At 74.9% G+C, this 57332-nt stretch carries 53 protein-coding genes (1 of these 53 running past the window's edge); 8 read left to right on the top strand and 45 right to left on the bottom strand.

The features are described 5' to 3' along the window. Positions 1-1003, bottom strand: partial view of a bifunctional diaminohydroxyphosphoribosylaminopyrimidine deaminase/5-amino-6-(5-phosphoribosylamino)uracil reductase RibD gene (gene ribD, locus E4P43_RS11040; RefSeq protein ID WP_209313833.1) — the 5' portion only. 74 nt of this gene lie to the left of the window's left edge; the window shows 1003 of its 1077 coding nt (coding positions 1-1003); its start codon is at positions 1001-1003; its stop codon lies off the left edge, out of view. After that, positions 1000-1671 (bottom strand): ribulose-phosphate 3-epimerase, encoded by a 672-nt coding sequence (gene rpe / locus E4P43_RS11035; RefSeq protein ID WP_245159079.1) that lies wholly within the window; start codon positions 1669-1671, stop codon positions 1000-1002. Before rpe ends, ribD begins: the two co-directional genes overlap by 4 nt. A 111-nt stretch (positions 1672-1782) precedes the next feature. On the opposite strand from rpe, the gene E4P43_RS11030 reads away from it, so the two are divergent. Next, positions 1783-3255 (top strand): aldehyde dehydrogenase family protein, encoded by a 1473-nt coding sequence (locus E4P43_RS11030; RefSeq protein WP_135145494.1) that lies wholly within the window; start codon positions 1783-1785, stop codon positions 3253-3255. 52 nt (positions 3256-3307) lie between these two features. Here E4P43_RS11030 and E4P43_RS11025 read toward each other — a convergent pair whose 3' ends face one another. The 20 genes from E4P43_RS11025 to pyrR form a co-directional block, all read right to left on the bottom strand. Beyond that, positions 3308-3802, bottom strand: coding sequence for a GNAT family N-acetyltransferase (locus tag E4P43_RS11025; RefSeq protein WP_135145493.1), 495 nt, complete (start codon positions 3800-3802; stop codon positions 3308-3310). 21 nt (positions 3803-3823) lie between these two features. Further along, positions 3824-5146: a transcription antitermination factor NusB gene (locus E4P43_RS11020; protein WP_245159078.1), complete on the bottom strand. Its 1323-nt coding sequence runs from the start codon at positions 5144-5146 to the stop codon at positions 3824-3826. A 53-nt stretch (positions 5147-5199) separates the two neighbouring features. Next, positions 5200-6177 (bottom strand): methionyl-tRNA formyltransferase, encoded by a 978-nt coding sequence (fmt, locus tag E4P43_RS11015; protein WP_245159077.1) that lies wholly within the window; start codon positions 6175-6177, stop codon positions 5200-5202. After that, positions 6126-6659 (bottom strand): peptide deformylase, encoded by a 534-nt coding sequence (def, locus tag E4P43_RS11010; RefSeq protein WP_135145491.1) that lies wholly within the window; start codon positions 6657-6659, stop codon positions 6126-6128. Before def ends, fmt begins: the two co-directional genes overlap by 52 nt. Then, positions 6656-7369 carry an aspartate/glutamate racemase family protein gene (locus E4P43_RS11005; protein ID WP_135145490.1) on the bottom strand — a complete coding sequence of 238 codons (714 nt, stop codon included), beginning with the start codon at positions 7367-7369 and terminating at the stop codon, positions 6656-6658. The genes def and E4P43_RS11005 overlap by 4 nt, the downstream gene beginning before the upstream one ends. An 8-nt stretch (positions 7370-7377) precedes the next feature. Then, complete coding sequence (locus E4P43_RS11000) at positions 7378-9333, bottom strand: primosomal protein N' (RefSeq protein ID WP_135145489.1); 1956 nt, start codon at positions 9331-9333, stop codon at positions 7378-7380. 53 nt (positions 9334-9386) lie between these two features. Further along, complete coding sequence (gene metK, locus E4P43_RS10995; RefSeq protein WP_135145488.1) at positions 9387-10577, bottom strand: methionine adenosyltransferase; 1191 nt, start codon at positions 10575-10577, stop codon at positions 9387-9389. Between the two features lie 117 nt (positions 10578-10694). Continuing rightward, entirely contained in the window at positions 10695-11918 is a 1224-nt protein-coding gene (gene coaBC, locus E4P43_RS10990) for a bifunctional phosphopantothenoylcysteine decarboxylase/phosphopantothenate--cysteine ligase CoaBC (protein ID WP_135145487.1), read from the bottom strand. A gap of 110 nt (positions 11919-12028) precedes the next feature. Then, positions 12029-12292, bottom strand: coding sequence for a DNA-directed RNA polymerase subunit omega (rpoZ, locus tag E4P43_RS10985; protein ID WP_014376157.1), 264 nt, complete (start codon positions 12290-12292; stop codon positions 12029-12031). Between the two features lie 64 nt (positions 12293-12356). Beyond that, positions 12357-12956: a guanylate kinase gene (gmk, locus tag E4P43_RS10980; protein WP_135145486.1), complete on the bottom strand. Its 600-nt coding sequence runs from the start codon at positions 12954-12956 to the stop codon at positions 12357-12359. Between the two features lie 43 nt (positions 12957-12999). Next, on the bottom strand, positions 13000-13326 hold the full coding sequence (gene mihF / locus E4P43_RS10975) for an integration host factor, actinobacterial type (RefSeq protein ID WP_113801253.1): 327 nt from the start codon (positions 13324-13326) through the stop codon (positions 13000-13002). Positions 13327-13643: 317 nt separating this feature from the next. Continuing rightward, positions 13644-15716, bottom strand: coding sequence for a SpoIIE family protein phosphatase (locus E4P43_RS10970; protein WP_135145485.1), 2073 nt, complete (start codon positions 15714-15716; stop codon positions 13644-13646). Continuing rightward, the gene (locus tag E4P43_RS10965; RefSeq protein ID WP_245159075.1) at positions 15713-16876 is read right to left on the bottom strand and encodes an acyl-CoA dehydrogenase family protein; all 1164 of its coding nucleotides are present in this window, start codon (positions 16874-16876) and stop codon (positions 15713-15715) included. Before E4P43_RS10965 ends, E4P43_RS10970 begins: the two co-directional genes overlap by 4 nt. A 38-nt stretch (positions 16877-16914) precedes the next feature. Further along, positions 16915-17787, bottom strand: coding sequence for an orotidine-5'-phosphate decarboxylase (gene pyrF, locus E4P43_RS10960; RefSeq protein ID WP_135145484.1), 873 nt, complete (start codon positions 17785-17787; stop codon positions 16915-16917). After that, positions 17784-19145 carry a dihydroorotate oxidase gene (locus E4P43_RS10955; RefSeq protein WP_245159074.1) on the bottom strand — a complete coding sequence of 454 codons (1362 nt, stop codon included), beginning with the start codon at positions 19143-19145 and terminating at the stop codon, positions 17784-17786. Before E4P43_RS10955 ends, pyrF begins: the two co-directional genes overlap by 4 nt. Further along, positions 19142-22471 carry a carbamoyl-phosphate synthase large subunit gene (gene carB / locus E4P43_RS10950; RefSeq protein ID WP_135145483.1) on the bottom strand — a complete coding sequence of 1110 codons (3330 nt, stop codon included), beginning with the start codon at positions 22469-22471 and terminating at the stop codon, positions 19142-19144. The genes E4P43_RS10955 and carB overlap by 4 nt, the downstream gene beginning before the upstream one ends. Beyond that, the gene (gene carA / locus E4P43_RS10945) at positions 22471-23637 is read right to left on the bottom strand and encodes a glutamine-hydrolyzing carbamoyl-phosphate synthase small subunit (protein WP_135145482.1); all 1167 of its coding nucleotides are present in this window, start codon (positions 23635-23637) and stop codon (positions 22471-22473) included. Before carA ends, carB begins: the two co-directional genes overlap by 1 nt. Beyond that, positions 23634-24923: a dihydroorotase gene (locus E4P43_RS10940; protein ID WP_135145481.1), complete on the bottom strand. Its 1290-nt coding sequence runs from the start codon at positions 24921-24923 to the stop codon at positions 23634-23636. The genes carA and E4P43_RS10940 overlap by 4 nt, the downstream gene beginning before the upstream one ends. Continuing rightward, positions 24920-25837 carry an aspartate carbamoyltransferase catalytic subunit gene (locus tag E4P43_RS10935; RefSeq protein ID WP_135145480.1) on the bottom strand — a complete coding sequence of 306 codons (918 nt, stop codon included), beginning with the start codon at positions 25835-25837 and terminating at the stop codon, positions 24920-24922. Before E4P43_RS10935 ends, E4P43_RS10940 begins: the two co-directional genes overlap by 4 nt. Further along, the gene (gene pyrR, locus E4P43_RS10930; RefSeq protein ID WP_135145479.1) at positions 25834-26436 is read right to left on the bottom strand and encodes a bifunctional pyr operon transcriptional regulator/uracil phosphoribosyltransferase PyrR; all 603 of its coding nucleotides are present in this window, start codon (positions 26434-26436) and stop codon (positions 25834-25836) included. Before pyrR ends, E4P43_RS10935 begins: the two co-directional genes overlap by 4 nt. Positions 26437-26680: 244 nt before the next feature. Here pyrR and E4P43_RS10920 point away from each other — a divergent pair, with 244 nt between their 5' ends. The 3 genes from E4P43_RS10920 to E4P43_RS10910 all read left to right on the top strand — a co-directional run bounded on the left by E4P43_RS10920 (position 26681) and on the right by E4P43_RS10910 (position 29382). Then, positions 26681-27238 (top strand): transcriptional regulator, encoded by a 558-nt coding sequence (locus E4P43_RS10920; protein WP_135145478.1) that lies wholly within the window; start codon positions 26681-26683, stop codon positions 27236-27238. A 213-nt stretch (positions 27239-27451) separates the two neighbouring features. Further along, positions 27452-28375 carry an ABC transporter ATP-binding protein gene (locus tag E4P43_RS10915; protein ID WP_135145477.1) on the top strand — a complete coding sequence of 308 codons (924 nt, stop codon included), beginning with the start codon at positions 27452-27454 and terminating at the stop codon, positions 28373-28375. Then, positions 28372-29382, top strand: a complete 1011-nt coding sequence (locus E4P43_RS10910; protein WP_135145476.1) for a hypothetical protein — start codon at positions 28372-28374, stop codon at positions 29380-29382. Before E4P43_RS10915 ends, E4P43_RS10910 begins: the two co-directional genes overlap by 4 nt. Before the next feature lie 33 nt (positions 29383-29415). Here E4P43_RS10910 and nusB read toward each other — a convergent pair whose 3' ends face one another. The 15 genes from nusB to E4P43_RS10835 all read right to left on the bottom strand — a co-directional run bounded on the left by nusB (position 29416) and on the right by E4P43_RS10835 (position 43604). After that, positions 29416-29823, bottom strand: a complete 408-nt coding sequence (gene nusB / locus E4P43_RS10905; RefSeq protein WP_135145475.1) for a transcription antitermination factor NusB — start codon at positions 29821-29823, stop codon at positions 29416-29418. Between the two features lie 27 nt (positions 29824-29850). Further along, the gene (efp, locus tag E4P43_RS10900) at positions 29851-30411 is read right to left on the bottom strand and encodes an elongation factor P (RefSeq protein ID WP_135145474.1); all 561 of its coding nucleotides are present in this window, start codon (positions 30409-30411) and stop codon (positions 29851-29853) included. Then, positions 30412-31512 carry a Xaa-Pro peptidase family protein gene (locus tag E4P43_RS10895; RefSeq protein ID WP_135145473.1) on the bottom strand — a complete coding sequence of 367 codons (1101 nt, stop codon included), beginning with the start codon at positions 31510-31512 and terminating at the stop codon, positions 30412-30414. After that, positions 31509-31943 carry a type II 3-dehydroquinate dehydratase gene (gene aroQ / locus E4P43_RS10890; RefSeq protein ID WP_135145472.1) on the bottom strand — a complete coding sequence of 145 codons (435 nt, stop codon included), beginning with the start codon at positions 31941-31943 and terminating at the stop codon, positions 31509-31511. The genes E4P43_RS10895 and aroQ overlap by 4 nt, the downstream gene beginning before the upstream one ends. Further along, on the bottom strand, positions 31940-33001 hold the full coding sequence (gene aroB / locus E4P43_RS10885) for a 3-dehydroquinate synthase (protein ID WP_135145471.1): 1062 nt from the start codon (positions 32999-33001) through the stop codon (positions 31940-31942). Before aroB ends, aroQ begins: the two co-directional genes overlap by 4 nt. After that, entirely contained in the window at positions 32998-33531 is a 534-nt protein-coding gene (locus tag E4P43_RS10880) for a shikimate kinase (RefSeq protein WP_135145470.1), read from the bottom strand. Before E4P43_RS10880 ends, aroB begins: the two co-directional genes overlap by 4 nt. Then, positions 33528-34721, bottom strand: a complete 1194-nt coding sequence (aroC, locus tag E4P43_RS10875; RefSeq protein WP_135145469.1) for a chorismate synthase — start codon at positions 34719-34721, stop codon at positions 33528-33530. The genes E4P43_RS10880 and aroC overlap by 4 nt, the downstream gene beginning before the upstream one ends. Before the next feature lie 34 nt (positions 34722-34755). Further along, on the bottom strand, positions 34756-35421 hold the full coding sequence (locus tag E4P43_RS10870; RefSeq protein WP_135145468.1) for a prepilin peptidase: 666 nt from the start codon (positions 35419-35421) through the stop codon (positions 34756-34758). Between the two features lie 7 nt (positions 35422-35428). Continuing rightward, positions 35429-36232 (bottom strand): shikimate dehydrogenase, encoded by an 804-nt coding sequence (locus tag E4P43_RS10865; RefSeq protein WP_135145467.1) that lies wholly within the window; start codon positions 36230-36232, stop codon positions 35429-35431. After that, a complete protein-coding gene (gene mltG, locus E4P43_RS10860; protein WP_245159073.1) occupies positions 36229-37935 on the bottom strand; it encodes an endolytic transglycosylase MltG in 1707 nt (568 codons plus the stop codon). The genes E4P43_RS10865 and mltG overlap by 4 nt, the downstream gene beginning before the upstream one ends. A gap of 65 nt (positions 37936-38000) precedes the next feature. Then, a complete protein-coding gene (gene ruvX, locus E4P43_RS10855; RefSeq protein ID WP_245159072.1) occupies positions 38001-38564 on the bottom strand; it encodes a Holliday junction resolvase RuvX in 564 nt (187 codons plus the stop codon). A 152-nt stretch (positions 38565-38716) separates the two neighbouring features. Then, complete coding sequence (gene alaS, locus E4P43_RS10850; protein ID WP_135145465.1) at positions 38717-41407, bottom strand: alanine--tRNA ligase; 2691 nt, start codon at positions 41405-41407, stop codon at positions 38717-38719. 58 nt (positions 41408-41465) lie between these two features. After that, positions 41466-41747 (bottom strand): hypothetical protein, encoded by a 282-nt coding sequence (locus E4P43_RS10845; protein ID WP_135145464.1) that lies wholly within the window; start codon positions 41745-41747, stop codon positions 41466-41468. Then, entirely contained in the window at positions 41747-42172 is a 426-nt protein-coding gene (locus tag E4P43_RS10840; RefSeq protein WP_135145463.1) for a DUF948 domain-containing protein, read from the bottom strand. Before E4P43_RS10840 ends, E4P43_RS10845 begins: the two co-directional genes overlap by 1 nt. A 97-nt stretch (positions 42173-42269) precedes the next feature. Further along, positions 42270-43604 (bottom strand): replication-associated recombination protein A, encoded by a 1335-nt coding sequence (locus E4P43_RS10835; protein ID WP_135145462.1) that lies wholly within the window; start codon positions 43602-43604, stop codon positions 42270-42272. 35 nt (positions 43605-43639) lie between these two features. On the opposite strand from E4P43_RS10835, the gene E4P43_RS10830 reads away from it, so the two are divergent. Continuing rightward, entirely contained in the window at positions 43640-44494 is an 855-nt protein-coding gene (locus E4P43_RS10830; protein ID WP_135145461.1) for an aldo/keto reductase, read from the top strand. A 149-nt stretch (positions 44495-44643) separates the two neighbouring features. Next, positions 44644-45516 carry a hypothetical protein gene (locus tag E4P43_RS10825; protein WP_245159071.1) on the top strand — a complete coding sequence of 291 codons (873 nt, stop codon included), beginning with the start codon at positions 44644-44646 and terminating at the stop codon, positions 45514-45516. Positions 45517-45600: 84 nt separating this feature from the next. On the opposite strand, the gene E4P43_RS10820 is transcribed toward E4P43_RS10825, so the two are convergent. Genes E4P43_RS10820 through E4P43_RS10795 form a run of 6 tightly spaced genes read right to left on the bottom strand, consistent with a single transcriptional unit; the run spans position 45601 to position 52364 of the window. Next, positions 45601-46509, bottom strand: a complete 909-nt coding sequence (locus tag E4P43_RS10820; RefSeq protein WP_135145460.1) for a hypothetical protein — start codon at positions 46507-46509, stop codon at positions 45601-45603. Positions 46510-46518: 9 nt separating this feature from the next. Beyond that, positions 46519-47607 carry an alanine--glyoxylate aminotransferase family protein gene (locus E4P43_RS10815; RefSeq protein ID WP_135145459.1) on the bottom strand — a complete coding sequence of 363 codons (1089 nt, stop codon included), beginning with the start codon at positions 47605-47607 and terminating at the stop codon, positions 46519-46521. 21 nt (positions 47608-47628) lie between these two features. Continuing rightward, entirely contained in the window at positions 47629-49407 is a 1779-nt protein-coding gene (aspS, locus tag E4P43_RS10810; RefSeq protein ID WP_135145458.1) for an aspartate--tRNA ligase, read from the bottom strand. A 28-nt stretch (positions 49408-49435) separates the two neighbouring features. Then, positions 49436-50425, bottom strand: a complete 990-nt coding sequence (locus tag E4P43_RS10805; RefSeq protein ID WP_245159070.1) for an aldo/keto reductase — start codon at positions 50423-50425, stop codon at positions 49436-49438. Further along, positions 50422-51675, bottom strand: coding sequence for a histidine--tRNA ligase (gene hisS, locus E4P43_RS10800; protein ID WP_135145457.1), 1254 nt, complete (start codon positions 51673-51675; stop codon positions 50422-50424). Before hisS ends, E4P43_RS10805 begins: the two co-directional genes overlap by 4 nt. A gap of 5 nt (positions 51676-51680) precedes the next feature. Continuing rightward, positions 51681-52364: an MBL fold metallo-hydrolase gene (locus tag E4P43_RS10795; RefSeq protein WP_135145456.1), complete on the bottom strand. Its 684-nt coding sequence runs from the start codon at positions 52362-52364 to the stop codon at positions 51681-51683. A gap of 145 nt (positions 52365-52509) precedes the next feature. Between E4P43_RS10795 and E4P43_RS10790 the strand changes: the two genes are divergently transcribed. Next, a complete protein-coding gene (locus E4P43_RS10790; RefSeq protein WP_135145455.1) occupies positions 52510-53346 on the top strand; it encodes a peptidylprolyl isomerase in 837 nt (278 codons plus the stop codon). Positions 53347-53794: 448 nt separating this feature from the next. Beyond that, positions 53795-53998 carry a hypothetical protein gene (locus tag E4P43_RS10785; protein ID WP_135145454.1) on the top strand — a complete coding sequence of 68 codons (204 nt, stop codon included), beginning with the start codon at positions 53795-53797 and terminating at the stop codon, positions 53996-53998. 22 nt (positions 53999-54020) lie between these two features. On the opposite strand, the gene E4P43_RS10780 is transcribed toward E4P43_RS10785, so the two are convergent. Next, positions 54021-56462: a bifunctional (p)ppGpp synthetase/guanosine-3',5'-bis(diphosphate) 3'-pyrophosphohydrolase gene (locus tag E4P43_RS10780; protein WP_135145453.1), complete on the bottom strand. Its 2442-nt coding sequence runs from the start codon at positions 56460-56462 to the stop codon at positions 54021-54023. Between the two features lie 123 nt (positions 56463-56585). Next, positions 56586-57164, bottom strand: coding sequence for an adenine phosphoribosyltransferase (locus E4P43_RS10775; RefSeq protein WP_135145452.1), 579 nt, complete (start codon positions 57162-57164; stop codon positions 56586-56588). Positions 57165-57332: the final 168 nt, after the last annotated feature.

The following is a 57332-nucleotide window of genomic DNA, read 5'->3' as shown; positions in this document are numbered from 1 at the left end:
TCTGCACGTCCCCACCCAAGGGGAGGACGTCGGCGACCGAGAAGGACAGCGCCGAGCCGATGCCGGTGATTCCCAGGTCGGCCACGAGCGAGGGGCCGGCACCCAGCAGCTTGGGCGCGAGGTGCACGACGGCCTCGTCGACCAGGCCCTCGCGCAGGAACGCGGCCGCGAGCGTCGGGCCGCCCTCGAGCAGCACCCGGCGGACGTCGCGGTCGAACAGCTCGGCGAGCAGCCCGGCCGGGGTCGCGGCCCGGCTGACCAGCGTGGGGGCGGCGTCGTCGAGGACGCGCGCGGTGGCCGGCAGCCGGCCGGACCGGTCGACGACGACGCGCAGCGGCTGCCGGGCCGCGTCCCGGCCGTCGGCGTCGCGGACGGTCAGCCGGGGGTCGTCGGTGAGCGCGGTCCCCGAGCCGACGACGACGGCGTCGCAGCCCGCCCTCAGCCGGTGCACCTCGGCCCGCGCCTGCGGCCCGGTGACCCATCGGCTGCTGCCGTCGGCGGCGGCGACCCGCCCGTCGAGGGTGGCCGCCACCTTCCAGACGACGTACGGGCGCTGCTCGCGGACACCGGTGAGCCAGCCGGCCAGGGCGCCGCGCTCGGCGGCCTCCTGCTCGACACCCGTGACGACCTCGACCCCGGCGGCGCGGAGCCGCTCGGCCCCTCCGCCGGCGAGCGCGGTCGGCTCGGGCACGGCGACGACGACCCGGGCGACCCCGGCGGCGAGCAGCGCGTCGGCGCACGGCCCGGTGCGACCGGTGTGCGCGCACGGCTCGAGGGTGACGACGGCGGTGCCCCCGCGGGCGCGCTCGCCGGCCTGCGCCAGGGCGACCACCTCGGCGTGCGGGCCGCCCGGCGGGCTCGTCGCGCCCTCACCGACCACCGTGCCGTCCGCGGCGAGGACCACCGCACCCACGGCCGGGTTCGGGCTGGTGGTGCCCAGCACCGACTCCCCGAGCCCGCGGGCGCGGGCCATCCCCCGCAGCTCGGCGTCGGTGGCGTTCACGCCGGCCGCGCCGCGGCCGCCTGGGCACGGAGGGCGGCGATGGCGGCGGCGGGGTCCTGGGCGCCGTAGACGGCCGAGCCGGCGACGAACATGTCGACGCCGGCCTCGGCGGCCTGCTCGATGGTGTCGGCGTTGATGCCGCCGTCGATCTCGACCAGCAGGGTGAGCTCGCCGCTGTCGACCAGCCGGCGGGCCTCCCGGACCTTGGGCAGCACGTCGGCGATGAAGGACTGGCCGCCGAAGCCGGGCTCGACGCTCATGACCAGCAGGGTGTCGAAGTCGCGGAGGAGGTCGAGGTGGTCCTCCAGCGGGGTGCCGGGCTTGATCGCCAGGCCGGCCAGCGCACCAGCGGCCCGGATATCGCGGGCCACGGCGCGGGCGTCACGGCAGGCCTCGACGTGCACCGTCACGTTGCGGGCACCGGCCTCGGCGTAGCCCGGCGCCCAGCGCTCGGGGTCCTCGATCATCAGGTGGCAGTCCAGCGGGACGGGGCTGACCTTCTGGATCGCCTGGACGACCGGCAGGCCGAGGGTGAGGTTCGGCACGAAGTGCGCGTCCATGACGTCGACGTGCAGCCAGTCCGCACCGGCCACCCGCTGGACCTCGTCGGCGAGCCGCGCGAAGTCCGCGGACAGCAGGCTCGGCGCGATCATCGGTTCCCGGGACACGTCCGCCGAGTCTAGGCGCGCCATGATCGCCTCCTGGACCGACCGACCGGCTGCCCATCCCGTGCCTCCGGAGGACGTGTCCGTTGCGCACGACCGGGTAGGGCCGGGTCCATGGCTTCCGACACCCCTGCCCGCTACGACGGATTCGACCGGATGCCGATCGCCGGCACCTGGCGGCCCGGCAGCTCCGAGAAGACGGCCACCGACACCGACCCCTACACCGGCGAGACCCTGACCGAGATCAGGCTGGCGAACGCCGACGACCTCGACCAGGCCTACGCGAAGGCGAAGGAGGCCCAGCGCGACTGGGCGGCCCGGCTGCCGAGCGAGCGCGCCGACGTCATGCGCCGGGCGGCCCGGATCATGGAGGACCGCAAGGCCGAGGTCGTGGACTGGCACATCCGGGAGAGCGGCGCGGCGGCGCCTGCCGCCGAGTTCGAGTACGCCATCACGCTGCGCGACTTCTACGAGGCCTCGTCCTACCCGTACCGCGTCGAGGGCCGGATCCTGCCCGCCGACATCGAGGGCAAGGAGAGCCGCGTCTACCGCCGTCCGGTGGGCGTGGTCGCCGTCATCAGCCCGTGGAACGTGCCGATGCACCTGTCCAACCGGTCGGTCGCCCCGGCGCTGGCCCTCGGCAACGCCGTCGTCCTGAAGCCCGCCGGCGACACCCCGGTGACCGGCGGGCTGCTGCTCGCCAAGATCTACGAGGAGGCCGGGCTGCCCGAGGGGCTGCTGTCGGTCGTCATCGGCTCCGGCAGCGAGATCGGCGACGCGATCGTCAGCCACCCGACGCCGCGCGTCGTCTCCTTCACCGGGTCGACGCCGGTCGGCAAGGGCATCGCGGAGAAGGCGGGCCTGAAGAAGCTCTCCCTCGAGCTCGGTGGCAACGGCCCGCTGGTCGTGCTCGACGACGCCGACCTCGGCTACGCGGTGGACGCGGCGATCTTCGGGAAGTTCTTCCACCAGGGCCAGGTCTGCATGATCACCAACCGGATCGTGGTGGACGACTCGGTGCACGACGAGTTCGTCGAGCGCTACGTCGAGCGGGCCCGCTCCCTCAAGGCCGGCAACCCGCAGGACTCCGACACGGTGATCGGCCCGATCATCAACTCCAAGCAGCTGGAGGGGATCCAGGAGAAGATCTCCGCCGCCGTCTCCGACGGGGCCCAGCAGCTGCTCGGGGGCGACCCGACGGGCCCGATCGGCTCGGTCCTGCCGCCGCACGTGCTGCTCGGCAGCAACGACGTCGCCAGCGCCCGGCAGGAGATGTTCGGCCCGGTGGTGACGATCATCCGGGCCCGTGACGAGGACGACGCCCTGGCCATCGCCAACGACACCGAGTACGGCCTGTCCAGCGCCGTCTTCACCGAGGACACGCTGCGCGGCGTGCAGTTCGCGCTGCGGGTCGAGGCCGGCATGACCCACGTCAACGACTCGCCCCTGAACGACGAGAACAACACCGCGTTCGGCGGCGAGAAGGAGTCGGGCCTGGGCCGGTTCGGCGGCGAGTGGGCGATCGAGGAGTTCACCACCGACCACTGGGTGAGCGTCCAGCACACGAAGCGCCGGTTCCCCTTCTGAGCGGCTCGCCGCCTCCCCTCGGCCGGGGCCCGGCCGAGGGGAGGCGGCCCGCTCAGCGGTCGGGCAGCGCCACCCACTCCGCCCAGGTGAGGTCCCGCCCGGGGAGCCGGGGGCGGCGCAGCGGCCACCGCTCGGCCAGCCAGCGCGGCACCAGGTCGTCCAGCGCGGCCTCGACCGCGGTCCCGACGAGCCGGTCGACCACCCACCACGAGACCTCGGCGTCGGCGTCCCCGGCCTTCTCCGGCGGGTCGACGTAGACGCACCCGAGCAGCTCGGCCTCGTCGTCGTCGAAGAGGCCGTACAGGAAGCTCTGGTGCGCCTCGGTCTCGCGGGCGTGGCGGGCGAGGTCCTCGCGGTCCTGCTCCACGGTCATGTGCGCCGGCGGCCACCCCCACGCCTCGCCGTAGATGGCCCAGAGCCGCTCGCGGGAGCCCATCACCGCCGGGTGGTCGACCTCGGTGTCCTCCGGGCCCATGGGACGGAGGTGCTGCCCGGTCGGGAGGTCGACGCGCAGCGGGTGGACGAAGTCGTCAGGGAGCCAGGCCACGGCGCGGGACGGTAGCGCCCGTCAGCGGGTGCGGCGCAGCAGTGCCATGAACATGGCGTCCGTGCCGTGCCGGTGCGGCCAGAGCTGGGCGTGGTCACCGCGGGCGATGCCGGGCACCTCGGGGAACAGCGGCGCCACGGGCAGCACCTCGACGTCGTCGCGCCGGGCCGCGGCGTCCACCACGTCCGCGGTCTCGGCGGTGTGCGGCGAGCAGGTCACGTAGGCGACGACACCGCCCACCCGCACCGAGCGCAGCGCGCTGTCCAGCAGCCGCGTCTGCAGCTCGGCCAGCGGCTGCACGTCCTCGGCCGTGCGCCGCCAGCGGACCTCGGGCCGCCGACGCAGCGCGCCCAGCCCGGTGCAGGGGGCGTCGAGCAGCACCCGGTCGAACGATCCCGGCTCCCACGGTGGCTGCGTGCCGTCGGCGGCGAGCACCTCGGTGGCCGGCTCGTCGCGCAGCGCCTGGCGGACCAGCTCGGCCCGGTGCGGGGCCCGGTCGGCGGCCACCAGGCGGACGCCGTCGGGCCGGGTGGCGGCGAGCAGCCCGGACTTGCCCCCGGGGCCGGCGCACATGTCCAGCCAGGCGGTGTCCGGCCCGTCGAGCGGGGCCCGGGTCAGCAGCAGGGCGGCGAGCTGGCTGCCCTCGTCCTGGACGGCGGCCTTCCCGCTCCGCACCGACGGCAGCCGGCCGGGGTCTCCCCCGCCGAGACGGACGGCGTAGGGCGACCACGGGCCGGGCTCGCCACCGGACTCCGCCAGCAGCTCCTGGCGGTCCACCCGGCGGGCCACTAGGTGCACCTCGGGCGCGGCGTCGTCGGCCAGCAGCGCGGGCTCGAGCTCGTCGTCCCCGCCGAGCGCGTCCCGCCAGGCCTCGACGATCCAGCGCGGGTGGTCCGTCGCGAGGGCGAGGCGCTCGTCGCCCTCGGCGGCCAGGGCGGCCAGCCAGGCGGCGCGGTCGCCGCCGGCGGCCACCTTGCGCAGCACCGCGTTGACCAGGCCGGAGGCACCGGTGCCGACGATCGCCCGGGTGAGGTCCACGGTCGTGTCGACGGCGGCGTGCGCCGGTACCCGCAGGTCGATGAGCTGGTAGGCGCCCAGCCGGAGGAGGTCGAGCACCCGCGGGTCGAGCTCGCCCAGCGGCCGGGACACCAGCCCGGCGAGGATGGCGTCCAGCGTGCCCTGGGCGCGCAGCGCCCCGTAGGCCAGCTGGGTGGCGAAGGCGGCGTCGCGCTCGTCCAGCTGCCGCTCGCGCAGCATCTGCGGCAGCAGCAGGTTGGCGAACGCCTCGCGCGAGGAGACGGCGTCCATGACGTCGTAGGCGGTGAGCCGGGGCCCGTCGAGCACCGGACGGCGGGTGGCCGGGTGGCGGCGGGGACCCCGGCGCGACGGCGGCCGGCTCACTCCCCCACCCGCTCACCGGGCGCCGGGCGGGCGCCCCGCGCCCAGTCGGCCGCGGGCAGCATCCGCTTGCCGGCCGGCTGCACCTGCGAGAGCCGGACGCGGCCGGTGCCGGTGCCGACGAGGACGGCGCCGGAGTCGAGCCGCACCTCACCGGGCGCCAGCTCGGGACCGTCGGCGACCGGCTCCACCGGGGCCAGCCGCATCCGCTCGCCCCGCCACGTCGTCCAGGCCCCCGGGGCCGGGGTGACGCCGCGGACCCGCCGGTCCACCACGTGGGTCGGCAGCGCCCAGTCGACGCGCGCGTCCGCGGTCTCGACCTTGGGCGCGAGGCTCACGCCCTCGGCCGGCTGCGGCTGCGCCTCCAGGGCGCCGGCCTCGATCCCGTCCAGCGTCGCCACGAGCAGCCCGGCGCCGCTGACGGCGAGCCGCTCGAGCAGGTCCCCAGCGGTGTCGCGCGGCCGGATCGCCTCGGTCAGGGTGCCGAGGACCGGGCCGGTGTCCAGGCCGGCCTCGAGCAGGAAGGTCGACGCACCGGTCACCTCGTCGCCCGCCATCACCGCGTGCTGGACGGGGGCGGCGCCCCGCCAGGCGGGCAGCAGCGAGAAGTGCAGGTTGACCCAGCCGTGGCGGGGCAGGTCCAGGGCCGCCTGCGGCACCAGTGCCCCGTAGGCGACGACCGGCGCGCAGTCGACGGCGAGGTCGGCCAGCTGCTGGAGGAACTCCGGCTCGCGAGGCGAGCGTGGCTGGAGCACGGGGACCCCCGCCTCGTCGGCCCGCTCCGCGACCGGAGAGCGGCTGACCTTGCGGCCGCGGCCCGAGCGGGCGTCGGGCCGGGTGAGCACGGCGACCACCTCGTGGCCGGAGGCCAGGAGGGCGTCGAGCGAGGGGACGGCGGGCGCCGGCGTGCCGGCGAAGAGCAGCCTCAGTGGGGGCTCACCTCCACGCGCGGGACCCAGGCACCCATGCCGGCCCACTCCGCCGCCCTGATCTCGGCCAGCGCCGCCTCGCGGGCCGCTGCGTCGAGCCGGTCGACGAACAGCACGCCGTCGAGGTGGTCGGTCTCGTGCTGCACGGCGCGGGCCAGCAGGTGCGAGCCCTCCACGCGGACCGGCTCGCCGTGCATGTCCCAGCCGGTGGCCGCGACGTACAGGTGCCGTCGGCAGTCGAAGCGCAGGTCCGGGATGGACAGGCAGCCCTCGGGGCCCTCCTCGGTCTCCTCCCCGATCGGCGTGACGTCGGGGTTCACCAGGTGGCCGACCTCGCCGTCGACGTACCAGGTGAAGACCCGCAGGCCGACACCGATCTGCGGGGCGGCCAGGCCGGCCCCGCCCGCGGCGTGCATGGTGTCGGTCAGGTCCGCGACGAGCTGCCGCAGCTCGCGGTCGAAGTCGACGACCGGGGCGGCGGGACGGTGCAGGACCGGGTCGCCGAACAGCCGGATGGGGGTGACGCTCACCCGTCGATGGTAGTCGGGGCCGGTGGGCCGCCTTCCCCCAGCGCGGCGCGGACAGCGGCCGCCACGTGCAGCGCCGTCGTGGGGAAGGTCGGCACGTCGACGTCGTCGGGCCCGAGGAGCAGCTCGATCTCGGTGCAGCCGAGGACCACGCCCTGCGCCCCGCGGGCGACCACCTCGCGGTAGGCGGTGCGCGACTCCTCCCGGACCACGCCGAGGACGAGCTCCTCGAAGATCACGCGGTGGACCAGGTCGCGGTCCGCCTGGTCGGGGACGACGACCTCCAGCCCGGCGGCGGAGAGCCGGTCGAGCAGGAACGGCTGCTCCATCGTGTAGCGGGTGCCGAGCAGGCCGATGCGGCCGAGCCCGGCCGCGGTGACCGCCTCGGCCGTGCTGTCGCCGATGTGCAGCAGCGGGACGTCGAGGCCTGCGGTCACCGCACCGGCGACGACGTGCATGGTGTTCGTGCACAGCAGCACGAGGTCGGCGCCGGCGGCCTGCAGCGAGCGGGCGTCGGCGGCCAGCAGCTCGCCCGCGCGGTCCCAGTCGCCGGCGACCTGCAGCCGCTCGATCTCCGCGAAGTCCACCGACAGCAGCACGCAGCGGGCGGAGTGCAGCCCGCCCAGCCGCTCGCGCACCGCCTCGTTGAGCAGCCGGTAGTACAGCGCGCTGCTCTCCCAGCTCATCCCGCCCAGCAGTCCGATCGTCCGCACGGGCCCCATCAGACCAGGTCGAGCGGGTCCAGCTGCACCCGGACGTGCTCGGGCACCTTGCGGGCGCTGCGCACGCCCTGCACCTCCGCGAGCGCGTGCGCGAGCGCGGCGCCCTGCGCCCGGGGCACCCGCACCAGGTAGCGCTCGCGCTCCCCCTCCTGGCCCGGCCGGGGCCGCTCGGGTACGGGCCCGAGCAGGTCCGCGCCGCCCGGCAGCCGCAGGGCGGCGAGGAACTCGGCCAGCGCCGCCGGCGACGCCGAGAGCGAGGCCATGCGGGTGACCGGCGGGAAGCCCAGCTCGCGCCGGTCGGCCAGCTCGCGCTCGGCCAGCCACGCCGGGTCCCAGCGGACCAGCGCCTGGACCACCGGGTGCGCGGCGTCCGCGGCGACGACCACCTGCCCGCCGGCCGAGGCCGGGCGCACCAGGGTGGCCGCGTTCAGCCAGCGCCGCATCGTCTCCTCGCCGGCCCGGAGGTCGGCCCGGCCCAGCAGCGCCCAGGAGTCCAGCAGCAGCGCCGCGCCGTAGCCGCCCTCGGCCACCGGCTCGGCCCCGGGGGTGGCGACGACGAGCGCCGGCCCGGACGGCACGGTGGCCAGCACGCCGGTGGTGCTGCCCGAGGTCCGCACGACCGCGCCGGGGAAGGCGCGCGCCAGCTCCTCGGCGGTCCGGCTCTCCCCGATCACCGCGGCCCGCAGCTTGGTGCCGTGGCAGTGCGGGCAGTCGAAGGTGGCCGCGGGGCGGGCGCACCAGCGGCAGGCCGGGATGCGGGTGCCGCCGGGGCCCGGCCGCGGCGAGATGCCGAGTGGGCCGGCGCAGTGGGCGCACCGGGCCGGCGCCCGGCACCGGGCGCAGGACAGCGACGGCACGTAGCCCCGGCGCGGCACCTGCACGAGGACGGGGGCGCCGTCGGCCAGCGCCTTGCGCGCGGCGGTGTGCGCCAGCGAGGGCAGCCGCGCCGACCGCGCCGCGGGGTCGCGGGCGAGCTCGAAGTCGTCACCCAGGGCCTGGACCCGCGGTGCGCTCGCGCGGAGCACGGCGCGGTCGGCAACCAGCTCGTGCGCCCACCCGGACTCGACCAGCACCGCCGCCTCGGCGGTCCGGGAGGTGCCGGCGACCACCGCGGCGCAGGAGTCCAGCCACGCGCGCTGGACCAGGACGTCCCGGGCGTGGGGGTAGGGGGCGTGCTCGTCGGCGTGCAGGTCGTCGCCGTCGTCCCAGATGGCCACCAGGCCCAGGTCGCGGACCGGCGCGAACATGGCCGCGCGGGTACCGAGGACCACCTGGGCGGCGCCGCGCGAGGCGGCGAGGAACCGGCGGTAGCGCTTCTCCGGGGAGTCGTCGGCGCGCAGCACGGTGAACGAGTGCTCCGGGAGCAGCCGCCGGGCGGCGGCCTCGAGCCGGTCGAGGTCCTTGCCGTCGGGCACGACGACCAGCGCCCCGCGCCGTCCGGACAGGGCCGCACGGCACAGCTCGACGAGCCGGGTGGGCCAGTCCTCCCCCGGCAGCGCGGTCCACACCGCCCGGGCCGGCCTGCCCTCGGCGAGGGCGGCGAGCAGCGCGGGGCCGGCGGTGTACCGGGCGAAGCCGGCGGGGTCCGGCGCCTCGGGCAGCGCCTCCGGCGTCGGGGACTCGCGCTTCTCCGCCGCGGCCCGGCGGGGCGGGAGGGCCAGCCGGAGCACGTCGCTGGCGGTGCCGGCGTACCGGTCGGCGACGGCCCGCACGAGTCTGGCGACCTGGGGGGTGAGCACCGGCTCCCCCGACGGCACGTGCGACAGCGGCTGCAGCGTGCCGGTGAAGTCGGTGGTGTCGCCCAGCTCCCACACGACGCCGTCGACCAGCCGGCCGTGGAAGCGCACCCGCACCCGGCACCCGGGCTGCACCAGCGCGGCGAACTTCTCCGGGACCGCGTAGTCGAACGGCCGGTCCAGGTGCGCAAGAGGCACGTCGACGACGACCCGGGCCACCGTGGGGCGGCCCGGGTCGTCGGGTGGGACGGAGGTGCTCAGCGCGGTCCGGCTCAGACGGCGGCGCGGAGGGCCTCGACGCGGTCGAGCCGCTCCCACGGGAGGTCGAGGTCCGAGCGGCCGAAGTGCCCGTAGGCGGCGGTCGGCCGGTAGATCGGCCGCAGCAGGTCCAGGTCGCGCACGATGGCGCCCGGGCGCAGGTCGAACACCGAGGTGATCGCCTTCTCCAGGGCCTCGTCGGCGACCGTGCCGGTGCCGAAGGTCTCCACGAACAGGCCGACCGGGTGGGCGGCGCCGATCGCGTAGGCGACCTGCACCTCGCAGCGCCTGGCCAGGCCGGCGGCGACGACGTTCTTGGCGACCCAGCGCATCGCGTAGGCGGCTGAGCGGTCGACCTTCGACGGGTCCTTGCCCGAGAAGGCGCCGCCACCGTGCCGGGCCATGCCGCCGTAGGTGTCGACGATGATCTTGCGGCCGGTCAGGCCGGCGTCACCCATCGGGCCACCGATCACGAACTTGCCGGTCGGGTTCACCAGCAGCCGGTGGCCCTTCGTCGGCAGGCCGAGCGCGGCCAGCTCGGGCTCGACCACGAGCTCCTCGATGTCCGGGGTCAGCAGCGTCTCGATCGAGATGTCCTCGGCGTGCTGCGAGGAGACGACGACGGTGTCCACGGCGACCGGGCGGTCGTCCTCGTAGACCACGGTGACCTGGGTCTTGCCGTCGGGCCGGAGGTAGGGCACCGAGCCGTCCTTGCGCACGGCCGACAGGCGGCGGGACAGCCGGTGGGCCAGCGCGATCGGCAGCGGCATGAGCTCGGGCGTCTCGTCGGTGGCGTACCCGAACATCAGGCCCTGGTCGCCGGCGCCCTGGCGCTCGATCTCGTCGTCGGCCCCGCCGGAGGTGCGCGCCTCGTAGGCGGTGTCGACGCCCTGCGCGATGTCCGGGGACTGGGCGCCGATGGAGACGCTGACGCCGCAGGACGCGCCGTCGAAGCCCTTGCGGGAGGAGTCGTAGCCGATGCTCAGCACCGTCTCGCGGACGATCGCCGGGATGTCGACGTAGCCGGCGGTGGTGACCTCGCCGGCGATGTGGACCTGGCCGGTGGTGATGAGGGTCTCGACCGCGACCCGGCTGCGCGGGTCCTGGGTGAGCATCGCGTCCAGGATCGCGTCGCTGATCTGGTCGGCGATCTTGTCCGGGTGTCCCTCGGTCACCGACTCGGACGTGAAGAGGCGGCGTGGCACTCGGTACTCCCTGGGGTGTCGGGGCGCGGACGATCCTGCGGTGGGCGGCCGGGCGGCCGGCACCGGGTGCGCACGTTACCGGCGGGGCCGGGGCGCGGGCGCGTGGGCGTGCTCGCACTACCCCGCGGGAGTGGGAAGCCTCGGGGTCACGGCGGTCCAGATCCCGGCGGCGACGGCGTCCTTGGTGCCCTCCGGCACCTCGGTCGCGGAGCCGTCGGCGCCGAGCACGACGACCGAGTTCTCCGCCCGGCCGAAGACCCGGCCGGCCGAGACGTCGTTCACCACGAGCACGTCGCAGCCCTTCCGGGCCAGCTTGGCGCGGGCGTGGGCCAGCACGTCGCCGTCGGCGTCACCGGTCTCGGCAGCGAAGCCGACGACGAGCTGCCCGGCGGTGCGCTCGGCGACCAGCTCGGCCAGGACGTCGGGGTTGCGCACGAGCGGGACGGAGTCCGGCTCGCTCGCCGACCCCTTCTTCATCTTGGTGGCGGCCACGCTCGCCGGCCGGAAGTCCGCCACCGCGGCGCTCATGACGACGACGTCGGCGTCGGCGGCCTCGGCCAGCACGGCGGCGCGCAGCTCCTCGGCGGTGCCGACCGGCACCACCCGGACGCCGAAGGGTGCCGGCAGCTCGACGTTCGCCGCGACCAGCACGACGTCGGCACCCCGGGCGGCGGCCACCCGGGCCAGCGCCCAGCCCTGCCTCCCCGACGACCGGTTGCCCAGGTAGCGCACCGGGTCCAGGGGCTCGCGGGTGCCACCGGCGCTGATGACGACCCGGCGGCCGACCAGGTCCTGGGCCAGCGCACCGGCGCCCGCGTCGAGGACCACGGTCGCCAGCGCCGCGATGTCGGCCGGCTCGGGCAGGCGACCGGGGCCGGAGTCCGGCCCGGTCAGCCGCCCCACCGCCGGCGGGAGCACCACGGCGCCGCGACGGCGCAGGGTGGCGACGTTGTCCTGCGTCGCCGGGTGCAGCCACATCTCGGTGTGCATGGCCGGCACGAAGACGACCGGGCAGTGCGCCGTCAGCAGTGTCGCGGTGAGCAGGTCGTCGGCCCGGCCCATGGCGGCTCGGGCCAGCAGGTCGGCGGTGGCGGGGGCGACGACGACGAGGTCGGCCTCCTGCCCGATGCGCACGTGCGCGACCTCGGGGACGTCGGACCAGACGTCGGTGGTGACCGGGTTGCCCGACAGCGCCTCGAAGGTGGCGGCCCCGACGAAGTGCAGCGCACCCGGGGTCGGGACGACGCGCACGTCGTGCCCGGCCTCGGTGAACGCGCGCAGCAGCAGCGCGGCCTTGTAGGCGGCGACGCCACCGCTGACGCCCAGCACGATCCGGCTCATGTGCTCATCCTGCCGCAGACGCGACGACGCCCCCGGCCGGAGCCAGGGGCGTCGTCATCCATCCAGGTGAGGTGCTGGAACGGCCCGCTGCGGGGCAGCGGGGTCCGTCCTCAGTTCTCGCCGGCGGTGTGGGCCAGCAGGCCCTCGTTGATCTCGCGCAGCGCGATCGACAGGGGCTTCTCCTGCGGAGCGGTGTCGACCAGGGGGCCGACGTACTCGAGCAGGCCCTCGGAGAGCTGGCTGTAGTAGGCGTTGATCTGCCGCGCGCGCTTGGCGGCGAAGATGACCAGGCCGTACTTGCTGCTGGTGCGCTCGAGCAGCTCGTCGATCGGCGGGTTGGTGATGCCCTCGGGGGCAGGTGCGACTCCGGACACGGGCGGGCGTGCTCCTCAATCGATCGGTGGGAGTGAGCGGGGCGGCGGGCGGTCAACCGCCGACTCACTCGTGAGCGCCGGCCTCCTGGTGCAGACCGGGCGACGGCGCAGTCAGCAAGCCTACCAACTCGTCCGCGGCCCTGGCCACGTCGTCGTTGACGACCACCACGTCGAACTCCCCCGAGGAGTCCAGCTCGGCCTGCGCGATGCGCAGCCGCTCGGACTGGACGTCGGCGGACTCCGAGCCCCGGCCGGCCAGCCGGCTCACGAGGTCGGCCCACGACGGCGGGGCCAGGAAGACCAGCTGCGCCTCGGGGGCCCGCGCCCGCACCTGGCGGGCGCCCTGCAGCTCGATCTCCAGCAGGGCCGGGCGGCCGCTGGCGAGCTGCGCGCGCACCGGCTCGACCGGGGTGCCGTAGCGGTTGCCGGCGTACTCGGCCCACTCCAGCAGCCCGTCGGTGGCGATCAGCCGGTCGAACTCCGCGTCGCTGACGAAGTGGTAGTGGGCACCGTCCACCTCCCCGGAGCGGGGACGACGGGTGGTGACCGACACCGACACCCACACGTCGGGGTGCCGGCGTCGGACCTCGGCGACGACGGTGCCCTTGCCGACTCCGGAGGGCCCGGAGAGCACGGTCAGCCGTGCCGGTGTCGCTGCTGCCACTCGTCGTCCTCGCCCCGGGTCGTGCGTGCGGCCGGGAGCCGGGTCAGACGACCTGCTCGCCGCCGAACTCGGACTCCAGCGCACGGCGCTGGTTGGCGCCCAGGCCCCGCACGCGCCGCGTCGGGGAGATCTCCAGGCGTTCCATGATCTTCGCAGCCCGGGCCTTGCCGACTCCCGGCAGGGACTCCAGGACGGCCGAGACGCGCATCTTGCCGATCACTTCGTCGGTCTCGCCCTGCTTGAGGACGTCACCGACCGTCGCCCCCTTGCTCTTGAGCCGCTCACGCAGCTCGGCGCGGGCCTTGCGGGCCGCGGCGGCCTTCTCGAGGGCTGCTGCACGTTGTTCCGGGGACAGGTCAGGGAGGGGCATGGTGCAACCCAATCGTGTCGACGTCGGCCCAGGTGGGTCGACGGTGTTTCCGCTGGTTCGGAGGCTCTGCAGCTCTCTCGTGGAAGCGTGTCCGCCACGTCGGTTCCCGGCAAATTCGCAGGTCACCCGCACGCGAGCCGACACGATGTCGAGAGCTGCGTCCCGGGGTGCGAACCGAACCCGGCCAGGCCCCTCACGCTCCGTGATCCGGGCTGCTCAGGGCCGACGACGAGCCGTCCCTGTTCCGCAAACCACGGGGCCGGGACGGAGCCGCCCGACGGCCCGACACGCCGACGTCGCGACACGCCGGGCGACGGCTAGGGCCCGGCCACCCCCGGAGCGCGTGGCCGGACGGCGACCAGGGCGACGTCGTCCTGGCCACCGCGGGGCACCATGCGGTCGAGCACCGCGTCGCACAGCGCGTCCAGCCCCTCGTCGGCGTGCCGCTCCACCGTCGCCAGCAGCAGGTCCAGCCCCTCGTCGAGGGCGTGCGACCGGCTCTCCACCAGGCCGTCGGTGTAGAGCAGGAGCGTGTCGCCGGGCGCCATCGCAGCCTCCTCGACCCGCCGCCGGGCCGCGGGGTCCACGCCGAGGAGCAGGTCGGCCGCACCGTCCACGGCGCCCAGCAGCCGGGCCCGGCCGTCGGCACCGAGCAGGACCGGCGCCGGGTGGCCGGCGTTGGACCAGCGCAGCAGGCCGGGGCCCTCGCCGTCCCCGGGCAGCCGGAGCTGGGCGAGGACGGCGGTGGCCATGGTCGCGAGCTGCAGCCCGTCGACGGCCCGGTCGACCGCCGCCAGCACCTCCGCCGGCGTCGCGGCGGTCGTGAAGCCGATGCCGCGCACGAGGGAGCGCAGCTGGCCCATGGCCGCAGCCGCCCGGGTGTCGTGGCCGACCACGTCCCCGATGACGAGCACCAGGTCGCCGTCGGGCAGGCGGAAGGCGTCGTACCAGTCGCCGCCCACCTGCGCCTCGCGCGCCGCGGCGACGTACCGCACGGCGATCGCGGCGCCCGGCAGGTGCGGCGGGTCGGTGAGCAGGCTGCGCTGCAGCTCGGTGGCCAGGTGCCGCTGCCCGGCGTAGAGCCGCGCGTTGTCCAGGGCGATGCCGGCCCGGTGACCGATCTCGACGGCCAGCGCCAGGTCGCCCTGCTCCAGGGGCGCCCGCCCCGGGCCACGGGCGAGGAGCAGCGAGCCCAGCAGCCCCGAGCGGCCCGGGACCGGGACGGCCAGGGCGCTGGCGGTCCCCAGGCGCCGCACGAGCGCGCGCAGCTCCTCGTCGGGCACCTGGTCGGCGAGGACCGCCTCGTCGACGCTCGGGAACAGCACGGCGTCTCCCCCGGCGGCCCGGCGGCTGGCCTCGCTGCCCGCGGCACGGCGGAGGATGACCCGCTCGATCTCCCGGGTGACGCCGGCCAGTGCCGGGTCGCGGTGGCGGACCGTCACCCCGGCGAGCTGGTCGCGCTCCTCGCGGAGCTGGATGCTGACCCAGTCGCCGAGCACCGGGACCAGCGCGTCCGCCAGCCGGGCCATCGACTCCTCGACGTCGAGGGAGCCCGCCAGCGTCTCGGACACCCGCGCGAGCAGCTGCACCTGCTCGGCGAGCCGGTCCCGCTCCCGCTCCGCCCGGCGCTGCGCGGTGACGTCGGCGACCAGCAGGAGGACCACCGGTCGGCCCTGGTCGGTCTGGCTGCGGACCGCGGTCAGCTCGACGTCGAGGCGGTCGCCGATGCCCAGGTGCACCGGCGCCGGCGGCGGACCGTCGGCCGCCAGCTGCGCGACGTAGGCCAGGGCCCCGGGGACGACCTCGTCGACGGGGTGCCCCGTGGGCGCCTGCCCCAGCTCGAGCACCAGCTCCGCCCGGCGGTTCCAGCCGAGCAGCTCCCCGGAGGGCGCGACGACCAGGACGGCGATCGGGGCGTGCTCGAGCAGCGACCCGACCGCCGCGGGGCCCGGGGCCGGGCCGCCCGGCGCGGCGGCTGCCCGGCGCGCGACGGCGGCCAGCACGGCGGCGTGCCGGCGCCGCCCTGCCGCGGCCTCCCGGAGCTGCCGGAGGTCGGCGAGCAGGCCGGTGTCGCCGGCCGTACCGACCAGCACGTCCAGGGGCACCCCGGGCGCGTAGGAGACCTGGCGGCGCACGGCCGCGGGGTCGGTGCTCAGCACGGCGACCGACGCCCCCGGCACCAGTCGGTGGGCCCGCTGCGCGAGCGCGACCGGGCTGGCGGCCAGCGACCCGACGACCACGAGGTCCACCGGCTCCGGGGACGTGCCGAGCCGGGCGTCGATCTCGCCCGGCGAGACCAGGTCCACACCGGAGAGCCCGCGCAGCAGGGCGACGTCGGCGGTGGACGGCTCGACGACCACGCAGCGCCCCGGGGCGTCGGGCCCGGTCACTCGCCCAGCAGCGGCAGACCGAGGGCGGCCCGCCCCGTCCAGGTGCGCAGGATGTCGGTGGTCGGGCTCATGACGTCGGCCGCACGGGCGTCGCGCAGGTGCCGCTCCAGCGGTGAGCGGTCGCGGTAGCCGATGCCGCCGACGAGGGTCATGGCCTCGTTGGTGACCTCGACCGCGCACTGCGCGACCTCGGCCTTGGCCGACGTCAGGCCGGGCAGCGCCGACGGGCCGCCGCTGTCGCCCTCCTCCGCGGCCCAGTGCACCAGCCGCCGGGTGCGCTCGACCTGCGCCCACAGCACCCCGAGGCGGTGCTGGAGCAGCGGCTCACCGGCCAGCCGGCGGCCGGTGTGCGCGTGCGCCCGGCGTCCCAGGTGCGCGGTGGCCTCGTCCAGGGACGCCTGGGCGACCCCGAGGTAGGTGCCGGCCATGGCCATGAGGAAGTAGGGGGCGACGACCTCGAAGACGTACCAGATCTGGTCGCCCTCGGCCCCGAGCAGGTGGTCGGCGCCCAGGCGGACGTCGTCCAGGCGCAGGCCCCGCGAGGAGTTGCCGCGCATGCCGATGCCGGTCCAGTCGTGCCCCCAGGTCAGCCCGTCGGCGTCGCCGGGGACCAGCACGCAGGAGAACTGCCCCATCGGCGCCCCGGGGTCGGCGGCCACCGTGCTCACCACGTAGGAGTCGGCCTGGCCCCCGTTGGTCACGAAGGACTTCTCCCCCGCGACGGCCAGCCCGGCGCCGTCGCGGGTCATGCGCGTCTGGGGCAGCCAGAACTGCGCACCGGTCCCGGGCTCGGACAGCGCGAGGGTGGTGAGGTGCTCCCCCGCGACGATGGCGTCGATGAACTGCGCGCGCTGGCGGTCGGTGGCCTTCGCCGCGAGCACGGCCGTGGCGACGCAGTGCATGCCGAAGCAGAGCGCCGTGGAGGCGCAGACCCGGCCCAGCACCTCGCAGACGGCCGCCACGCCGCGCAGGCCGAGCCCCGCACCGCCCACGGCGCGGGGCGCGGCGAGACCGCCCAGCCCGGCGGCCTGCAGCGCTCGCACCGCCTCGGCGGGCCAGACCCCGGAGTCGGTCCGCTCGACGAGCGGCTGGGCGACGGAGCGGGCCACGTCGTCGGCACGGGCCGCCGCGTCCGCCACGCTCGTCGGGGTCGTGATCACGATCGCCGAGGATAGGGGCAGGGAGGCACCCACCCCGCTCAGGCCGACAGCGCCTCGGCCCAGCGCTCGGCCGCGGCGCGGAGGGCGCCCGGGTCGGGACCGGCTCCCAGGACGTCGCGGGAGACGGTGGGGACGACCGCCTGCCCCGCCCCGAAGAGCCGCCGCAGGTCCTGCACCGTCCCGCCCTGCGCCCCCAGCCCGGGGGCGAGGACCGGGCCGCGCAGCCCCTCGAGGTCGACGTCCAGCTCGGGGAGCGTCGCCCCCACGACGACGCCGAAGGAGCCGAGGGACGGGCCGAAGCCGCCGGCGTGCCCGACGCCCCCGTCCGCCGGCAGCTCGCTCCACAGCTGGTCGGGCGTGTTGTAGCCGCGCACGGCGTCCACCACCGCCTGGGCCACCGACCGGTCCCCCGCCGTCGCCAGCTGGAAGGTGCCCGCGTCGGGGTTGGAGGTGCGGGCGAGCACGAACAGGCCACCGCCGGACCGCCTGGCCGTGCTCACGGCGGGCGCCAGCGACTCCGGCCCGAGGTACGGGCTCACGGTCAGCGCGTCGACCTGCATGGGGTGCCCGTCGGCCAGGTAGTCGGCGTAGCCGGCCATCGTCGACCCGATGTCCCCGCGCTTGGCGTCCAGGAGCACCAGCGCGCCGGCCGCCCGGGCCGCTGCCACGGCGTCCTCGAGCACCGCGAGCCCGCGCGCGCCGAACCGCTCGTAGAAGGCCATCTGCGGCTTCAGCACCGACACCGAGCCGGCCAGCGCCTCGACCACCCCGTCGGTGAACCGGCGCAGCCCGTCGAGGGAGTCCCCCACCCCCCAGGCCACCAGCAGCTCCGCGTGCGGGTCGATGCCGACGCACAGCGGCCCGCGGGCGGCCACCGCCTCGGTTAGGCGCTTGCCGAACGGCTCGGTCACGGGGCCTCCACGCTCCGGGGCAGGGTGTCCCCCAGCGCGGCCACGCACGCCGCGGCCAGGAGGGGGTCGGCGAACGCGCCGGCGGCGGACTGGACCGCGTCGGCGCCGGCGGCGAAGAGCGCCTCGAAGGAGGCCGGGTCGGTGACCCCGCCCATGGCCAGGACGTCGAAGTGCGCCCCGCCCGCCTCGCGGAGCGCGACCAGCCGCCGGGTGAGGTCCAGCGCGGGCTCGCGGACGGCGATGCCCGACAGCCCGGCCAGCTCCCGGCCGGGGAACGTGGGGGTGCCGTCGCTGCGCCGCACCCGGCTCTGCACGGTGTTGATCCCGGCGATGCCGTCGACCAGCGGGGCCAGCCGCGGCACGAGGGCGGACAGCCGCTGCTCGTCGAGCCAGGAGAGCTTGGCGACCAGCCCGGTGCGGTCGTCCAGCGCGCGCCGGACGTGCTCGACCACCGCGACGGTGGCGTCGGCATCTAGGCACAGCGGCGGCTTCACCCCGCCGGCCGACCGGTCCAGGGTGTTCGGGCAGGAGAGGTTCAGCTCCACCACGGCCGCGCCGGCCTCCTGCGCCAGAAGGGCGGTGCGGGCGAAGTCCGCCGCGAGGTCGTCCCCCTCGCCCATGACGCTGACGAGCAGCAGCTGCTCCTCGCCCACGGCCGCCACGGCGCGGGCGAGGTCGGCCATCCACTCCTCGGGCGCGGGCGACGGGACGCCGAAGGAGTTGACGCTGCTGACCGTCGTCGAGCCGGGGGGCACCCAGTCCCACGGGTCGGCGACGACGTCGGCGTCCGCCCCCGGCGCGAGGCTGGCCGTCTCCCGGGCGGCGAAGGCCCAGTTGGGCTGCTCGTTGGGTGCGTGCGCCCGCCCGCGGACCGTCTTGTAGGTCAGCACGTTCCAGCCGTTGGCCACGTTGTGCCGCACCCACGCCTCGCTGCCGTTGAGCACGCAGGCCGGCACCCCGATCGGGAAGCCGATCGTGCGCCCCAGCAGCCGCCAGCGCCGCCCGGTGGTCGGCCGCTCGGCCAGCCGGGGGCCGAGCGGCCGGGCGAGGTTCTCGCGGAACGTCCCCAGCACGTCGTACATGGGGCTGGGCACGTCGTGCGGGGCGAGCAGGTCGGCCTGCCCGGCGACGTAGAGCGCCCGGGTGAGCAGCGGCTGGTCGCCGTCCCCGACGTCGCCGGAGGCGAGCCGCCGGGCGAGGTCGGTGACGGCGGCGCCCAGCGCCTCCAGCTCCGCCTCCGGCGGCCGGCCGAACCGGGTGAGCCCGGCGACGAACGCGCCGGGCAGCCCCTCGACCAGCCCCCGCCCCACGACGTCGTCGCGCAGCCGCCGGACGGCGCCCGGCGACGACGCCGTCACTCCTGGACCCCGGCGAACTGGCTCGGGCCGCCGTGCGTGCCGCCGGCCAGCGCCGCGTGCACCTCCTGCAGGCTGCGGACGCCGATCCCGCCCTGGCGGAGCGACTCGATGCCCTGCACCGCGGCGGCCATCCCCTGCACCGTGGTGATGCACGGGATGCCGGCCGAGACGGCGGCGGTGCGGATCTCGTAGCCGTCCAGCCGGGGGCCGCTGTTGCCCGGCGCCCCGAACGGCGTGTTGAAGACCAGGTCGACGTCGCCGGCCTGGATCCGCTCCACGACGTTGCCCGGGCCCTCGCTGAACTTGCCGACCACCTGGGCCGCCACCCCGTGCCGGCGGAGCACCTGGGCGGTGCCGGTCGTCGCCAGCAGCGTGAAGCCGAGGTCGGCCAGCCGCTTGATCGGGAAGACCGCGGAGCGCTTGTCCCGGTTGGCCAGCGACACGAAGACAGTGCCCTCGGTGGGCAGCGAGCCGTAGGCGGCGGCCTGCGACTTGGCGAAGGCGGTGCCGAACTCGGTGTCGAGCCCCATGACCTCGCCGGTGGACTTCATCTCCGGGGAGAGCACGGTGTCGACGCCGTAGCCCTCGACGGTGCGGAAGCGGTGGAAGGGCAGGACCGCCTCCTTGACCGCGATGGGCGCGTGCTCGGAGAGGTCGGTGCCGTCACCGGTCGCGGGGAGCACGCCGGCGCTGCGCAGGTCGGCGATCGACTCGCCCACGGCGATGCGGGCCGCGGCCTTGGCCAGCTGCACCGCCGTCGCCTTGCTGACGAAGGGCACCGTGCGGCTGGCCCGCGGGTTGGCCTCGATCACGTAGAGGATGTCGTCCTTGATCGCGTACTGGACGTTCATCAGCCCCCGGACGCCGATGCGCTCGGCGAGCTTCTCGGTCGCCGCCCGGATCTTGAGCAGGTCGGCCGAGCCCAGGGTGATCGGCGGCAGGGCGCACGCCGAGTCGCCGGAGTGGATACCGGCCTCCTCGATGTGCTCCATGACCCCGCCCAGGTACAGGTCGGTGCCGTCGTAGAGGGCGTCGACGTCGATCTCGACGGCGTCCTCGAGGAAGCGGTCGACCAGCACCGGGTGCGCGGCGCTGACGTCGGTCGCCTTGGCGATGTAGGCCTCGAGCGTGGCGTCGTCGTAGACGATCTCCATGCCGCGGCCGCCCAGGACGTAGGAGGGCCGCACGAGCACCGGGTAGCCGATGGACGTGGCGATCTCGTGGGCCTCGCCGAAGGTCGTCGCCGTGCCGTGCTTGGGCGCGAGCAGGCCGGTGTCGGTGAGCACCCGGGAGAACTCGCCGCGGTGCTCGGCCGCGTCGATGGCCTCCGGCGAGGTGCCCAGCACCGGCACGCCGGCGTCCTTGAGGCGCTGCGCCAGGCCCAGCGGCGTCTGCCCGCCCAGCGTGCAGATGACCCCCTCGACCGGCCCAGCGGCGCGCTCGGCCTCGACCACCTCGAGGACGTCCTCGAACGTCAGCGGCTCGAAGTAGAGCCGGTCGGCGGTGTCGTAGTCGGTGGAGACGGTCTCGGGGTTGCAGTTGACCATCACCGCCTCGTAGCCGGCGTCCTGCAGGGCCATGACGGCGTGCACGCAGGAGTAGTCGAACTCGATGCCCTGCCCGATCCGGTTCGGCCCGGACCCGAGGATCAGCACCGCCGGCTTCTCGCGGGGCTGCACCTCGGTCTCCTCGTCGTAGGACGAGTAGTGGTACGGGGTGCGCGCGGCGAACTCCGCGGCGCAGGTGTCGACGGTCTTGTAGACCGGCCGCACGCCGAGCCGCCAGCGCAGCGCCCGGACGCCGTCCTCACCGGCGAGCTCGGGCCGCAGGGCCGCGATCTGCCGGTCGGACAGGCCGTGCCGCTTGGCCCGGCGGAGCAGCTCCGGGGTCAGCGACGGCGCCTCGTGGACGGCGTCGGCCACCTCGCGGACGAGGGCGATCTGGTCGACGAACCACGGGTCGAACCCGCTGGCCTCGGCGACCTGCTCCACCGTGGCGCCGGCCGCGAGCGCCGCCTCCGCGGTGTAGAGCCGCCCCTCGACCGGGGTGCGCAGCACCTCCAGCAGCTCCTCGGCGGAGCGCTCGTCGCGCGGGCCGGTCCAGAAGCCGGCCACCTTGGTCTCGGTCGACCGCATCGCCTTGCCCAGGGCCTCGGCGAAGTTGCGGCCCATCGACATGACCTCGCCGACGCTCTTCATCGTCGTCGTCAGCCGGGGGTCGGCGCCCGGGAACTTCTCGAAGGCGAACCGCGGGATCTTGACCACGACGTAGTCCAGCGTCGGCTCGAAGGCCGCCGGGGTGACGCCGGTGATGTCGTTGGTGATCTCGTCGAGCGTGTAGCCGATGGCCAGCTTCGCGGCGATCTTGGCGATCGGGAAGCCGGTGGCCTTGGACGCCAGCGCGCTGGACCGGGAGACCCGCGGGTTCATCTCGATGACGACCAGGCGGCCGTCGGCCGGGTTGACCGCGAACTGGATGTTGCAGCCGCCGGTGTCGACGCCCACCTCGCGCAGCACGGCGATGCCGACGTCGCGCATCCGCTGGTACTCCACGTCGGTCAGCGTCATCGCCGGGGCGACGGTCACCGAGTCACCGGTGTGCACGCCCATGGCGTCGATGTTCTCGATCGAGCAGATGACGACCACGTTGTCGCTGCGGTCGCGCATCAGCTCCAGCTCGTACTCCTTCCAGCCCAGCACCGACTCCTCGATGAGGACGGTGTGCACCGGGGAGTCGGCGAGGCCGTGGGCCGCCATGCGGCGCAGCATCGCCTCGTCGGTCGCGAAGCCCGAGCCGAGGCCGCCCATGGTGAAGCTGGGCCGGATGACGACGGGGTAGCCGACCTCCTCGGCGGTCTCCAGCGCCTCCTCGACGGTGGAGCACACCCGCGAGCGGGGGGCGTCGGCGCCGATGGACCGGACGATGTCCTTGAACTTCTGCCGGTCCTCGCCGCGGTTGATCGCGTCGACGTCGGCGCCGATCAGCTGGACGCCGTACTTCTCCAGCACCCCGTTCTCGAACAGGCCGATGGCGATGTTCAGCGCGGTCTGCCCACCCAGGGTGGCCAGCAGCGCGTCGGGGCGCTCCTTGGCGATGACTTTCTCGACGAACTCCGGGGTCAGCGGCTCGACGTAGGTGGCGTCGGCGATCTCCGGGTCGGTCATGATCGTCGCCGGGTTGCTGTTGACCAGGCTGACCCGCAGCCCCTCGGCCTTGAGCACGCGGCAGGCCTGGGTGCCGGAGTAGTCGAACTCCGCGGCCTGGCCGATGAGGATCGGCCCGGAGCCGATGACCATGACGTGGCCGATGTCGGTGCGCTTGGGCATCAGTTCTTCTCCCCGGTGCTGTGCTCGACGACCGGGGCGGGCCCGCCGGAGGCGGCCTCGCCGTCGCGTGCGGCTTCCATGAGGTCGACGAAGCGCTGGAACAGCGGCGACGCGTCGTGCGGCCCGGCGGCGGACTCGGGGTGGAACTGCACGCTGAAGGCCGGGGTCTCCAGCAGCCGCAGCCCCTCGACCACCTGGTCGTTCAGGCCGACGTGGCTGACCTCCACCGGCCCGTAGGGGGTGTCGGTGGGACGGTCGAGCGGGGCGTCCACGGCGAAGCCGTGGTTGTGGCTGGTCACGCGGACGGTGCCGCTGACCCGGTCGAGCACCGGCTGGTTGAGGCCGCGGTGGCCGAACTGCAGCTTGTAGGTGCCCAGGCCGAGCGCGCGGCCGAGGATCTGGTTGCCGAAGCAGATGCCGAACAGCGGCCGGCGGGCGTCGAGCACGCCCCTGACCGCCTCGACCGCGTAGTCGGCTGCCGCCGGGTCGCCGGGGCCGTTGGAGAGGAACACCCCGTCCGGACCGGCGGCCAGCAGCTCCTCGGCGGTGGCCGTCGAGGGCAGCACGTGGGTCTCGACGCCGAGCGCGGCCAGGTGCCGCGGGGTGGCGGTCTTGATGCCGAGGTCGAGCGCGGCGATGGTGAACCGCTTCTCCCCCACCGCCGGGACGACGTAGGCCTCGGCCGTGCTCACCGTCGGCGCGAGGTCGGCGCCCGTCATGCCCTCGGCCGCGGTGACCCGGGCCAGCAGCTCGTCGGCGCCCAGCTCGGTGCTGATGCCCGCGCGCATGGCGCCCCGGTCGCGCAGGTGGCGGGTGAGCGCGCGGGTGTCGATCCCGCTGATGCCGACGATCCCCTGGGCGACCAGCTCGTCGTCCAGGCTGCCGGTGGCCCGCCAGTTCGCCGGGCGCCGGGCCGGGTCGCGCACGACGAAGCCCGCGACCCACATGCGGCTGCTCTCGTCGTCCTCGCCGTTGACCCCGGTGTTGCCGATGTGGGGTGCGGTCATGGCCACGATCTGGCCCGCGTAGCTGGGGTCGGTCAGCGTCTCCTGGTAGCCGGTCATGCCGGTGGCGAACACCGCCTCGCCCACCGTCGTCCCGGTCGCCCCGTAGGAGTCGCCCCGGAACGTCCTGCCGTCCTCGAGCACGAGGATCGCGTCACTCACCGTGTTGCCTTTCCGTCCAGAACGGTCGCCTCGCCCCGCAGGAACGTGGCGACCACCCGGCCGGGGAGCTCCCGGCCGGCATAGGGGCTGTTGCGGCTGCGGCTGGCCAGCGCCGCGGGGTCGACCGCCGCGCGGGCGGCCGGGTCGACGAGCACCAGGTTCGCCGGCTCGCCGGGGGCGATCAGGCGGCCGTGGTCGGCGAGGCGGCCGATCTGCGCGGGGCGGACCGACATGCGGTCGGCGACCCCGGCCCAGTCGAGCCGGCCCGGCTCGACCATCGTCTCGATCACGACCGAGAGCGCCTGCTCCAGCCCGAGCATGCCGGGCCGGGCCTGCGCCCACTCGCTCTCCTTGTCCTCGACCGCGTGCGGGGCGTGGTCGGTGCCGACGGCGTCGATCGTGCCGTCGGCCAGCCCGGCGCGGAGGGCCTCGACGTCGGCGTCGGTGCGCAGCGGCGGGTTCACCTTGAACACCGGGTCGTAGGACTCCGCGCAGGCGTCGGTGAGCAGCAGGTGGTGCGGGGTCACCTCGGCCGTGACCTGGACGCCGCGGGACTTCGCCCAGCGCAGGATCTCCACCGAGCCCGCCGTCGACACGTGGCAGACGTGCAGCCGCGCACCGACGTGCTCGGCCAGCAGCACGTCGCGGGCGATGATCGCCTCCTCGGCGGCGGCCGGCCAGCCGGTGAGCCCGAGCCGCGCGGAGCGGTCGCCCTCGTGCATCTGGGCGCCGACGGTCAGCCGCGGCTCCTCGGCGTGCTGGGCGACGACGCCGTCGAAGGCCTTGACGTACTCCAGCGCGCGGCGCATGAGCGCGGGGTCGGAGACGCAGTGCCCGTCGTCGGAGAAGACCCGGACCCGGGCAGCGGAGTCGGCCATCGCGCCGAGCTCGGCCAGCCGCTCCCCCGCCAGGCCCACGGTCACCGCCCCCACGGGGACGACGTCGACCAGGCCGGCCTCCTGGCCCAGGCGCCAGACCTGCTCGACGACGCCCGCGGTGTCGGCGACCGGGTCGGTGTTGGCCATGGCGTGCACCGCGGTGAACCCGCCGAGCGCCGCGGCCCGGGAGCCGGTCTCCACGGTCTCGGCGTCCTCGCGGCCGGGCTCGCGCAGGTGCGTGTGCAGGTCGACCAGGCCCGGCAGGGCGACCAGGCCGGCGGCCTGGACCACCTCGGCGCCGGTGGCCTCCAGGGAGTCGCCGACCGCGGCGACCCGGCCGTCCTGCAGCAGGATGTCGACGGGGTCCCCACCGAGCGGGCGGGCGCCCTTGATCAGGTAGTTCGTCACGCGTTTCCTCCGAGCAGCAGGTAGAGCACGGCCATCCGGGTCGAGACCCCGTTGGCGACCTGCTCGACGATCGTGGAGCGGACGGAGTCGGCCACCTCGGCGGCGATCTCCATGCCGCGGTTCATCGGCCCGGGGTGCATGACGATGGCGTCGTCGGGCAGCGCGGCCATCCGCCGGGCGTCGAGGCCGTAGCGGCGGCTGTACTCGCGGGCGCTGGGGAAGAACGAGGCGTTCATCCGCTCGGCCTGGACCCGCAGCATCATCACGACGTCGCTCTTGGGCAGGACGGCGTCCAGGTCGTAGCCGACGTCGGCGGGCCAGCTGCCCACGCCCACCGGCAGCAGCGTCGGCGGCGCGACCAGGGTGACCTCGGCGCCGAGGGTGTGCAGCAGGCCGACGTTGGAGCGCGCGACCCGGCTGTGCAGGACGTCGCCGACGATCGTCACGCGGACGCCGTCGAGCCGGCCCAGCCGCTGCCGGATCGTGTAGGCGTCCAGCAGCGCCTGCGTCGGGTGCTCGTGGGTGCCGTCGCCGGCGTTCACGACGCTGCCCTTGACCCAGGAGGCCAGGCGGTGCGGGGCACCGGAGGCCGAGTGCCGGACGACGACGCCGTCGGCGCCCATCGCCTCGAGCGTGAGCGCGGTGTCCTTGAGGCTCTCGCCCTTGGAGACGCTGCTGCCCTTGGCCGAGAAGTTGATGACGTCGGCGGAGAGGCGCTTGGCGGCCAGCTCGAAGGAGATCCGCGTGCGGGTGGAGTCCTCGTAGAACAGGTTCACCACCGTGCGCCCGCGCAGGGTGGGCAGCTTCTTGACCTCGCGGCCGGCCAGCGCCTGGTCGATCTGCGCCGCGGTGTCCAGCACCAGCGTCGCGTCGTCCCGGTCGAGGTCGGCCGCCTCCAGCAGGTGCCGCTTCACCCTGCCTCCCCCGTCACGAGGACCTCGTCCACGCCGTCGGTCTCGGCCAGGTGGACCCGCACCTGCTGCGCCCGCGACGTCGGCACGTTCTTGCCCACGTAGTCGGCGCGGATCGGCAGCTCGCGGTGCCCGCGGTCGACCAGCACGGCCAGCTGCACCGCCTGCGGCCGGCCGAGGTCGCGCAGCGCGTCCAGCGCGGCGCGCACCGAGCGGCCGGAGAAGAGCACGTCGTCGACGAGGACGACGAGCCGGTCGTCGATGCCGCCGTCGGGCATCAGCGTGGGCTCCAGCGCGCGGACCCCGCGCCGGCGCAGGTCGTCCCGGTAGAGCGTGATGTCGACGGTGCCGACGTCCACCGTCGCACCGGAGAAGGCCTCGACGCGGGCGGCCAGGCGGCGGGCCAGCGGGGCACCGCGCGTGGGGATGCCCACCAGGACCAGGTCGGCGAGACCGTCCCGGCCGGGGTGCGCCGCGGCCGCGCGCTCGATGAGCTGGTGCGCGATCCGGTCGATGACGCGGGCGACGTCGGCGGCCGACAGCAGGGTGCCGGGGGTGCTGCCGGGAGCCGTGCTCCGGGCAGGCTCGGACGAGCGGGCCAATGAGGCCTCCTTCCCCGCCTCACTGGACGGGTCGTTAAAGGAGTGGTCGGACCGCCTGCGACGGTACGGCACGGAGCGCGGCGGGCCGCCGCCGGGCCAGGCCCGTGGCAACCCCGGCCACCCTCCGTGGCTGCGCCGTCACCTCCCCCGCCGTGAGCAGGCCGTCTGTTGTGATCCTCGCTTCACCAGTACGCTGCGTGACGACCAGCACCCATCCGAGACGACGGACAGTGAGCAGACAGCGATGAGCACCGACTACTCACGGGCCCTCGGCGCCCGGCTCCGCGCGATCCGCAACCAGCAGGGCCTCTCCCTGCAGGGCGTGGAGGACAAGTCGCACGGCCGCTGGAAGGCGGTCGTCGTCGGCTCCTACGAGCGCGGCGACCGCGCGGTCACCGTGCAGCGGCTCTCGGAGCTCGCCGTCTTCTACGGCGTCCCGGTGTCCGAGCTGCTGCCCGACCCGCGGCCGAGCTCCGCGGTCACCTCGACCAACAAGATCGTGCTGAACCTGGAGTCGCTCGGCTCGCTGCCCGCCGACGAGGCCGGCCCGCTGGCCCGCTACGCGTCGACCATCCAGGCCCAGCGCCACGACTACAACGGCAAGGTCCTCTCCATCCGCGCGGAGGACCTCAAGTCACTGGCGATCATCTACGACATGAGCCCCGACGAGCTGACCACCCAGCTGATCGAGTGGGGCGTGCTCTCCCCCGGCATGGAGGGCATCGTCAGCTCCGGTGGCGACGACGACCTCGAGGAGGACCTCGACGACTCCTGGGGCGACCGCCGCCGCTCCCCCCGCTGACCGCACACCCCCTGCTCCCGGCACGCGCCGGGACAGGGGGCCGAGGGCCCCTGCCGACCCGGCAGGGCCCCTCGTCGTGCGCGGGGCCCCTCCGTCGTGTGGTTCCGGGCCGGGGCCGTTCCGACACGCGCGGCGGAGCCTGTCCCCCGGCGGCCGGCTGTGCCAGGGTGCTGGCACCTCGGGCGCCGTGCCCGCTCGGCTGGGAGGACCCGGATGCCGGCAGTGGAGATGGTGGGCGTCTCGAAGACCTACCGCGCGAAGGGCGGCCGGCCCTTCCGGGCGCTGGACGACCTGCACATGACCGTGGGGTCCGGGGGCGTCCACGGCCTCCTCGGGCCGAACGGCTCGGGCAAGACGACGTCGATCCGCGTCCTGCTGGGCCTGGTGCGCCCCGACCCCGGTCCGGGGCAGATGCGGCTGCTCGACCGCCCGGTGCCCGCCGAGCTGCGCGGCGTGATCGAGGGCGTCGGCGCGCTGGTGGAGACCCCGCTGTTCTCCCCCGGCCTCTCCGGCCGGATGAACCTGCGGCTGCTGGCCACGGCGGCCGGCGTCCCCCGCGCCCGGATCGAGGAGTGCCTCGAGCTCGTCGACCTCCGCGAGCGCGCCGACGACCGGTTCAAGGGGTACTCGCTCGGCATGAAGCAGCGGCTCGGCATCGCCGCCGCCCTGCTGAAGGCGCCCCGCCTGCTGGTCCTCGACGAGCCGAGCAACGGGCTGGACCCCGCGGGCATCCGCGACGTGCGCGAGCTGGTCCGGCGGCTCGGGCACGACGGCCGGACGACGGTCCTCGTCAGCTCGCACCTGCTGGCCGAGGTCCAGCAGATGTGCGACTCGGTCACGATCCTCGCCCGCGGCCGGCAGGTCGCCTCCGGCCCGGTGGACCAGGTCCTCTCCGCCGCGGGGACCGGGGACGTGCGCGTGGCGCTGCCCGACCCGGCCGCCGCTGCCGCTGTGCTCGCCGCCGCCGGCTACTCCGTCTCCCCCGCCCCGGACGGGCAGGTGCTGGTGCACGGCGCCCCGGCCACGGGGGCGATCACCCGCGTGCTCGCCGAGCACGGCCACTACGTCGAGGAGCTGGTCCGCGTGACCCCCGACCTGGAGAGCGCGTTCCTCGCCATCACCGGGGAGCGCGCATGAGCGCGGCGACGCAGCACGCGGCCCCGGCTGGCCCGACCGGCACGCGCCTGAAGGGCAGCCTGTTCCGCGCCGAGCTGCTCCGGTTCCGCTCCCGGCGCTTCATCCAGGTGCTCCTGGGGCTGTCCGTCCTCGGCTGGCTCGGCGCCATCGGCATCGGGCTGGTCCTCTTCGACCACCCGACCGACGCCGACTACGCCGCCGCCCAGCGCGAGTACGACCTCGCGATCGTCGGCGAGGAGGAGTGGCGCGAGCAGTGCACCGCGGACGCCGAGCAGTCGGGGCAGCCCGTCGTGGACGTCTGCGGGCCGCCCCTGGCCGTCGAGGACTTCCTGCAGGTGCAGCCGTTCGACCTGGCCTCGGCCGCCGAGGCCGGGGCGATGGGCTTCGCCGCCGCGGCCGCGGTGCTGGCCTTCCTGGTCGGCGCCACCTGGATCGGCGCGGAGTGGTCCACCCGGTCGATCGTCGCGCTGCTCTTCTGGGTGCCCGACCGGCTCGCGGTGATGGCGGCCAAGATCGGCGTGCTGGCCCTCGCGGCCGCGGGAATCGGTGCGGTCGCCCAGGCTGCCTGGCTGGTCATGGCATGGGTCCTGGACTCGGCGGCCGGCTCGGGGCGCGAGCTGCCCGACGGGTTCTGGGGCGAGCTGCTGGCGGCGCAGGGACGCGCCGTCCTGCTGACCGTGCTCGTCGCGCTCATCGGCTTCGGGCTGGCGAACCTCACCCGGAACACCGGCGCGGCGCTCGGCATCGCGTTCGTCTACTTCGCGATCCTGGAGGGGGCGCTCGGGGCCTTCCTGGGCCTGGCGGCCCAGCGCTGGAGCCTGACGGTGAACACCGTCGCCCTCGTGGTCCCCGGCGGCACGCGCATCTACGACTACTCGGCCGACTACACAGTCGAGCCGCCGTCGTACCTGGTCACCAACCTGCACGGCGGGCTGGTCGTGAGCGCATACGTCGCGGTCATCGTCGGCGTCGGCGTCTGGCTGTTCGCCCGCCGCGACCTGCACTGAGCGCCTGGCCGCCCCTCCGGAGCGGAGGGGCGGTCAGGCGGTGGGCACCTCGGCCGCGAGGATCGCGCCCAGCACGCCGTTGACGTACTTCGGCGACTCGTCGGTGGACAGCGCCTTCGCCAGCTCCACCGCCTCGTCGATGACGACGGCGTCGGGCACGTCCTCGACCCAGAGCAGCTCGTAGGTCGCCATCCGCAGGATCGCGCGGTCGACGTCCGGCAGCCGGTCCAGCGACCAGCCCGACGTGTGGGTCTCGATCAGCTCGTCGATGCGGTCGCTCTGCGCCTCGACGCCCTCGACCAGCCGGACGGCGTGGTCGGGTACCGGGGGGTTGCCGTCGGCGACGCGCTCGCGCAGCAGCTCGAGCCGGTCCCGGCCACGGACGTCGGCCTCGTAGAGGACGTCGACGGCGCGCTTGCGGGCCTTGGTGCGTGCAGCCATGCCGGCCCTACCCCGCCCGCCCGGCGCTCAGTTGGCGCGGCCGAGGTAACGGCCGTCCCGGGTGTCGACCTTGAGCTTCTCGCCCGTCGAGATGAACAGCGGCACCTGGATCTGCGCGCCGGTCTCCAGGGTGGCGGGCTTGGTGCCACCGGTGGAGCGGTCGCCCTGCAGGCCCGGGTCGGTGTGCTCGACGACGAGCTCCATGGTCACGGGCAGCTCGACGTAGAGCGCGGTGCCCTCGTGGACGGCGACGACGACCTCGGTGTTGTCGAGCAGGTAGTTCGCGCCGTCGCCGACGGTCTCGGCCGGCACGTAGATCTGCTCGAAGGTGTCGCCGTCCATGAAGACGAAGTCGGTGCCCTCCTTGTAGAGGTAGGTCATCGACCGCTTGTCCACGGTGGCCGTCTCGACCTTGGTGCCGGCGTTGAAGGTCTTGTCGACCACCTTGCCGGTGAGCACGTTCTTCAGCGTGGTGCGCACGAAGGCGCCGCCCTTGCCCGGCTTGACGTGCTGGAACTCGGTGACGGACCAGAGCTGGCCGTCGAGGTTGAGGACCATGCCGTTCTTGAGGTCGTTGGTGGTAGCCATCTAGAGAACCAGCAGTTCCTTGCTCGTGAGGGTCAACAACTCGGGCGCGTCGTCCGTGACGATCAGGGTGTCCTCGATCCGGACACCACCGTGCCCCGGGAGGTACACCCCCGGCTCCACGGTGACGGCCATGCCGGCGGCCAGACTACCCGCGCCCAGCTGGCCGATGCCCGGCGCCTCGTGGATCTCCAGCCCCACGCCGTGCCCGAGGCCGTGCGTGAAGTGCTCGCCGTGGCCCGCCGCGACGATGACGTCACGGGCCGCGGCGTCCACCGCGACGACGTCCGCGCCGACCGCCAGGGCCGCCCGGCCGGCGGCCTGCGACGCCGCGACCAGCTCGTAGACCTCGCGCTGCCAGTCCGCCGCATGGCCCAGCACGAAGGTGCGGGTCATGTCGGAGTGGTAGCCGTCGACGGTGGCGCCGAAGTCCAGCTTGAGGAGGTCGCCGTCGCGCAGCACCGTCGTGTCCGGCCGGTGGTGCGGGATCGCGGAGTTCGCGCCGGTGGCGACGATCGTCTCGAACGACGGCGCCTCCGCACCGAGGGCCAGCATGCGGGCGTCGAGCTCCCGGCCCACCTGCAGCTCGGTCCGGCCGGGACGCAGCGCGCCCTCCGCCGCGAGCTGGGCCAGCGCCTGGTCGGCCACCGCGCACGCCCGGCGCAGCGACTCGACCTCGTCGTCGTCCTTGACCGCCCGCTGCGCCTCGACGGCGCGACGGACCGAGGCCAGCTCCGGGACCGTGCCCCCGGCTGCGGCGTCGTCCAGCACCCGCTCGAGCCCGTGCAGGCCGTCGACGGTCAGGTCGTGGGACTCGTAGCCGAGCCGGCGGGCGCCGCGCCGCACGGCCTCGCGGGCCAGCGCCGGCACCGTGGCCCGGCCCACGAGCAGCTCGACGTCGGGCACCTGCGTGCCGGCCTGCGTGGTGTAGCGGCCGTCGGTCCCGAAGAGGTCGGCACCGTCGGTGCGCACCAGGAGGGCGCCGTTCGAGCCGGTGAAGCCGGTCAGGTAGCGCACGTTGAGCAGGTTGGTCACCAGCACGGCGTCCAGGCCGCGCTCCGCGGCGGTGGCGCGGAGCGCGTCGCGGCGGGCCGCCGTCCTCATCGCGCTCCCCGCAGGGACAGCCACTGCAGCGCCAGGACGTACCCCTCGATGCCGAGCCCCGCGATCACGCCGTCGGCGACCGCGGAGACGTAGGAGTGGTGCCGGAACTGCTCGCGCTTGTGGATGTTGCTGATGTGCACCTCGACGACCGGCGCGGTCGTCGCCGCCAGGGCGTCGTGCAGCGCGATCGACGTGTGCGACCAGCTCGCGGGGTTGAGGACGATCGGGCTCCCCGCGTCGGTGGCCGCGTGCACCCAGCGCAGCATCTCGGCCTCGTCGTCGGTCTGCCGGACCTGCACCTCCATCTCCAGCTCCGCGCCGGCCCGCTCGAGGAGCTCGACGAGCTGGGCGTAGGTCGTGGAGCCGTAGATCTCCGGCTCGCGCGTGCCGAGGCGGCCGAGGTTGGGTCCGTTGAGCACGAGGACGGTCATGAGTTCACTCCTGATACGGCGGCCCAGGCCGCGTCGAGCCAGGCCTGGTCGGGGTCGGTCAGGATCCTGGGGTTGCCCAGCCCGTCGAGGACGACGAAGCGCAGCGACGCGCCGCGGGCCTTCTTGTCCACCCGCATGACGGCCTGCAGGCGGTCCCAGTCGCCGTCGTAGCGGGTCGGCAGCCCCATGGCCGCCACGAGCTCCCGGTGGCGGTCCACCTCGGCTCGGGCCAGCAGCCCGGCCTGGCCGGCGAGCTCGGCGGCGAAGACCAGCCCGACCGCGACCGCCTCGCCGTGCCGCCAGCCGAAGTCCTCGATCCGCTCGATGGCGTGGCCCAGGGTGTGCCCGTAGTTGAGGAACTCGCGCACGCCGGTGTCGAAGAGGTCCTCGCCGACGGCGTCGGCCTTGACCCGCACCGCCCGCTCGATCAGCTCCTCGGTGTCGGCGCGGCCGGTCGGGTCGGCGTCGAGCAGCTCGAGGATGCGGGCGTCGGCGATGAACCCGCACTTGACGACCTCGGCCAGCCCGGAGCGGAACTCCGCCTCCGGCAGGCCCGCCAGGAGGTCGGTGTCGGCGAGGACGGCGGCCGGCGGGTGGAAGGCACCCACGAGGTTCTTGCCCGCGGCGGTGTTGATGCCGGTCTTGCCGCCCACCGCCGCGTCGACCATGCCGAGGACGCTCGTGGGCACGGTGACGAACCGGACGCCCCGGGTCCAGGTGGCGGCGAGGAACCCGGCGAGGTCGGTGACCGCTCCCCCGCCGACGCCGACGACCGCGTCGGAGCGGGTCAGCCCGAGCCGCCCGAACTCCTCCCACACCTCCGCGGCGACCTGCGCGGTCTTCGCGGCCTCCCCGTCGGGGACGACGACCGCCTCGGCGGCCACGCCCGCGGTCTGCAGCGTCTCCACCGCGGCACCGGCCGCCGCGGCGAGCGGCGGCGCGTGCACGACGGCCACCTTCGGCGTGCCGGCCAGCACGAGGGACAGCTCGGTCTGCGCGCCGGGGCCGATGACCACCTCGTACGGCTTCTCCCCGGCGACGGTGACGCGGCGGGTCACCGCTCCACCTCCGGTGTCAGGACGGCGAGCACCTCGGCGACGACCTCCTCCGGCGGGCGCCCCGCGGTGGCCACCCGGTGGGTCGCCACCTCCGCGTAGAGCGGGGCGCGCTGTTCGAGCATGGTGCGCAGCATGGCGCGGGGGTTGACCGCCAGGAGCGGCCGGTCCCGGGAGAGGCCCACCCGGCGGGCGGCGGAGGCGACGTCGACGTCCAGCCACACCACGACACCCCCGGCCCGGCCGTGGGCGACGAGCAGCTCGCGGGTGGCCGCGCTGGTCACCGCTCCCCCGCCGAGGGCCAGCACGCCGGTGTGCTCACCGACGGCGCGGGCGACGGCCCTCTCCTCCAGCGACCGGAAGTGCGGCTCCCCGTGCTCGACGAACAGGTCGGCGACCGTCGTCCCGGTCTCGGCCTCGACGTCGCGGTCGGTGTCCCGAAACGCCAGCCCCCGGGCTGCCGCGACCTCCGTGCCCACCGTCGTCTTCCCCGACGCGGGCGGACCGACGAGGACCAGGGCCGGCCCGGTCACCGGTAGCGGAGCGCGTCGAGGTAGCCCTGGGCGTTGCGCCGCGTCTCGGCCAGCGAGTCGCCGCCGAACTTCTCCAGGGCGGCGTCGGCCAGCACCAGCGCGACCATCGCCTCCATGACGACGCTGCCGCGGGGCACCGCGCAGGCGTCGCTGCGCTGGTTGATGGCCACCGCGGCCTCGCCGGTGGCGACGTCGACGGTCTGCAGCGCCCGCGGCACGGTGCTGATCGGCTTCATCGCCGCGCGGACGCGCAGGACCTCGCCGTTGGTCATGCCGCCCTCGATGCCGCCGGCCCGGTCGGTGAGCCGCTGGATGCGGTGCTGCCCGTCGGCGGAGTCGACGGCGACGATCTCGTCGTGCGCGACCGAGCCGCGCCGGCGGGCGGTCTCCAGGCCGTCGCCGACCTCCACCGCCTTGACCGACTGCACCCCCATGAGCGCCGCGGCCAGGCGGGCGTCGAGGCGCCGGTCCCAGTGGACGTGGCTGCCCAGGCCCGGCGGCAGGCCGTGGACGACGACCTCGATGACCCCGCCGAGGGTGTCGCCGGTCTTGCGGGCGTCGTCGATCTCGGCGGTCATGAGCGCGCTGGTGGCCGGGTCGGCGCAGCGGACCGGGTCCTCGTCCAGGCGGGGGTTGTCGTCGGGGCCGGGCAGGGTCCCCTCCGGGGCGACCACCGCGCCGATGCCGACGACGTGGCTGACGACGGAGACGCCCAGCGCCTGGCTGAGGAACTGCTGTGCGATGGCGCCGAGGGCGACCCGGGCCGCGGTCTCGCGCGCGCTGGCCCGCTCCAGGATCGGCCGGGCGTCGTCGAAGCCGTACTTCTGCATGCCGGCCAGGTCGGCGTGCCCGGGGCGCGGCCGGGTGAGCGGGGCGTTGCGGGCCTGGCCGGCGAGCACCTCCGGGTCCACCGGGTCGGCGGACATGACGGTCTGCCACTTCGGCCACTCGGTGTTGCCGACCTGCACCGCGATCGGCCCGCCCTGGGTGCGCCCGTGCCGGACACCACCGGTCAGGCTGACGACGTCCTGCTCGAAGGACATGCGGGCACCACGCCCGTGCCCCAGCCGGCGGCGGGCCAGCTGCAGGTCGAGGTCGGAGGTCTGCACCTCGACCCCGGCCGGGAGTCCTTCGAGGATTGCGGTGAGCTGCTGGCCGTGCGACTCACCGGCGGTCAGCCAGCGCAACATGCCGGGCATTCTGCCAGTCGAGGGACCCGGGGCATCACGGCACGGGCGGGACGCCGCCGATCGCGAGGGCCAGGGCGGCTCCGGCCAGCAGCGGCGGACCGAAGGGCACGGTGCTGCGCCAGGTCGCGCGGCCGGCCGCCACGAGGAGCACCGAGGCCCCCGCTCCGGCGATCAGGCCGAGCAGGACGCCGGCCATGAGCACGCCCCAGCCGAACCACCCGAGCACCAGGCCGAGCAGGCCCAGGAGCTTGACGTCGCCGAACCCGAGCGCGGCGGGCGAGACCGCCGCGACGCCGGCCCCGACCACGAAGGCGGCGGCGCCGGCGAGCACGGCGCGGGCGAGCGCCCACCACGTGCCGAGCACGGCGGCGTCGACGAGCAGGGCCGCGGCGAAGACCCCGGCCGCGGGCAGCAGGACGCGGTCCGGCAGCCGGTGGGCGGCGAGGTCCACCGCCCCGAGGACCACGGCGGCCGCCGCCACCCAGAGCAGGCCGGCCGTGACCGGACGGGGCCCGCCGAGCAGCGCGGCGGCGCACAGCAGCCCCGCGGTGAGCGCGGTGACCACCGCGTCCCGGACCGGCGAGGTGCGCGTCGGTGCACCGCGGGTGGCCAGCCGTGCGGCCGTGCGGGACAGCCACGGGCCGGTGGCCACACCGAGGAGCACCGCCACCGCGGCGAGCACCGGGCGGGAGACGTCCACGCCCGGGTCAGCGCCCGGCGAGGGCCGCGTCCAGCGCGGCACGCATGGCGCCGATGGGCGCCTGCTCCCCCGTCATCAGCTCCACCTGCTCGGTGGCCTGCCAGAACAGCACCTCGAGCCCGCTGACCACGGTGCCACCGGCGGCGGTGACGCGGTCGGCGAGCGGGGTGGGCCACGGGGAGTAGAGGACGTCGAGCACGGTCTGCCCGGCCTGCCAGTCCAGCGCTGCGGCGGCGGGCTGCCCGTCCACGGGCACGGTGCTGACCACCACCGGAGCGGTCACCCGCGCGCCGTCCAGGGGGACCACGGTCGGCGTCACCCCGAGCGCCTCGAGCACCCGGACGACGTCCCCGGCGCGGCCCGGGTTGCGCACCACGACGTCGACCTCGCGCGCGCCGAGCGATGCCAGCGCCACCGCCGCGGCCGCGGCCGTGCCACCGGCACCGACCAGCGCGGCCCGCGGAGCGGACCCCACCCCGGCCAGCTGCAGGGCCATCCCGATGCCGGCGACGTCGGTGTTCTCCGCGCGCCAGCCCGTCCCGGTGCGGACGAGGGTGTTGGCCGCCCGCAGCAGCGCCGGCAGCGCCTCCACCTCGTCGGCGACCTCCACGGCCGCCTGCTTGTTCGGCATGGTCACCGAGAACCCGCGCCACTCGGGGCCGAGGCCGGCCAGCAGGTCGGCCAGCTCCTCGGCCCCGATGTCGAGGGCGTCGTACGTCCAGTCGGTCAGGCCGAGGGCGGCGTAGGCGGCCCGGTGCAGCAGCGGGGAGAGCGAGTGGGACACCGGCCGGCCGAGGACGGCGGCCCTCATCCCTCGGGGTTCTCCCGCAGCCACTGCTGGAAGAGCAGCACGTTCTGCTGGTGCTCGGCCCCGGTCCGGGCGAAGCGGGTCTCGCCGGTGTCGGGGTTGACCACCACGAAGAACCGCCAGTCGCCCTCGGCGGGCGACAGCACCGCGCGCAGGGCGTCCTCGCCCGGGTTGCTGATCGCGCCCGGCGGCAGGCCGGTGTGGACGTAGGTGTTGTACGGCGAGGGGTTGGCCCGGTCGGCCGCGGTCGTCGTGATGCCGCCCTTGCCGTTGGCGTAGTTCACCGTGGTGTCCAGCTGCAGCGGCATGCCGTCGGAGAGCCGGTTCTCCAGCACCCGGGCGACCTTGGCCATGTCCTCGGCGCCGGCCGCCTCGGCCTGCACGATGCTGGCCTTGGTGATCCAGACGAGCCGGTCGGCCTCGGGCACGTTCAGGCCGTCGAAGGCCTGCTCGGCCCGGGCCACCATCGCGGCGAGCATGTCGACGGCGGTGTCGCCCGGCTCGAAGTCGTAGGTCGCCGGGAACAGGAAGCCCTCGAGCTTGCCGTCGGCGTAGGCCGGCAGCCCCAGGGCGACCGGGTCGGCCGCCGCGCGCTGGAGCTCCTCCAGCGGGGTGCCGGTGTCCTCCGCGAGGCGGTTCAGCACCTGCGTGACGCTGAGCCCCTCGCGCAGGGTGATCCGCGAGACCTGGCGGGCGGCCGGGTCCAGCAGGAGCTCCAGGGCGGACTCGCCGCTCATCTGCAGCCGCAGCGTGTAGACGCCGGGCTGGATGCCCGTGGCGTCGGGGTGGTCCTTGGCGGCGCTGACGAAGGGGCCGGTGGAGGCGATGACGTCGGCGTCGTCGAGCGTCTGGGCGATGTCGCTGAGCGTGTCGCCCTGGTTGACGCGGATGTCGACCTCGCCGGTGCCCGCACCCTCGTAGTCGCGGGAGGTCGGGTCGAGCAGCGCGAGGAGCTTCTGCCCGCCGAACACGATGCCGGCGACGATGCCGCCGAGCACCAGCAGGGCGAAGAGCACGGCGAAGGGGCGGCGGCGACGTCGGCGGCGCGACCGGTCGCTGCGCGGGTCGTACGGGGCGACGGGGATCTCGTCGTCGGTCAGCGGGCCCTCGGGACCGTCGACCGGCTCGTGCTCGTCGGCGAGGTGCTCCTCGTCGTGCCGGGCGGCCGGCTGCGCGGGCATCGCCTCGGTGGCCGGGACGTCGGCGGGAGCGGGCCGGGCGGCCCGGCGGCGTCCGCGCCGGCGCGGGGCCTCCTCCTCGACGTTGGCGCCGATCACGTCGAGGGCGCCGGTGTGCTCGTCCCACGCCCGCGGCGTGGCGGCGGTGGGCTCGTCGTCGTGCTCACCCGGCTCGCCGGGCACGGCGCCGAACCGCGGCGTCGCCACGGTCGGGTCGTCCTCCCCGGCGTCGGGCCGGCCGCTGAGCCGGTCCCAGACGCCGGTCGGCATCGGGGGCAGCGGGCCGGACGGGTGGGAGCGGCCGAAGCCGCCGTTCCCGTCCCGGCCGCCGCTCGGGTGGTCCGGGTGGTCGGTGGAGCCGTAGGCCCACCAGTCCGGCTCGACCAGCGGCCCGGTCTCGTCACCGCGGTCGATCAGGCCCGAGCCGGGGCGGACGCCGCCCCGGTCGGTGTGCCGCGGGGGGCGGGCAGGGGAGCCCGGCGGGTAGTCGCCACCGGTGGGGATGCCGGGGCCGGTCCAGGAGGACACGGGCAACCCACCGGTTCCGTCGTCGGAGGAGTGCCTCCCCCGCCGCGGCGGCCCGCCGGGCGCGGTCACGAGGGCGCCCGCCGGCTGTCGAGGTACTGCTGCAGGATGACCACGGCGGCCGCCTGGTCGATCACCGGGCGCTGACGGCGGCTGTCGATGCCACCCTCGCGGAGGTGACTGGCTGCGGTCACGGTGGAGAGCCTTTCGTCGACCATGTGGACCGGCACATCCGCTATGCGGTCGGCCAGTTCCTGAGCGTAGTTGCCCGCATCGACGGCCGAGGCGCCCGACGCACCTGACAGATGCCTCGGCTCTCCCACCACCACCTCTGTCACCTCGTGTTCCGCGACGAGCGTGACGAGACGGTCCAGATCGGACCCGTCCTTGGCCCGGCGCAGCGTCTCCAGCGGGCTGGCCAGGGTGCCGGTCGGGTCCGACAGGGCGAGGCCCACGCGCACGGTGCCGACGTCGACCCCGAGCACCCGGCCACGGGCCGGGGCCGCCCCGGCGCGACGCGGCGGCACCTTGAGGTGCTGCGGCCACCCGCCGGACAGGTCGATCTCCGTGGTCTCGTGCTTGACCGGCGGGAAGCCCTGGCTGAGGTCGATCTCGGTCGTCGGGTGGTGCACCGGCTGCTCGCCGGTGGACCCCGGGGCCCGCGGCCGCGCCGGCGGCACCGCCGGCAGCTCCCGGCGCCGCCGCGCGACGGGGCCGGTGTCCTCCGGGTTCTGCCCGAAACCGGAGTGCTCGGTACCGCTGTTGTCGGAGCTCCCCACGGTGCTCACCTCCCTGTGGCGGCCGCAACCGCCTGCTCGCCGGCCTGCAGTGCCGCGGGGATACCCGCGGCATCGGTTCCGCCCCCCTGGGCGACGTCGGACTTGCCGCCTCCGCGGCCGCCGACGGGGGCCGAGGCCGCCTTGAGGACGTCGTTGGCCGACAGCCCCTGAGCGACCGCGGCCGGGTTGAGGGCAGCCACGAGGGCCACCTTGCCACCGGACTCCGACGCCAGCAGCACGACCGACGGGCGGTCGGCGGCCAGCCGGCCCCGGACGTCGAGGGCCAGCGTGCGCAGGTCGCCGCCGCCCAGGCCCGCCGGGGAGCCGGTCACGACGGCGACGCCGCCGACGTCCTTCGCCGCGCCGGCGAGCTGCCCCGCGGCGGCCAGCGTCTGCTGCGAGCGCAGGTCGGCCAGCTCGCGGTCCAGCTCGCGCAGCCGGGCCACCATGCCGCCCACCCGCTCGACCAGCCCGTCCTGCGGCGCCTTGAGCAGGTCGGCCAGCTGGCGGACCAGGTCGCGCTCGCGGGCCAGGTACCGGAAGCCCTCGAGGCCGACCACGGCCTCGACGCGCCGGGCACCCGAGCCGACCGACGACTCGCCGGTCAGCGCGAGCGTGCCGATCTGGGCGCTGCCGCGCACGTGGGTGCCACCGCAGAGCTCGCGCGACCACGGGCCGCCGATCTCCACCACCCGCACCTGCTCGCCGTAGGTCTCGCCGAACAGGGCGATCGCGCCGAAGGCCTGCGCCTCGGGCAGCGTCATGTACTGGGCGGTGACCTTGTGGTCGGCGCGGACCGCCGCGTTGGCGACGTCCTCGATGTCGGTGCGCTGCTGCTGGGTCAGCGCGCCCTGCCAGGCGAAGTCCAGCCGGAGGTAGCCCGGCCGGTTGTAGGACCCGGACTGCAGGGCCTGGGGGCCGAGCACCTGGCGCAGCGCGGCGTGCACCACGTGCGTGCCCGAGTGGGCCTGGCAGGCCGACAGCCGCCACTCGTAGTCGACCTCGGCGGTGAGCTCGGCGCCGGAGCGCAGCTCGCCCTCGAGCACCCGGACCTGGTGGGCGACCAGGCCCTTGACCGGGCGCTGGACGTCGATGACCTCGGCGCGGCCGCCGTCCCAGGTCAGGATGCCGGCGTCGGCGACCTGGCCACCGGACTCGGCGTAGAACGGCGTCCGGTCCAGGACCACGCGGACGATGTCGCCCTGCGCGGCCACCTCCGGGCCCTCCTCGTCCGCGACCACGGCCAGCACCCGGGAGTCGGTGCGCAGCGTGTCGTAGGCCCGCCAGTCGGTCGGGCCGTGCTCGGCCAGGAGCCGGCGGTAGGCCAGGACGTCGACCGAGCCGGTGCGCTTGGCGCGGGCGTCGGCGCGGGCCCGGTCGCGCTGCTCCTTCATGAGCGCGCGGAAGCCCTCCTCGTCGACGGTCACGCCCTGCTCGGCGGCCATCTCGAGGGTGACGTCGATCGGGAAGCCGTAGGTGTCGTGCAGGCTGAACGCCTGCTCGCCGGACAGCTTCGGGGTGCCGGCGGTCTTCGCCTGCTTCACGGCGGTGTCGAACAGCGCCGTGCCCGAGGTCAGCGTCCGGCGGAACGCCTCCTCCTCGGCGTAGGCGACGCCCGAGATACGCGCGAAGTCGGTCTCCAGCTCGGGGTAGCTGGCCTTCATGGCCTCCTTGGAGACCGGCAGCAGCTCCGGGAGCGTGGCGTCGTCGACGCCGAGGAGCTTCATCGAGCGGACGGCGCGGCGCAGCAGCCGGCGGAGGATGTAGCCGCGCCCCTCGTTGCCGGGGGTGACGCCGTCGCCGATGAGCATCAGCCCGCTGCGGACGTGGTCGGCGACGACGCGGAGGCGCACGTCGTTCGTGTGTCCTTCCCGCCCACCCGAGCCGTAGGTGACCCCGGCGAGCTCCGCGGCGCGGCGGAGGACCGGCGCGACCTCGTCGATCTCGTACATGTTGTCGACGCCCTGCAGCAGGTAGGCCACCCGCTCCAGGCCCATGCCGGTGTCGATGTTCTTCTTCGGCAGCTCGCCGACGACCGTGAACTCCTCCTTGCTCCGGACGTCGGTGAGCTCGTACTGCATAAAGACGAGGTTCCAGATCTCCAGGAACCGGTCGCCCGCGGTGTCGACGAGCGGGCCGCCCTCGGGACCGAACTGCGGGCCGCGGTCGAAGTAGATCTCCGAGCAGGGGCCGCCGGGGCCGGGCGCCCCGGTGTGCCAGTAGTTGTCCTTCTTGCCCAGCCGCTGGATGCGCTCCACCGGGAGCCCCGCGATCCGGTGCCAGGCCTCGGCGGCCTCGTCGTCGTCGAGGTAGACGGTGACCCAGATGCGGTCGGGGTCGAAGCCCAGCCCGCCGTCCTCCAGCCGCCCGGTGATCAGCTCCCAGGCGTTCTGGATGGCCCCCTCCTTGAAGTAGTCGCCGAAGGAGAAGTTGCCGTTCATCTGGAAGAACGTGCCGTGGCGGGTGGTCTTGCCCACCTCCTCGATGTCGAGGGTGCGCACGCACTTCTGCACGCTGGTGGCCCGCGGGAACGGCGCGGGCTCCCGGCCGGTCAGGTACGGGATGAACGGCACCATCCCGGCGACGGTGAACAGCAGCGACGGGTCCGGGGAGACCAGCGACGCGCTGGGGACGACGGTGTGGCCGCGCTGCTCGAAGTGCTGCAGGAAGCGGCGGCGGATCTCGGCGGTCTGCATCAGCGATCTACTCGGTTCGACGGGACCGGGACGGCGGGGAGCCGCCCCGACCGGTGGGTCAGGAGTCTGCGGCGTGGGCGCCGCGCCGCAGCGAGGCGTCGCCCACCGCGGGCAGCGGGGCGTCCAGGCCGGTGCCGGCCCGCAGCTCCAGCTCGCGCTCGGACATGGCCTCGCGCACGTCGGCCCCGAAGTCGCCGATCGCGTCGGCGACGTCGCGCAGGCCGGCGGCGATCGAGGCACCGATGCCGGCCGGGGTCATCTTCTCGGCGGCGGCGGAGAGCTTGCGGACGACGAGGGCGCCGATGGTGATGCCCATCGCCAGCCAGAACAGCCGGCGCATCAGGCCGACCGCCGGGCGGCGCGGCGCGCGCGGCGCTCGGCCTTCTCGCGGGCGGCGGCGTCGGCGATCGCCTGGCCCTCGCGCTTCTTCCTCGTCGCGCTGCGCACGCCGTAGCTGAAGGCCGCGACCTTGATCAGCGGGCTGCCCAGGGTGGCGGCGGCCACGCTGGTGAGCGCGGCGACGTTGCTGGAGACGTTCGCGGCGTTGCCGGTGATGTCGTCGACCCGCTCGAGGTTGCTGTTCACGTGGGCGACGGTCGTGCCGGCCTGGGCCAGGATCGGCGCGCTCTGCTCACGGACCTGGCGGATGGTCAGCGTGGTCTCGTCGAGCGTGCGGCCGAGCTTGAGCAGCACGACTGCGGCTACCAGCACCAGCACCACCAGGGCGCAGGCTGCGACCAGCCCGGCGATCTCTCCTACGGACACGCGTGCTCCTGTTCTCAGGGGGTTCAGCGCCGGGAGCGACGTTCCGGCCTCGTCACACTAGTCGCGGCCCCCCGCCGCCGTCCGTCCCCTGCCGCGGTCAGCGCGTGCGGCGGATGATCGCCCGGAGCTTGGCCAGCCGCTCCCCCAGCCGCGCCTCGGCGCCGCGGTTGGTCGGCCGGTAGTAGTCCTTGCCCACGAGCGCGTCCGGCGGGTACTGCTGCGGCACGACGCCGTCGGGGTGGGAGTGCGGGTAGACGTAGGTCTTGCCGTGCCCGAGCTTCTTGGCCCCGCCGTAGTGCGCGTCGCGCAGCCCGGGCGGCACGGGGCCGGCGAGGCCGGCGCGGACGTCGGCGACCGACTCCCCCATCGCCGCGGTGACGGCGTTGGACTTCGGTGCGGTGGCGAGGTGGACGACGGCCTGCGCGAGCGGGAAGTGCCCCTCGGGCATGCCGATGAAGGCGACCGCGTCGGCGGCGGCGACCGCGGTCAGCAGCGCCGTCGGGTCGGCCATGCCGATGTCCTCGCTGGCGGAGATGACCAGCCGCCGGGCGATGAACCGCGGGTCCTCCCCTGCCTCGACCATGCGCGCCAGGTAGTGCAGCGCCGCGTCCACGTCGCTGCCGCGGATGGACTTGATCAGCGCGCTGGCGACGTCGTAGTGCATGTCGCCCTGCCGGTCGTAGCGGACCGCCGCCTGCGCCACCGCCGTCTCCAGGGTGGCGAGGTCGATCTCGGTCGCGCCGACCGCCTTCGCCGCCCCGGCCCCGGACTCCAGCGCGGTCAGCGACTTGCGCCCGTCGCCGCCGGCGATGCGGACGAGGTGCTCCTCGGCCTCGTCGGTGAGCGTGAACTCCCCCGCCAGCCCGCGCTCGCTGGCCAGGGCCCGGCGCAGCAGGGTGCGGACGTCGTCGTCGGTGAGCGGCTGCAGGGCCAGGACCAGGCTGCGGGAGAGCAGCGGGCTGACCACGGAGAAGAACGGGTTCTCGGTGGTGGCCGCGATCAGGCTGACGATCCGGTCCTCGACCGCGGACAGCAGGCTGTCCTGCTGGGTCTTGGAGAAGCGGTGCACCTCGTCGATGAACAGCACGGTGCGCCGGCCGGCGTAGGTCAGCTCCCGCTTGGCGCCGGCGATGACCGCGCGGACCTCCTTGACCCCGGAGTCCAGCGCCGAGAGCTGCACGAACTGCCGCTTGGTGGCCAGGGAGATGACGTGGGCCAGGGTGGTCTTGCCGGTGCCGGGCGGCCCGTAGAGGACCAGCGACATCGGCTCGTCGGACTCCACCAGCCGGCGCAGCGGGGCGCGGTCGCCCAGCAGGTGCTGCTGCCCGACGACCTCCTCCAGCGAGCGCGGCCGCATCCGCACCGCGAGCGGCGCCCCGGGGTCGACGCCCGCCGGGCCGTCGTCCTCGGGAGCGTCGAACAGCGATGTCACGGGTCAGAACGCTACCCGCGGGGCACGACACCCTCATGCAGCAGCGACGCATCGGGGACATGACCGTCAGCGCCATCGGGCTGGGGGCCATGCCCCTGTCCACCAAGGACGACCGGCCGTCGGAGGAGGACGCCGTCGCGGTGGTGCACGCGGCCCTGGACGCCGGCGTGACGCTGGTCGACACCGCGGACGCCTACGCCCGGGACGAGGCCGAGTTCGGGCACAACGAGTCCCTGGTGGCGACGGCGCTGCGCTCCTACGGCTCGCCCGACGTGCTCGTGGCCACCAAGGGCGGCCACACGCGCCGCGGGGCCGAGTGGGACCTGGACGGCTCGCCGGCCTACCTGCGCCGCGCCTGCGAGGGGTCGCTGCGACGGTTGGGCGTGGAGGCCATCGGGCTGTACCAGTTCCACCGCCCGGACCCGGCGACGCCCTGGGAGGAGTCGATGGGCGCCCTGCGGCAGCTGGCCGACGACGGCCTCGTGCGGGCGGTCGGCATCTCCAACGCCGACATCGCGCAGATCGACGCCGCCCGGTCCATCGTCGGTGACGCGCTGGTGAGCGTGCAGAACCAGTTCTCGCCGGGGTGGCGGTCCTCGGCCGACGAGCTGGCCCACTGCGCCGCCCACGGCCTGGCGTTCCTGCCGTGGAGCCCCTTCGGCGGGGTGGGCGCGGCCGGCTCGCTGGGCTCGACGGCGCCCGCCTTCGCCGAGGTCGCCGACGAGCTCGGCGTGTCGGTGTACCAGGTGACCCTCGCCTGGCACCTGGCCCAGAGCGACACGGTCGTCCCGATCCCCGGCGCCTCCCGCGCGGCCTCGATCCAGGACTCCGCAGCCGCGGCCGACCTGTCCCTCACCCCCGAGCAGCTCGCCCGCCTGAACCTCGGTTGATCATCGTCATCTGGCAGGTCCCATCGGCGTGGCGGCCAGCCAGATGACGATGATCACGCGGGTGCGGGCGGGGTCCACAGCGGACGCGTCCGTCCACAGCACGCCGAGCGGGGCGGTTCGACGGCGGTCCGGCGGCCAGCGTCAGCGGCATGTCCCTGCCACCCACCTGGACGCCCGCCGAGGCCCGCGCGGCCGGGCTCTCGCGCGGCCGGCTGCGCGGCCCTTCCTTCGTGCGGCTCGCCCACGGCCTCACCGCGCGCCTCGACGACGCCATCGACGCGACCGACCGGCTGCGGTTGCTCTCCCGGCTGCTCCCGGAGGACGCGGCGTTCAGCCACGCGACCGCGGCGGCGCTCCTCGGCGCCCCGATGGCCCCTCCCCGGCAGGCGCACATCGCGCTCACACCGCGCCGGGTCCTCCCCCAGCGCGCCGAGTTCGTGACCCATGCCCGCCGGCTCCACGCCGAGGACGTCGTCCTGCACCACGACCTGCGGGTCACCTCGGGCGCGCAGACGTACCTGGACCTCGCCGAGACCCTGCCGCCGGCGGAGCTCGTCGCGGTGGGTGACGCCCTCCTGCGCGCGGGCCACCTCGACGGCGTCTCCCTGGCCCGGCGCCTGGCACGGGCAGCTCGGGTACGCGGCGTCGTCCGGGCGCGGAAGTGCGCCTCCCTGCTCTCACCGTTGTCCATGTCCCGGCCGGAGAGCCTGGTGCGCTACTGGCTCACCGTCAGCAACCTGCCCACCCCGGTGCCGCAGCTCCCCGTCCTGGACCGCTGGGGCCGGGAGGTGGCCCACGCCGACCTGGGCTACGCGGAGTGGAAGGTCGCGCTGGAGTACGAGGGCCGGCAGCACGCCGACGCCGACCAGTTCCGGAGGGACATCGACCGCTACTCGCTCATGGCGGCCGACGGATGGCTCGTCCTCCGGTTCGCCGGGCGCCACCTGACGGGCCCGTCGATCGTGCTCGACCGCACGCGCCGGGCGCTGCTGAGCCGCGGCTGGCGGGACCCCCGCGGTTGATCATCGTCAGCTGGTCTCCCGCCACGCCGGACCGTGCGCCAGGTGACCATGATCAACGCCGCAGACGCCGCCTGACCGCGGCGGTCAGGGGGTCCGGCGACCGCCCGACCCCGCGCCCGGCCGCCGGTCGCGGACCACGCAGATCACGGCGGCCACCGCCACGGGGACCAGCCAGGACCGCACGCCCCCGACCTCGGCCCCCAGCGAGGCCCAGAACTGGGACCACGGGAGCGGCGGCAGCCCCATCACGAGCAGCCACGTCACGTGCACCAGCGGCACGACGACCCACGACACCGCGAGCAGCAGCGGCCACCAGCCGAGCCGGGACACCGGGCGCAGCCCGACGACCAGCAGCGCGCCGACGAGCACGGCACCGCTGAGCCAGCCGATCCACGGGAGCTCCGGGCCCGTCTGGAGCCGGCGCGCGTCGACGAGCGACAGGGAGACGTCGAGCAGCCTGACCGGCAGCACCCCGGCCGCGGCGGCCAGCGCGGTCCCGGTGCCCACCGGGCCGAGGAGCGCGCACGAGCCCAGGAGCCAGCCCGCCAGCGCGGCGAGGGCGACGGCTGCGTGGAACGCCGTCCGGTCCTCCGCCGCGGCCGCGAACGTGCCCGCGTCCCCCTGCGCCACCCAGGCCGTCACGACGACGGCCGCGACCGCCAGGACGACGCCGACCAGGACGGCTCCTGCCGCGGTCCGACGTCGCCCTCGGGGCGCCGCCCGGGCGAGGAGCCCCGCGGCGATCCCCGCGACGACGGCGTTGTGCGTCGCGGCCCCCAGCGAGGTCAGGGGCAGCGCCAGCACGGGCGTGGTCACGCCCCCGGACCCTGTCCCGGAGCCCAACAGGCCCTGCAGGGCGTCGACGAACAGGCGCAGCACGGGCGGGGCCGAGGCGACCAGCCACCACGTGACCGCGGCCAGCGGGACCAGGCCCACCAGCAGGGCCGCACGGGCGGCAGGAGTGGCGGGGCGCTCGACCGTGGTCCGGGTCACCCCGCAGTTCTAGCGGTCGAGCACCTCCCGCAGGGCCCCCAGCACCAGCGTCACCTTGTCGGGTGTCGCGTTGGCCCCCATGAGGCCGATCCGCCACACGCTCGACGCGAAGGGGCCGGCGCCCGCCCCGATCTCCAGGTCGTAGCGCTCGAGCAGCTCCTTGCGGACCGCCGCCGAGTCGACGCCGTCGGGCACCTTGACCGTGGTCAGCTCGGGCAGCCGGTGCCCCTCGGCGGCGAACAGCTCCAGCCCCAGCTCGGCCAGGCCCTCGTGCAGCAGCCGGCCGGCCTCGGCGTGCCGGGCGTGGACCGCGTCCAGCCCTTCCTCGAGGATGCGGCCCAGCCCGGCGTGCAGCGACACGACCATCCCGGTCGGCGCCGTGTGGTGGTAGGTCCGCCCGGACCCGGCGGCCTCCCCGGCGTACCCGCCCAGCAGCCCGAGGTCGAGGTACCAGCTCTGCGGCCGCTCGACCCGCCGCTCCCAGGCGCGGTCGGAGATGGTGAAGGGCGCCAGCCCCGGCGGGACGCCCAGGCACTTCTGCGAGCCGGCGTAGGCGAGGTCGACCCCCCAGTCGTCCAGCCGGACCGGGATCCCGCCCAGCGAGGTCACGCAGTCGGCCAGGAGCAGCGCGTCGCCCTTGCCAGCGGCCAGCGGCTCGAGGTCGGAGCGCACACCGGTGGAGGTCTCGGCGTGGACGGCGGCGACCAGCTTCGGCGAGGGGTGCGCGGCGAGCACCCGCTCGGCGTCGACCGGCTGGCCCCAGTCGTGCTCGACGGGGACGACCTCCGCGCCGCAGCGCGAGGCCACCTCGACCATGCGCTGCCCGAAGAGCCCGTTCACCGCGACGACGACGACGTCACCCGGGCCGACGGTGTTGACGAACGCCGCCTCCATGCCCGCCGAGCCGGTGGCCGACAGCGGCAGGGTGCGCCGGTTCGCCGTCCCGAACACCTGGCGGAGCCGGTCCGACGTCTCGTCCAGGACCTGCAGGAACAGCGGGTCGAGGTGGCCGAGCAGCGGGAGGCCGAGGGCCGCGGTGGCCTCCGGGTACGGGTTCGAGGGGCCGGGACCGAGCAGGGTGCGGGCACGCAACGGCATGCCCGCACCCTACGAGCCGGGTTAGCCGTTCGCCGGGTTCGAGGGGCCCGGCGCACCCGGCTGGCCGGGCAGGGCCGGCTCCTCGGGCTTGGCGTCGATGCCGGCCTCCTTGCGCTGGGCGTCGGTGATCGGCGTCGGCGCACCGGTCAGCGGGTCGAACCCGGCGCCGGTCTTCGGGAAGGCGATGACCTCGCGGATCGACTCCACCCCGCTCAGCAGCGCCGAGAGCCGGTCCCAGCCCAGCGCCGCGCCGGCGTGCGGCGGCGGGCCGTAGGCGAACGCCTCGAGGAAGAAGCCGAAGCGCTCGCGGGCCTCCTCGCGCGACATGCCGAGGGTCTCGAACACCCGCTCCTGCAGGTCGGCGTCGTGGATGCGGACCGAGCCGCTCATGACCTCGTTGCCGTTGATCACCATGTCGTAGGCGTCGGACAGCGCCGCGCCCTTGTCCTCGGCGAACCGCTCCCGCCACTCGGGGGTGGGCGAGGTGAAGGGGTGGTGCATGAACGTCCAGTCGCCGTCCTCGGTCTCCTCGAACATCGGGAAGTCGACGACGAACAGGAACGACCAGGAGCCCGGCTCGATGAGGTCGAGCCGCTTGGCGATCTCGTTGCGGGCGGCGCCCAGCAGCTCCTGGGACGAGCGGCGCTGGCCGGCGGCGAAGAAGACGCAGTCGCCGGGCTTCGCGCCGACGGCCTCGACCAGGCCCTCGCGCTCGGCGTCGGAGATGTTCTTGGCCACCGGGCCGCCGAGGGTGCCGTCCTCGGCGATGGTCACGTAGGCCAGGCCCTTGGCTCCGCGCGACTTCGCCCAGTCCTGCCAGGCGTCGAACGCCCGCCGCGGCTGCGACCCGCCACCGGGCATCACGACGGCGCCGACGTAGGGCGACTGGAAGACCCGGAACGGGGTGCTCGCGAAGTACTCGGTGAGCTCGGTCAGCTCGATGCCGAAGCGGAGGTCGGGCTTGTCGGAGCCGAAGCGGTCCATCGCCTCGCGGTAGGTCATCCGCGGGATCTCGGGCACCTCGTAGGAGGCGAGCTCCCGCCACAGCGCGCGGACGACGTCCTCGGCGATGGCGAGCACGTCGTCGCGCTCGACAAAGCTCATCTCGAAGTCGAGCTGGGTGAACTCCGGCTGCCGGTCGGCGCGGAAGTCCTCGTCCCGGAAGCAGCGGGCGATCTGGTAGTAGCGCTCCAGGCCGCCGATCATCAGCAGCTGCTTGAACAGCTGCGGCGACTGCGGCAGCGCGTACCACTTGCCCTGCTGCAGGCGGACCGGCACGAGGAAGTCGCGCGCGCCCTCGGGGGTGGACCGGGTCAGCGACGGCGTCTCGACCTCGGTGAAGCCGTGGCCGGCCATGACGCCGCGGGCGATCCGGCTGATCTCCGACCGGAGCCGGATGGCCTTGGCCGGGCCCTGCCGGCGCAGGTCGAGGTAGCGGTACTTGTAGCGGACGTCGTCGGACGCCGCCTGGTCGGTCTCGATCGGGAACGGCAGCGGGGCCGACGCCGACAGGACCCTCAGCTCCGACGTCGCCACCTCGATCTCACCGGTCGGCAGCTCCGGGTTCTCGTTGCCCTCCGGACGACGGCGCACCTCGCCGGTGACGAGCACGCAGTACTCGTTGCGCAGGTGGTGGGCCTCCTCCTCGCGGACGACGACCTGCACGTAGCCGGAGGCGTCACGCAGGTCGAGGAAGACCACGCCGCCGTGGTCGCGGCGGCGGGCGACCCAGCCGGCGAGGGTGACGGTGGAGCCGGCGTCGGACGCGCGCAGCGTTCCGGCGTCGTGGGTGCGGAGCACGGTGGAGCCTTCCTGGAGGGGAGAACGGTTACCAGCGGTCGTGCACGTGGGCGCGGATGCGCTCGTCGTACAGCCGCTCGAGGTCGGAGAGCTGGGAGTCGCTCAGCGGGGCCATCGACGCCGCCGCCACGTTGCCGCGCACCTGGGTGACGTTCCGGGCACCCGGGATGACGGTGGTGACACCCGGCTGGTCGATCACCCAGCGCAGCGCGAAGGCGGCGGTGGGCACGGCGTCGCCGGCGATGGCGGCGACCTCGCGGGCCGCCTCGACCCCGACGTCGAACGGCACGCCCGCGAAGGTCTCGCCGACGTCGAAGGCCTCGCCGTTGCGGTTGAAGGTGCGGTGGTCGTCGGCGGGGAACGTCGTCGACTCGTCGTACTTGCCGGTCAGCAGGCCGCTGGCCAGCGGCACGCGGGCCAGGATGCCGACGCCGGCGCGCTGGGCGGCGGGCAGCAGCTCCTCCAGCGGCTTGCGCCGGAAGATGTTGAGGATGACCTGGATGGTGGCCACGCCCGGGTGCTGCAGCGCGGTCAGCCCCTCCTCGACGGTCTCCACCGAGACGCCGTAGGCGGCGATCGAGCCGTCGGCGACGAGTCCGTCGAGGGTGTCGTAGACCCGCTGGTCGGAGTAGACGGCCGGCGGCGGGCAGTGCAGCTGCACCAGGTCGAGGGTGTCGACGCCGAGGTTGCGGCGGGACCGGTCGACCCACGCCCGCAGGTTCTCCGGCGTGTACTGGGCGGCCTCGAACGGGTCGGCGCGGCGGCCGGCCTTGGTGGCGACGAACGGGCGGGCCGACCGCGCGGCGAGCGCCTTCCGGATGCGCTCCTCGGAGCGGCCGTCGCCGTAGACGTCGGCGGTGTCCAGCAGCGTGACCCCGGCGTCGAGGGCGGCGTCCAGCACGTCGGCGGCGTCGTCCTCGGAGACGTCGCCCCAGTCACCGCCCAGCTGCCACGTGCCCAGGCCGATCACGCTGACGTCGGCGCCGGTCCGGCCCAGCGGCCGCTGCTCCATGCTCATGCCCCCACGCTTTCACGAAGACGCTCGAACAGCGCCCCGACCGGCACCGCGACCTGCTCGCCGGTGCGCATGTCCTTGAGCTGGCCCACGCCCTCGGCCAGGTCCCGCTCCCCGATGACGACGACGTGCGAGGCACCCGAGCGGTCGGCGGCCTTCATCGAGCCCTTGAGCCCGCGGTCGCCGTAGACGGTGTCGGCGGAGACGCCGGCCTGCCGCAGCTGCCCGACCAGCCGCACGGCGAGCCGCTTGGCCTCGGCCCCGAGCGGGACGACGAACGCCTGCACGCCGGCGACGGCGCCGACGTCCAGACCCTCGGCCTGCACCGCCAGCAGCGTCCGGTCCACGCCGACGGCATAGCCGATCCCGGAGAGGTCCGGGCCGCCGAGGGCCGCGGACAGCCCGTCGTAGCGGCCACCGCCGCCGATCGCCGACTGCGCGCCCAGACCGTGGTGCACGAACTCGAACGTCGTCTTCGTGTAGTAGTCCAGCCCGCGCACCAGCCGCGGCGCCTCGGTCCAGGTGACCCCGAGGTCGGTGAGGTGCTGGCGGACGGCGTCGTAGTGCGCCTTGGTGGAGTCCGAGAGGTGGTCGACCATGAGCGGGGCCTCGTCGAGCTGCGCCTGCACCTCGGGCCGCTTGTCGTCGAGCACCCGCAGCGGGTTGATCGCCGCGCGGCGCCGGGTCTCCTCGTCGAGGTCGAGCTTGTCGAGGTAGGCGACCAGCAGCTCGCGGTACTGCGGGCGGCAGGTGGCGTCGCCGAGCGAGGTGAGCAGCAGCTCGAAGTCGGTGAGCCCGAGGTCGCGGAAGCCCTGCACGCCCAGCGCGACGACCTCGGCGTCCAGCGCCGGGTCGTCCGTACCGAGGGCCTCCATGTCCACCTGGGTGAAGTGCCGGTAGCGGCCGGCCTGGGGGCGCTCGTAGCGGAACGCCGACCCGACGCTCCACAGCTTCACCGGCAGGGCGCCGTCGTGCAGGCGGTGCTCGATGAAGGCGCGCATCAGCCCGGCGGTGAGCTCGGGGCGCAGCGTCAGCGAGCGGCCACCCCGGTCCTCGAAGGTGTACATCTCCTTCGTGACGACGTCGGTGGACTCACCGACGCCGCGGGAGAAGACGGCCGTCTCCTCGAACACCGGCGTCTCGATGTAGCCGTAGCCGGCCCGGCGCAGCGGCGCGGTGAGGGTGTCGCGGACGGCGAGGAAGCGCGCCGAGTCCGGCGGCAGCGTGTCGAAGGTGCCCTTGGGGGCGGTCATGCCGCTCACAGTCCACGTCCCTTGGGTGCGCTCGCGGCCTCGGCCAGGTAGGGGTTCGTCGCGCGCTCGCGGCCGACCGTCGTCGCCGGGCCGTGGCCGGGCAGCACGACCGTCTCGTCCTCCAGCGGCAGGACGACGTCGCGCAGCGACCGGAGCATGTCGTCCCAGGAGCCGCCGGGCAGGTCGACCCGGCCCACCGAGCCGGCGAACAGCACGTCGCCGGCGAGCAGGCCCGGGGCCTCGCCCAGGTCGAGAGAGAACATCACCGAGCCCTGTGTGTGCCCGGGTGCGTGGCGGACCGTGAGGTCGACGCCGGCCAGCGACAGCACCTCACCGTCGTCCAGCGACCGCACCTCGGAGGGGTCGGGCAGCCGCACGCCGGTGATCAGCGGCGCGAGCTGCGGCCCGTGCCAGCGGGCGGGGTCGCTGAGCATCCCGGAGTCCAGCGGGTGCAGGTAGGCGGGGATGTCGTAGCCGTCGCAGACCGGGAGCACGGAGAAGGTGTGGTCGAGGTGGCCGTGGGTGAGCACGACGGCGACCGGCTTCAGGCCGTCCTCGGCCAGCATGCGGGCGAGGGGCTCGACGGCGTCCATGCCGGGGTCGACGACGACGCACTCCTGCCCCGGCCCGGAGGCGACGGCGTAGCAGTTGGTGCCGAACGCGCCGGCGGGGAACGAGCGGATGAGCACCCGTGCAGGTTACGCGGGCGCCCCGGCGTGCTCCGGTGCTGCCAGGGAGCGTCCAGCGCAGCCACCTAGACTCGCTCCCCGAACAGCGGGGGCGGCCCGTCGCGGCCGCGCCCCGCTCACCCGTCCGTCGGAGGAGTTCGCACCCGTGCCCACGAACAAGCAGCGGCGTGAGGCCGCGCAGCGCCACCTGCAGCGGCAGCTGGAGCGCCGCGCCGAGCTGGCCAAGAAGCGCCGCCGCAACCTGGGCATCCTCCTCACCGCGCTCGCCGTCGTCGTGGTGGTCGGTGCGGCCCTGCTGATCACCGGCGTCCTCGGTGGCGACGACGAGAACGACAACCAGGCCGCGGACCCCACGACGCCGTCCGCCACCTCGTCGGCCGCCCGCACCACCAACCCCGACGGCACGGTCACCTGCGAGTACCTGCCCGACGAGAGCGGGAACCCGAACCTGGAGGACGTCGGCACCCCGCCCGCCCCGGAGTCCACCCCCACGCAGGGCACCGCGACGCTGCTGATGGCCACCGACCAGGGGGACCTCACGCTGACGCTGGACCGCGCCACGGCGCCGTGCGCCGCGGCCAGCTTCGTACACCTGACCGAGCAGGGCTTCTACGACAACTCCCCCTGCCACCGGCTGGTGACCCAGGAGTCGTTCGGCCTGCTGCAGTGCGGCGACCCGACCGGCTCGGGCTCCGGCGGCCCCAGCTACAAATACGCCGAGGAGGTCACGCCGGAGACGACGTACCCGCGCGGGACGATCGCGATGGCGAAGACGGCGGCGCCCAGCTCCACGGGCAGCCAGTTCTTCCTCTGCTTCACCGACGTCACCCTCCCGCCGCAGTACACGGTCGTCGGCACCATCGACGAGGCCGGGCTGGGCGTGCTGGAGAAGGTCGCCGAGGGCGGCGTGCAGGGCGTCGAGGGCCCCGGCGACGGCGCCCCGAACACCCCGGTGACCATCACCGACATGTCCGTCGTCTGACCTGCAGCACCACCTGACGAGAGCGCCGGCGCCCCACGGGCACCGGCGCTCTCGTCGCTGCGGCCTGCCCGGCGGGCCCCAACGCTGCGGTGCGACGAGTGCTCCGGTCCCCCTCCTCCGTGGGGCCCGTGCGCCGACTCACCCTGGAGCCGGAGGGGTTGCGGCCGGCGCCGGGGAACGCCGCGCTGCGGCGCTGCTCCTCTCCGGCCGTCGGCGGACGGTGTCTCCTGGCAGGAGGAGGCGCTGATCAGCTCCCCTTGCGGGCGGACGCTCGTGCCACCGCGCCCAGCTTGCTGCCCTGCATCCCCTGGGCGGTCGCGCCGCACGCAGCACCCGTCCGGATCACGGACGTGGCCATCGTCCGACCCGGGTCCCCCGATGGGCCGTCCTCACCATCGGCACGGTCGGTGCCCGATCGACGACTGCAGTCATCGGGCAGGGTGGCCCCATGCAGCACTTCCCCCAGCCACCCGCCGTCGAGCGCGCGGCCGTCGACGCCCTGGTCTCCTACGCCGAGCAGTGCGCCACGTGGCTGGAACAGCACATGCGCGAGGCCGAAGCGTCGGGCCACCGCCCAACCGCAGACCAGGAGGACAACCTGCGCGGCTACCGCTTCACCGCCCTGTTCCTGCAGGAGAGCTACGACCGCTGAGACCGTCACGGGCGCGCCGTCGTCAGGCGGTGACGCGCTCCACGTCGAAGACGCCGTCGACGTTGCGGACCGTCTGGAGCACCGCGCCCAGGTGCGCGGGGTCGGCCAGCTCGAAGGTGAACCGGCTGATCGCCACGCGGTCGCGGCTGGTCTGCACCGACGCGGAGAGGATGTTGACCCGCTCGTCGGCCAGCGCCTTGGTGACGTCGGAGAGCAGCCGGTGCCGGTCCAGCGCCTCGACCTGGATCGCGACCAGGAACATCGCACCGGGCTGGTTGCCCCACTCGACCTCGACCAGCCGCTCGGGCTTGCTCTGCAGGTCACCGGCGTTCGTGCAGTCGGTGCGGTGCACGCTCACGCCGCCGCCTCGGGTGACGAACCCGAGGATCGCGTCGCCCGGCACCGGGGTGCAGCACTTGGCCAGCTTCGCCCACACATCGGTCATCCCGTGGACGACGACGCCGGGGTCCCCGCTGGCGCTGCGGCGGGGCGCCGGCCGGCGGGTCGGGATCGCGGTCTCGGCGATGTCCTCGGCGGCGCCCTCGCTGCCCCCGAGCGCCACCATGAGCTTCTCGACGACGGAGGCCGCCGACAGCTGGTTCTCCCCCACCGCCGCGTAGAGGGCGGTGACGTCGGCGTAGCGCAGGTCCTTGGCCAGCGTGGACAGCGCCTCGCCGCCCAGCAGCCGCTGCAGCGGCAGGCCCGCCTTGCGCATGGCGCGGGTCAGGGCCTCCTTGCCGGCCTCGACGGCGTCCTCGCGGCGCTCCTTGGTGAACCACTGCCGGATCTTGGTCCGGGCCCGCGACGAGCCGACGAAGGTCAGCCAGTCCTTCGACGGGCCGGCGGTGGGCGACTTGGAGGTGAAGATCTCGACGACGTCGCCGTTGGTGAGCTTGCTGTCCAGCGACACCAGCGACCCGTTCACGCGGGCGCCGATCGTCCGGTAGCCGACCTCGGTGTGCACGGCGAAGGCGAAGTCCACCGGGGTCGCCCCGCCGGGCAGGCTGACGACGTCGCCCTTCGGCGTGAAGACGAAGACCTCCTGCGGACCGAGGTCGTAGCGCAGGGTCTCCAGGAACTCGCCGGGCTCCTGCGCCTCGCGCTGCCAGTCCAGCAGCTGCCGCAGCCACAGCATGTCGTCCGGCGAGCCGGCCTTGACCGGGGCGCCGAACTCGCCGGCGCTGGGCTTGCCGCCGGCCCGCGCCTTCTCCTTGTACTTCCAGTGCGCCGCGATGCCGAACTCGGCGGTGCGGTGCATGTCGTGGGTGCGGATCTGCAGCTCGACCGGCTTGCCCTGCGGGCCGATGACCGTCGTGTGCAGCGACTGGTACATGTTGAACTTCGGCATGGCCACGAAGTCCTTGAAACGGCCGGGCACCGGCTGCCAGTGCGCGTGCATGATGCCCAGCGCCGCGTAGCAGTCGCGCACCGAGTCGACCAGGATCCGGATGCCGACGAGGTCCCAGATGTCGGTGAAGTCGCGGCCGCGGACGATCATCTTCTGGTAGATCGAGTAGTAGTGCTTGGGCCGGCCGGTGACGACCGCCTCGATCTTGGCGGCCTTGAGCTGCTCGGTGACCTGCGAGGTGACCTCGGCGATGAACGTGTCCCGGGACGGCGCGCGCTCGGCGACCAGGCGGACGATCTCGTCGTAGCGCTTGGGGTAGAGCGTGGCGAACGCGAGGTCCTCGAGCTCCCACTTGATGGTGTTCATACCCAGCCGGTGGGCCAGCGGGGCGAGGATCTCCAGCGTCTCGCGCGCCTTCTTCTCCTGCTTCTCGGGCGGGAGGAAGCGCAGGGTGCGCATGTTGTGCAGCCGGTCGGCCAGCTTGATGACCAGGACCCGCGGGTCCCGGGCCATCGCCACGATCATCTTGCGGATCGTCTCGGCCTGGGCGGCGTCGCCGAGCTTGACCCGGTCGATCTTGGTGACGCCGTCGACGAGGTGGGCGACCTCCGACCCGAAGTCGGTGGTGATCGTCTCCAGCGTGACGCCCGTGTCCTCGACGGTGTCGTGCAGCAGGGCCGCGATCAGCGTCGTGGTGTCCATCCCGAGCCCGGCCAGGATGGTGGCGACGGCGAGCGGGTGGGTGATGTAGGGGTCGCCGCTCTTGCGCCGCTGGCTGCTGTGCGCGGCCTCGGCGACGTCGTAGGCCCGCTGGAGCAGGACGAGGTCGGCCTTCGGGTGGCTCTGCCGGTGCAGAGCGGCCAGCGGCTCCAGCACCGGGCGCACCAGGCCGCTGCGCTGCCCCGCCACGATCCGCCGGGCCAGCCGGTCGCGCACCCTCCGGCGGGGCGCACCGGACTCCGGGTCGACCGGCTCCGCGCCGACGTCGTCCGGACGGCGCACCACCGGGCGCTCGGGCAGCGGGATGCGGACCGGAGCCTCCCCGTCGGGGACGAGCTCGTCGGTCGGCTGGCCTGGCCGCGCAGGAGCCGTGCCAGCGGCTGCTTCGGAGGCCACGGTTGCTCCCACGGGTTCGAGGAGGGGGGACCCTCCCCATGCTAGCGGGGCGGCGTGCCCGACCGCCGGGTGCGACCGCTGCGCCTCACCCGGCCAGGGGGTCCTCCGCCCGGCGGCGTCCGGTCAGGTGATCCAGAGGGCGTGCACGGCGTGCGGGGCCAGCCGCTCCCGGCCGCCCAGGGCGGCGAGCTCCACGACCACCGCCACCGCGGTGACGACGCCCCCGAGCTGCTCGACCAGCCGCACCGCGGCGTCCAGCGTCCCGCCGGTGGCCAGCACGTCGTCGACCACCAGCACCCGCTGGCCAGGACGGATGGAGTCCGCGTGCAGCTCCAGGGTCGCCGTGCCGTACTCGAGTGCGTAGTCGGCCGCGATCCGCTCGCGCGGGAGCTTGCCGGCCTTGCGGACCGGCACGACACCCACGCCGGCCTCCAGGGCGACCGCGGCGGCCAGCAGGAAGCCGCGGGCCTCCACCCCGACGACGACGTCGAAGTCGCGCTCCCCCGGCCCGGCCACCGCGGCGGCCCGCGGGTCACCGCCCGCCGGCGCGGCCAGGCCCTCCACGACCCGGCGGAACGCCGGGCCGTCGGCGAACACCGGCGTGAGGTCGCGGAACAGGACGCCGGGCTCCGGGTGGTCCGGGATGTCGACGGTGAGGCCCGCGATCAGCTCGTCCAGCGGCTGCACCGCCTGGTCGGTCACCGGCGGCGCTTGCCGGGGCGCTGCGGCCGGGCCCCGGGCCGGGGCTTCCGGGTCGAGCTGGACGGCGGTACGGCGGTGCGGGCGCGCCGGCTGCTGCTGGCGACCGGCCTCACCGACGAGATGCCGGACCTGCCCGGCGTCGCCGAGCGGTGGGGGAGCGCGGTGCTG

Origin of the sequence: Blastococcus sp. TF02A-35, from assembly GCF_004571075.1 — a bacterium.
Lineage (GTDB): Bacteria > Actinomycetota > Actinomycetes > Mycobacteriales > Geodermatophilaceae > Blastococcus.
Note: the sequence above shows the minus strand (reverse complement) of the source record. Positions and strands in the feature narration are given on the sequence as shown.

Bases quoted from the DNA above. Each gene is read 5' to 3' on its own strand.
- E4P43_RS11030 (WP_135145494.1), top strand. From the start codon at position 1,783: ATGGCTTCCGACACCCCTGCCCGCTACGACGGATTCGACCGGATGCCG.
- coaBC (WP_135145487.1), bottom strand. From the start codon at position 11,918: ATGAGCCGGATCGTGCTGGGCGTCAGCGGTGGCGTCGCCGCCTACAAG.
- mihF (WP_113801253.1), bottom strand. From the start codon at position 13,326: ATGCCCCTCCCTGACCTGTCCCCGGAACAACGTGCAGCAGCCCTCGAG.
- carB (WP_135145483.1), bottom strand. From the start codon at position 22,471: ATGCCCAAGCGCACCGACATCGGCCACGTCATGGTCATCGGCTCCGGG.
- E4P43_RS10920 (WP_135145478.1), top strand. From the start codon at position 26,681: ATGAGCACCGACTACTCACGGGCCCTCGGCGCCCGGCTCCGCGCGATC.
- E4P43_RS10915 (WP_135145477.1), top strand. From the start codon at position 27,452: ATGCCGGCAGTGGAGATGGTGGGCGTCTCGAAGACCTACCGCGCGAAG.
- E4P43_RS10910 (WP_135145476.1), top strand. From the start codon at position 28,372: ATGAGCGCGGCGACGCAGCACGCGGCCCCGGCTGGCCCGACCGGCACG.
- nusB (WP_135145475.1), bottom strand. From the start codon at position 29,823: ATGGCTGCACGCACCAAGGCCCGCAAGCGCGCCGTCGACGTCCTCTAC.
- efp (WP_135145474.1), bottom strand. From the start codon at position 30,411: ATGGCTACCACCAACGACCTCAAGAACGGCATGGTCCTCAACCTCGAC.
- E4P43_RS10895 (WP_135145473.1), bottom strand. From the start codon at position 31,512: ATGAGGACGGCGGCCCGCCGCGACGCGCTCCGCGCCACCGCCGCGGAG.
- aroQ (WP_135145472.1), bottom strand. From the start codon at position 31,943: ATGACCGTCCTCGTGCTCAACGGACCCAACCTCGGCCGCCTCGGCACG.
- aroC (WP_135145469.1), bottom strand. From the start codon at position 34,721: ATGTTGCGCTGGCTGACCGCCGGTGAGTCGCACGGCCAGCAGCTCACC.
- E4P43_RS10865 (WP_135145467.1), bottom strand. From the start codon at position 36,232: ATGAGGGCCGCCGTCCTCGGCCGGCCGGTGTCCCACTCGCTCTCCCCG.
- alaS (WP_135145465.1), bottom strand. From the start codon at position 41,407: ATGCAGACCGCCGAGATCCGCCGCCGCTTCCTGCAGCACTTCGAGCAG.
- E4P43_RS10845 (WP_135145464.1), bottom strand. From the start codon at position 41,747: ATGCGCCGGCTGTTCTGGCTGGCGATGGGCATCACCATCGGCGCCCTC.
- E4P43_RS10830 (WP_135145461.1), top strand. From the start codon at position 43,640: ATGCAGCAGCGACGCATCGGGGACATGACCGTCAGCGCCATCGGGCTG.
- E4P43_RS10825 (WP_245159071.1), top strand. From the start codon at position 44,644: ATGTCCCTGCCACCCACCTGGACGCCCGCCGAGGCCCGCGCGGCCGGG.
- E4P43_RS10815 (WP_135145459.1), bottom strand. From the start codon at position 47,607: ATGCCGTTGCGTGCCCGCACCCTGCTCGGTCCCGGCCCCTCGAACCCG.
- E4P43_RS10805 (WP_245159070.1), bottom strand. From the start codon at position 50,425: ATGAGCATGGAGCAGCGGCCGCTGGGCCGGACCGGCGCCGACGTCAGC.
- hisS (WP_135145457.1), bottom strand. From the start codon at position 51,675: ATGACCGCCCCCAAGGGCACCTTCGACACGCTGCCGCCGGACTCGGCG.
- E4P43_RS10785 (WP_135145454.1), top strand. From the start codon at position 53,795: ATGCAGCACTTCCCCCAGCCACCCGCCGTCGAGCGCGCGGCCGTCGAC.